General features: G+C 38.9%; 70 protein-coding genes and 2 pseudogenes (1 of these 72 only partly in view). 7 read left to right on the plus strand and 65 right to left on the minus strand.

All coding sequences use genetic code 11. The annotated features are described in order from the left end of the window. Positions 1–300: 300 nt before the first annotated feature. A complete protein-coding gene (locus DIZ30_RS01660; RefSeq protein ID WP_002294304.1) occupies positions 301–708 on the minus strand; it encodes an Lrp/AsnC family transcriptional regulator in 408 nt (135 codons plus the stop codon). Between the two features lie 122 nt (positions 709–830). On the opposite strand from DIZ30_RS01660, the gene DIZ30_RS01665 reads away from it, so the two are divergent. Beyond that, positions 831–1,637 (plus strand): MBL fold metallo-hydrolase, encoded by an 807-nt coding sequence (locus DIZ30_RS01665; RefSeq protein WP_002298562.1) that lies wholly within the window; start codon positions 831–833, stop codon positions 1,635–1,637. A 157-nt stretch (positions 1,638–1,794) separates the two neighbouring features. Here DIZ30_RS01665 and DIZ30_RS01670 read toward each other — a convergent pair. The 38 genes and pseudogenes from DIZ30_RS01670 to rpsL all read right to left on the minus strand — a co-directional run. Beyond that, positions 1,795–1,988 (minus strand): annotated as a pseudogene (locus DIZ30_RS01670) (transposase); the annotation flags it as partial. A gap of 606 nt (positions 1,989–2,594) precedes the next feature. After that, a complete protein-coding gene (gene truA / locus DIZ30_RS01680; RefSeq protein ID WP_002298563.1) occupies positions 2,595–3,341 on the minus strand; it encodes a tRNA pseudouridine(38-40) synthase TruA in 747 nt (248 codons plus the stop codon). Positions 3,342–3,543: 202 nt separating this feature from the next. Next, positions 3,544–4,341 (minus strand): energy-coupling factor transporter transmembrane protein EcfT, encoded by a 798-nt coding sequence (locus DIZ30_RS01685; RefSeq protein WP_002288724.1) that lies wholly within the window; start codon positions 4,339–4,341, stop codon positions 3,544–3,546. Next, a complete protein-coding gene (locus DIZ30_RS01690; protein ID WP_002298564.1) occupies positions 4,331–5,200 on the minus strand; it encodes an energy-coupling factor ABC transporter ATP-binding protein in 870 nt (289 codons plus the stop codon). Before DIZ30_RS01690 ends, DIZ30_RS01685 begins: the two co-directional genes overlap by 11 nt. Next, positions 5,176–6,015 (minus strand): energy-coupling factor ABC transporter ATP-binding protein, encoded by an 840-nt coding sequence (locus tag DIZ30_RS01695; protein ID WP_002317038.1) that lies wholly within the window; start codon positions 6,013–6,015, stop codon positions 5,176–5,178. Before DIZ30_RS01695 ends, DIZ30_RS01690 begins: the two co-directional genes overlap by 25 nt. Before the next feature lie 271 nt (positions 6,016–6,286). Then, on the minus strand, positions 6,287–6,667 hold the full coding sequence (gene rplQ, locus DIZ30_RS01700; protein ID WP_002288716.1) for a 50S ribosomal protein L17: 381 nt from the start codon (positions 6,665–6,667) through the stop codon (positions 6,287–6,289). A gap of 27 nt (positions 6,668–6,694) precedes the next feature. Beyond that, the gene (locus tag DIZ30_RS01705; RefSeq protein ID WP_002288715.1) at positions 6,695–7,633 is read right to left on the minus strand and encodes a DNA-directed RNA polymerase subunit alpha; all 939 of its coding nucleotides are present in this window, start codon (positions 7,631–7,633) and stop codon (positions 6,695–6,697) included. Between the two features lie 79 nt (positions 7,634–7,712). After that, entirely contained in the window at positions 7,713–8,102 is a 390-nt protein-coding gene (gene rpsK / locus DIZ30_RS01710; protein ID WP_002288714.1) for a 30S ribosomal protein S11, read from the minus strand. A gap of 27 nt (positions 8,103–8,129) precedes the next feature. After that, entirely contained in the window at positions 8,130–8,495 is a 366-nt protein-coding gene (gene rpsM / locus DIZ30_RS01715; protein ID WP_002288713.1) for a 30S ribosomal protein S13, read from the minus strand. A gap of 17 nt (positions 8,496–8,512) precedes the next feature. Beyond that, the gene (rpmJ, locus tag DIZ30_RS01720) at positions 8,513–8,629 is read right to left on the minus strand and encodes a 50S ribosomal protein L36 (RefSeq protein ID WP_002288710.1); all 117 of its coding nucleotides are present in this window, start codon (positions 8,627–8,629) and stop codon (positions 8,513–8,515) included. 32 nt (positions 8,630–8,661) lie between these two features. Next, on the minus strand, positions 8,662–8,880 hold the full coding sequence (gene infA, locus DIZ30_RS01725) for a translation initiation factor IF-1 (protein ID WP_002288695.1): 219 nt from the start codon (positions 8,878–8,880) through the stop codon (positions 8,662–8,664). Between the two features lie 190 nt (positions 8,881–9,070). Continuing rightward, a complete protein-coding gene (locus tag DIZ30_RS01730) occupies positions 9,071–9,718 on the minus strand; it encodes an adenylate kinase (protein WP_002288690.1) in 648 nt (215 codons plus the stop codon). 61 nt (positions 9,719–9,779) lie between these two features. Beyond that, positions 9,780–11,075: a preprotein translocase subunit SecY gene (gene secY, locus DIZ30_RS01735; protein ID WP_002288688.1), complete on the minus strand. Its 1,296-nt coding sequence runs from the start codon at positions 11,073–11,075 to the stop codon at positions 9,780–9,782. Beyond that, positions 11,075–11,515, minus strand: a complete 441-nt coding sequence (gene rplO, locus DIZ30_RS01740; protein ID WP_002288687.1) for a 50S ribosomal protein L15 — start codon at positions 11,513–11,515, stop codon at positions 11,075–11,077. Before rplO ends, secY begins: the two co-directional genes overlap by 1 nt. Positions 11,516–11,558: 43 nt before the next feature. Then, positions 11,559–11,738 carry a 50S ribosomal protein L30 gene (gene rpmD, locus DIZ30_RS01745; RefSeq protein WP_002288686.1) on the minus strand — a complete coding sequence of 60 codons (180 nt, stop codon included), beginning with the start codon at positions 11,736–11,738 and terminating at the stop codon, positions 11,559–11,561. Positions 11,739–11,752: 14 nt separating this feature from the next. Continuing rightward, complete coding sequence (rpsE, locus tag DIZ30_RS01750) at positions 11,753–12,253, minus strand: 30S ribosomal protein S5 (RefSeq protein ID WP_002288681.1); 501 nt, start codon at positions 12,251–12,253, stop codon at positions 11,753–11,755. A gap of 20 nt (positions 12,254–12,273) precedes the next feature. After that, complete coding sequence (gene rplR, locus DIZ30_RS01755) at positions 12,274–12,630, minus strand: 50S ribosomal protein L18 (RefSeq protein WP_002288679.1); 357 nt, start codon at positions 12,628–12,630, stop codon at positions 12,274–12,276. Positions 12,631–12,790: 160 nt separating this feature from the next. Further along, positions 12,791–13,327: a 50S ribosomal protein L6 gene (gene rplF / locus DIZ30_RS01760; RefSeq protein ID WP_002288677.1), complete on the minus strand. Its 537-nt coding sequence runs from the start codon at positions 13,325–13,327 to the stop codon at positions 12,791–12,793. Positions 13,328–13,358: 31 nt separating this feature from the next. After that, the gene (gene rpsH / locus DIZ30_RS01765; protein WP_002288675.1) at positions 13,359–13,757 is read right to left on the minus strand and encodes a 30S ribosomal protein S8; all 399 of its coding nucleotides are present in this window, start codon (positions 13,755–13,757) and stop codon (positions 13,359–13,361) included. A 35-nt stretch (positions 13,758–13,792) separates the two neighbouring features. Then, a complete protein-coding gene (locus DIZ30_RS01770; protein WP_002288673.1) occupies positions 13,793–13,978 on the minus strand; it encodes a type Z 30S ribosomal protein S14 in 186 nt (61 codons plus the stop codon). A gap of 18 nt (positions 13,979–13,996) precedes the next feature. Next, positions 13,997–14,536, minus strand: a complete 540-nt coding sequence (gene rplE, locus DIZ30_RS01775) for a 50S ribosomal protein L5 (RefSeq protein ID WP_002288671.1) — start codon at positions 14,534–14,536, stop codon at positions 13,997–13,999. A 27-nt stretch (positions 14,537–14,563) separates the two neighbouring features. Continuing rightward, entirely contained in the window at positions 14,564–14,872 is a 309-nt protein-coding gene (gene rplX, locus DIZ30_RS01780; RefSeq protein ID WP_002288670.1) for a 50S ribosomal protein L24, read from the minus strand. A 36-nt stretch (positions 14,873–14,908) separates the two neighbouring features. Further along, positions 14,909–15,277, minus strand: a complete 369-nt coding sequence (rplN, locus tag DIZ30_RS01785; protein ID WP_002288669.1) for a 50S ribosomal protein L14 — start codon at positions 15,275–15,277, stop codon at positions 14,909–14,911. A 57-nt stretch (positions 15,278–15,334) separates the two neighbouring features. Continuing rightward, a complete protein-coding gene (gene rpsQ / locus DIZ30_RS01790; protein WP_002288668.1) occupies positions 15,335–15,601 on the minus strand; it encodes a 30S ribosomal protein S17 in 267 nt (88 codons plus the stop codon). A 24-nt stretch (positions 15,602–15,625) separates the two neighbouring features. Continuing rightward, positions 15,626–15,814, minus strand: a complete 189-nt coding sequence (gene rpmC / locus DIZ30_RS01795; protein WP_002288664.1) for a 50S ribosomal protein L29 — start codon at positions 15,812–15,814, stop codon at positions 15,626–15,628. After that, entirely contained in the window at positions 15,804–16,238 is a 435-nt protein-coding gene (gene rplP / locus DIZ30_RS01800) for a 50S ribosomal protein L16 (RefSeq protein WP_002288661.1), read from the minus strand. Before rplP ends, rpmC begins: the two co-directional genes overlap by 11 nt. 2 nt (positions 16,239–16,240) lie before the next feature. After that, entirely contained in the window at positions 16,241–16,897 is a 657-nt protein-coding gene (rpsC, locus tag DIZ30_RS01805; protein ID WP_002288659.1) for a 30S ribosomal protein S3, read from the minus strand. 13 nt (positions 16,898–16,910) lie between these two features. After that, positions 16,911–17,258 carry a 50S ribosomal protein L22 gene (rplV, locus tag DIZ30_RS01810; protein ID WP_002288657.1) on the minus strand — a complete coding sequence of 116 codons (348 nt, stop codon included), beginning with the start codon at positions 17,256–17,258 and terminating at the stop codon, positions 16,911–16,913. A 22-nt stretch (positions 17,259–17,280) separates the two neighbouring features. Further along, positions 17,281–17,559 (minus strand): 30S ribosomal protein S19, encoded by a 279-nt coding sequence (gene rpsS, locus DIZ30_RS01815; RefSeq protein WP_002288655.1) that lies wholly within the window; start codon positions 17,557–17,559, stop codon positions 17,281–17,283. Between the two features lie 42 nt (positions 17,560–17,601). Then, positions 17,602–18,435: a 50S ribosomal protein L2 gene (gene rplB, locus DIZ30_RS01820; protein WP_002290451.1), complete on the minus strand. Its 834-nt coding sequence runs from the start codon at positions 18,433–18,435 to the stop codon at positions 17,602–17,604. 38 nt (positions 18,436–18,473) lie between these two features. Then, the gene (gene rplW / locus DIZ30_RS01825; protein ID WP_002290449.1) at positions 18,474–18,764 is read right to left on the minus strand and encodes a 50S ribosomal protein L23; all 291 of its coding nucleotides are present in this window, start codon (positions 18,762–18,764) and stop codon (positions 18,474–18,476) included. Further along, positions 18,764–19,387, minus strand: a complete 624-nt coding sequence (gene rplD / locus DIZ30_RS01830; protein WP_002290446.1) for a 50S ribosomal protein L4 — start codon at positions 19,385–19,387, stop codon at positions 18,764–18,766. The genes rplW and rplD overlap by 1 nt, the downstream gene beginning before the upstream one ends. 27 nt (positions 19,388–19,414) lie before the next feature. Then, positions 19,415–20,044 carry a 50S ribosomal protein L3 gene (gene rplC / locus DIZ30_RS01835; protein ID WP_002290445.1) on the minus strand — a complete coding sequence of 210 codons (630 nt, stop codon included), beginning with the start codon at positions 20,042–20,044 and terminating at the stop codon, positions 19,415–19,417. Positions 20,045–20,074: 30 nt separating this feature from the next. Next, positions 20,075–20,383 carry a 30S ribosomal protein S10 gene (rpsJ, locus tag DIZ30_RS01840; protein WP_002290443.1) on the minus strand — a complete coding sequence of 103 codons (309 nt, stop codon included), beginning with the start codon at positions 20,381–20,383 and terminating at the stop codon, positions 20,075–20,077. 405 nt (positions 20,384–20,788) lie between these two features. Next, the gene (tuf, locus tag DIZ30_RS01845; RefSeq protein ID WP_002290442.1) at positions 20,789–21,976 is read right to left on the minus strand and encodes an elongation factor Tu; all 1,188 of its coding nucleotides are present in this window, start codon (positions 21,974–21,976) and stop codon (positions 20,789–20,791) included. Positions 21,977–22,147: 171 nt separating this feature from the next. Beyond that, positions 22,148–24,235 (minus strand): elongation factor G, encoded by a 2,088-nt coding sequence (gene fusA, locus DIZ30_RS01850; RefSeq protein ID WP_002294317.1) that lies wholly within the window; start codon positions 24,233–24,235, stop codon positions 22,148–22,150. Between the two features lie 93 nt (positions 24,236–24,328). Further along, positions 24,329–24,799: a 30S ribosomal protein S7 gene (gene rpsG / locus DIZ30_RS01855; protein ID WP_002290440.1), complete on the minus strand. Its 471-nt coding sequence runs from the start codon at positions 24,797–24,799 to the stop codon at positions 24,329–24,331. 83 nt (positions 24,800–24,882) lie between these two features. Continuing rightward, positions 24,883–25,296 (minus strand): 30S ribosomal protein S12, encoded by a 414-nt coding sequence (gene rpsL / locus DIZ30_RS01860; protein WP_002294318.1) that lies wholly within the window; start codon positions 25,294–25,296, stop codon positions 24,883–24,885. Positions 25,297–25,614: 318 nt separating this feature from the next. On the opposite strand from rpsL, the gene rpiA reads away from it, so the two are divergent. From rpiA to gpmA, 3 genes are all read left to right on the plus strand, one after another. Next, positions 25,615–26,298: a ribose-5-phosphate isomerase RpiA gene (gene rpiA / locus DIZ30_RS01865; RefSeq protein ID WP_002294319.1), complete on the plus strand. Its 684-nt coding sequence runs from the start codon at positions 25,615–25,617 to the stop codon at positions 26,296–26,298. Positions 26,299–26,430: 132 nt separating this feature from the next. Further along, entirely contained in the window at positions 26,431–27,012 is a 582-nt protein-coding gene (locus DIZ30_RS01870) for a recombinase family protein (RefSeq protein WP_002294320.1), read from the plus strand. Between the two features lie 171 nt (positions 27,013–27,183). After that, on the plus strand, positions 27,184–27,870 hold the full coding sequence (gpmA, locus tag DIZ30_RS01875) for a 2,3-diphosphoglycerate-dependent phosphoglycerate mutase (RefSeq protein WP_002294321.1): 687 nt from the start codon (positions 27,184–27,186) through the stop codon (positions 27,868–27,870). 297 nt (positions 27,871–28,167) lie between these two features. On the opposite strand, the gene deoD is transcribed toward gpmA, so the two are convergent. From deoD to DIZ30_RS01940, 12 genes are all read right to left on the minus strand, one after another. Next, positions 28,168–28,875, minus strand: a complete 708-nt coding sequence (gene deoD / locus DIZ30_RS01885) for a purine-nucleoside phosphorylase (RefSeq protein ID WP_002324276.1) — start codon at positions 28,873–28,875, stop codon at positions 28,168–28,170. Between the two features lie 16 nt (positions 28,876–28,891). Next, complete coding sequence (locus DIZ30_RS01890; protein WP_002289198.1) at positions 28,892–29,710, minus strand: purine-nucleoside phosphorylase; 819 nt, start codon at positions 29,708–29,710, stop codon at positions 28,892–28,894. 23 nt (positions 29,711–29,733) lie between these two features. After that, on the minus strand, positions 29,734–30,900 hold the full coding sequence (deoB, locus tag DIZ30_RS01895) for a phosphopentomutase (RefSeq protein ID WP_002289199.1): 1,167 nt from the start codon (positions 30,898–30,900) through the stop codon (positions 29,734–29,736). Positions 30,901–30,998: 98 nt separating this feature from the next. After that, a complete protein-coding gene (locus DIZ30_RS01900; RefSeq protein ID WP_002289200.1) occupies positions 30,999–31,955 on the minus strand; it encodes an ABC transporter permease in 957 nt (318 codons plus the stop codon). Further along, positions 31,955–33,088, minus strand: coding sequence for an ABC transporter permease (locus tag DIZ30_RS01905; RefSeq protein WP_002289201.1), 1,134 nt, complete (start codon positions 33,086–33,088; stop codon positions 31,955–31,957). The genes DIZ30_RS01900 and DIZ30_RS01905 overlap by 1 nt, the downstream gene beginning before the upstream one ends. Continuing rightward, the gene (locus DIZ30_RS01910; RefSeq protein ID WP_002289202.1) at positions 33,081–34,643 is read right to left on the minus strand and encodes an ABC transporter ATP-binding protein; all 1,563 of its coding nucleotides are present in this window, start codon (positions 34,641–34,643) and stop codon (positions 33,081–33,083) included. The genes DIZ30_RS01905 and DIZ30_RS01910 overlap by 8 nt, the downstream gene beginning before the upstream one ends. A gap of 211 nt (positions 34,644–34,854) precedes the next feature. After that, positions 34,855–35,937 (minus strand): BMP family protein, encoded by a 1,083-nt coding sequence (locus tag DIZ30_RS01915; RefSeq protein WP_002289203.1) that lies wholly within the window; start codon positions 35,935–35,937, stop codon positions 34,855–34,857. A 65-nt stretch (positions 35,938–36,002) separates the two neighbouring features. Further along, positions 36,003–36,401: a cytidine deaminase gene (locus DIZ30_RS01920; protein WP_002298572.1), complete on the minus strand. Its 399-nt coding sequence runs from the start codon at positions 36,399–36,401 to the stop codon at positions 36,003–36,005. Between the two features lie 20 nt (positions 36,402–36,421). Next, entirely contained in the window at positions 36,422–37,084 is a 663-nt protein-coding gene (gene deoC / locus DIZ30_RS01925) for a deoxyribose-phosphate aldolase (RefSeq protein WP_002289206.1), read from the minus strand. A gap of 45 nt (positions 37,085–37,129) precedes the next feature. Next, positions 37,130–38,431 (minus strand): pyrimidine-nucleoside phosphorylase, encoded by a 1,302-nt coding sequence (locus DIZ30_RS01930; RefSeq protein ID WP_002298573.1) that lies wholly within the window; start codon positions 38,429–38,431, stop codon positions 37,130–37,132. Positions 38,432–38,571: 140 nt separating this feature from the next. Next, on the minus strand, positions 38,572–39,588 hold the full coding sequence (locus DIZ30_RS01935) for a LacI family DNA-binding transcriptional regulator (RefSeq protein ID WP_002291103.1): 1,017 nt from the start codon (positions 39,586–39,588) through the stop codon (positions 38,572–38,574). Positions 39,589–39,899: 311 nt separating this feature from the next. Further along, entirely contained in the window at positions 39,900–40,505 is a 606-nt protein-coding gene (locus DIZ30_RS01940) for a class I SAM-dependent methyltransferase (protein WP_002317543.1), read from the minus strand. Positions 40,506–40,700: 195 nt separating this feature from the next. On the opposite strand from DIZ30_RS01940, the gene coaA reads away from it, so the two are divergent. Further along, positions 40,701–41,624: a type I pantothenate kinase gene (coaA, locus tag DIZ30_RS01945; RefSeq protein WP_002298576.1), complete on the plus strand. Its 924-nt coding sequence runs from the start codon at positions 40,701–40,703 to the stop codon at positions 41,622–41,624. 58 nt (positions 41,625–41,682) lie between these two features. Continuing rightward, positions 41,683–43,248 (plus strand): glutamine-hydrolyzing GMP synthase, encoded by a 1,566-nt coding sequence (gene guaA, locus DIZ30_RS01950; RefSeq protein WP_002298578.1) that lies wholly within the window; start codon positions 41,683–41,685, stop codon positions 43,246–43,248. Between the two features lie 67 nt (positions 43,249–43,315). On the opposite strand, the gene DIZ30_RS01955 is transcribed toward guaA, so the two are convergent. From DIZ30_RS01955 to DIZ30_RS01975, 4 genes are all read right to left on the minus strand, one after another. Continuing rightward, the gene (locus DIZ30_RS01955; protein WP_000237797.1) at positions 43,316–44,509 is read right to left on the minus strand and encodes a site-specific integrase; all 1,194 of its coding nucleotides are present in this window, start codon (positions 44,507–44,509) and stop codon (positions 43,316–43,318) included. 26 nt (positions 44,510–44,535) lie between these two features. Continuing rightward, positions 44,536–44,736 carry a DUF3173 family protein gene (locus tag DIZ30_RS01960; RefSeq protein ID WP_000633907.1) on the minus strand — a complete coding sequence of 67 codons (201 nt, stop codon included), beginning with the start codon at positions 44,734–44,736 and terminating at the stop codon, positions 44,536–44,538. A 497-nt stretch (positions 44,737–45,233) separates the two neighbouring features. After that, positions 45,234–45,464 (minus strand): helix-turn-helix domain-containing protein, encoded by a 231-nt coding sequence (locus DIZ30_RS01970; protein WP_000845143.1) that lies wholly within the window; start codon positions 45,462–45,464, stop codon positions 45,234–45,236. After that, the gene (locus DIZ30_RS01975; RefSeq protein WP_000804879.1) at positions 45,461–45,883 is read right to left on the minus strand and encodes an RNA polymerase sigma factor; all 423 of its coding nucleotides are present in this window, start codon (positions 45,881–45,883) and stop codon (positions 45,461–45,463) included. Before DIZ30_RS01975 ends, DIZ30_RS01970 begins: the two co-directional genes overlap by 4 nt. Before the next feature lie 530 nt (positions 45,884–46,413). On the opposite strand from DIZ30_RS01975, the gene DIZ30_RS01985 reads away from it, so the two are divergent. After that, on the plus strand, positions 46,414–46,767 hold the full coding sequence (locus tag DIZ30_RS01985) for a helix-turn-helix domain-containing protein (protein WP_001227350.1): 354 nt from the start codon (positions 46,414–46,416) through the stop codon (positions 46,765–46,767). 57 nt (positions 46,768–46,824) lie between these two features. Here the strand turns inward: DIZ30_RS01985 and DIZ30_RS01990 are convergent, their stop codons facing one another. The 10 genes and pseudogenes from DIZ30_RS01990 to DIZ30_RS02040 form a co-directional block, all read right to left on the minus strand. After that, a complete protein-coding gene (locus tag DIZ30_RS01990; protein ID WP_032506803.1) occupies positions 46,825–47,013 on the minus strand; it encodes a cysteine-rich KTR domain-containing protein in 189 nt (62 codons plus the stop codon). Positions 47,014–47,110: 97 nt separating this feature from the next. Continuing rightward, positions 47,111–49,030: a tetracycline resistance ribosomal protection protein Tet(M) gene (gene tet(M) / locus DIZ30_RS01995; RefSeq protein WP_000691737.1), complete on the minus strand. Its 1,920-nt coding sequence runs from the start codon at positions 49,028–49,030 to the stop codon at positions 47,111–47,113. Between the two features lie 15 nt (positions 49,031–49,045). After that, positions 49,046–49,093, minus strand: a pseudogene (locus tag DIZ30_RS13955) (hypothetical protein); the annotation flags it as partial. Between the two features lie 313 nt (positions 49,094–49,406). Next, positions 49,407–50,336, minus strand: a complete 930-nt coding sequence (locus DIZ30_RS02010; protein ID WP_000584387.1) for a conjugal transfer protein — start codon at positions 50,334–50,336, stop codon at positions 49,407–49,409. Between the two features lie 16 nt (positions 50,337–50,352). After that, entirely contained in the window at positions 50,353–51,375 is a 1,023-nt protein-coding gene (locus DIZ30_RS02015) for a bifunctional lytic transglycosylase/C40 family peptidase (RefSeq protein WP_000768373.1), read from the minus strand. Then, positions 51,372–53,399, minus strand: coding sequence for a CD3337/EF1877 family mobilome membrane protein (locus DIZ30_RS02020; RefSeq protein ID WP_000192393.1), 2,028 nt, complete (start codon positions 53,397–53,399; stop codon positions 51,372–51,374). Before DIZ30_RS02020 ends, DIZ30_RS02015 begins: the two co-directional genes overlap by 4 nt. Then, on the minus strand, positions 53,396–55,849 hold the full coding sequence (locus tag DIZ30_RS02025; RefSeq protein ID WP_000331165.1) for an ATP-binding protein: 2,454 nt from the start codon (positions 55,847–55,849) through the stop codon (positions 53,396–53,398). The genes DIZ30_RS02020 and DIZ30_RS02025 overlap by 4 nt, the downstream gene beginning before the upstream one ends. Further along, entirely contained in the window at positions 55,833–56,228 is a 396-nt protein-coding gene (locus DIZ30_RS02030; RefSeq protein WP_000723887.1) for a conjugal transfer protein, read from the minus strand. Before DIZ30_RS02030 ends, DIZ30_RS02025 begins: the two co-directional genes overlap by 17 nt. Before the next feature lie 71 nt (positions 56,229–56,299). Then, positions 56,300–56,938, minus strand: a complete 639-nt coding sequence (locus DIZ30_RS02035; RefSeq protein ID WP_000248477.1) for a DUF6037 family protein — start codon at positions 56,936–56,938, stop codon at positions 56,300–56,302. Between the two features lie 55 nt (positions 56,939–56,993). Beyond that, positions 56,994–57,117 carry the 3' portion of an antirestriction protein ArdA gene (locus DIZ30_RS02040; RefSeq protein WP_000425404.1) on the minus strand. 377 nt of this gene lie beyond the right edge of the window, so only the last 124 of its 501 coding nucleotides appear in the window; its start codon lies off the right edge, out of view; its stop codon occupies positions 56,994–56,996.

The following is a 57,117-nucleotide window of genomic DNA, read 5'->3' on the forward strand; positions in this document are numbered from 1 at the left end:
CTGTGAATTGGTTGTCGTTAACTTTATTCTACAGAAGGGACTTCCTTTTTTGTATGGATTTTTTCATTTACACAAAATATTTTATACTCTCAAAAAAGTGACAGGATACTCATTTGGCCTTCATAGAATTTTCTAAATATGAATCATCAATGAATTTAATTAAAAAAATAAGTAGGGCAAAATATAAATGTTTTTGCCTTACTTGTTTCCATCAGTTTAGTTTTAAATTGATAAGTTATATAGTTATGGTTGAATGTGTGTCTCGCATATTAGTATTTTTACCATCTGCTAGTTTTATTATTAATCTATAACAATAGATAATTTATAATTCGCATATTCATTAAGCTGTTCCAAAAAGCTGTTCATTGATTTTTTTGAAGTAAATCTACATTCCAAAAGATAACAGCCCCCTCCACTAATCTTATAATTTCTAATCAAGAATTTTTCATGATTTTTAATAAATGATAAATAGGGTTTATGATTTAAATTTTGCGTAATTATAATTAAAAAAGCGTGAATCGAAAACCCTAGCTTTTCCATATTTAATTTTACTGTATAATTTTCAATAACTCCACTTTCCTCTAGTTTTGTCACTCTCGCCGAGACAGCGGGTCCAGTCAAATGTACTTTTTCTCCAAGTTCTTTCATTGTGATTCGACTATTTTTTGATAGTTCCTCAATGATATTTATATCTGTTTGGTCTAACATGGTAAACAACCTTTCATAAATTAAGTAAAAATAGTAAAAGACTTTTTTTGTTCGGTTTATTTATTGTATGGAATTGAATTATACTAAAAATATTTCATATCAACAAAAAGGAGACAACGTTTATGAATATACATCACATTCGTAATGCAACAGCTATCTTAGACTATGGAGGTAAAAAATTTTTAATTGATCCAATGTTAGCGGAAAAAGGAACACTTCCACCATTTATTTCGAAGGGTCCTTTTCCATCACCAAGAAAAGATCAAATGAATCCTCTAGTTGATTTGCCAATGCCAGTCGAAGATATTATCAACGGTATTGATGCTGTTATTGTAACACATTTACATCTAGATCATTGGGACGATATAGCGAAAGAGGTCCTACCTAAAGAAATAAAATTATTTGTGCAAGATGAAAATGATGCGAATGAAATTCGACTATATGGTTTTAAAAATGTGGAGGTACTACGAGAAGACACAGTTTTTGAATCTATACAATTGGTTAAAACAAAAGGCAAACATGGCAGAGGAGAAATCTTGAATTATGTAGGTAATGTTTGCGGTATTGTTTTCAAACATTCGACTGAGAAGACACTATACTTTACAGGAGATACAGTTTGGTATGAAGCTGTTAAACAAACTATTGATCAGTATAAGCCAGAAATCATAGTAGCAAATGCTGGAGATAATCATTTTTTAGTTGGAGAATCTCTTATTATGGGGAAAGACGATTTATATGAATTGCATAAAGCAATACCAGATTCCACAATTATTGCCGTTCATATGGAAGCTGTAAACCATTGGGGACTGTCAAGAGAAGAATTAAAGTCTTTCAATAAAGAAAAAGGAATTTCCGAAAAAGTTTTAGTGCCTGAAGATGGAGACAACATCTTTATTAAAAAAAATAAAAGATTATTAATAAAGGGATAGATGCTACTGTATCAATCCTAAAGAGTAAAATAAAGTACTTAGTTTAAGTACTTTAAGAATGTAGACAAAAGGATCAGTTTCCTCTTTACTAAGAGTGTAGACTGGTGCTTTTGCTATTTTTGTATAATAAAAGATATGAAGACATACGTTCCAACTGCCAAGTGGACAACTTTTTCAGATTCATTGCAGCAAAAACAATCAGCGTATACACCTGATTGTTTTCCAAGTCTCGATACTTGATGTAGCGCATTCCATGCTTTTCCTTTGCGACTGCAAAAACGCGTTCAATCGTTTTCTTTTTTTATATTTTTCGCGGTTGTATGCCGTATGGCGTAAATATTCTGCTTCATCTTAAGTAGTTATCACTTTTTTAGATAAATAGCAAAAATTTTCAGCGCTAAATGACAAATAATTAGAAAAATTTGTGCCATTTAAATATAAAAATGACAAACCTGTTCCGACTGTCCTCATTAAGGGCAATCAAAACAACGTTCCATCGTTTTTTGGTTACAGAAAAAATAGGTAACAAAAAGATGATTCACTTATCAACGCCTCGTCCACAAGTCACGATATTCATCAAAGATGAGAAGCTGTTTTTTGAAATTGTTCCTTGTGACTCAGAGTTAAATGACAGGCTCACGACCTCTTTCTTAAACGGTGTTCAGTCAGCTGACCTTCGGTATTAGCTCAAAACGCTGATTTCACAACCTCTTCCTTAAACGGTGTTCAAAAGCTTGCATCTGCGGCAATAAGCCCAGCCAAACGAAAAATATGAGGAGCTATTTTGGTTTGGCTGGGCTTATTGCTTGATGCAGGGCAGCTTTTTCACAACCTCTGATTCACGGTGTTCCAGAAGTAGCTCCTTCGAAAATAAGCCGAAATTTTGCAAAATTTTGAGAAGTAATTTTCGTAAATTCCTTCTTATTTCTTGAAGCTGACCACTTCTATCATAACCTCTTATTCATATTTCACTTCATACAAATAAAGTCCTTCAGGGTGTGCTGTAGGTCCTGCTGCATTACGATCTTTTTTCGCAATAATATCTGGGATACTATCTTCAGGCAATCGGCCATTGCCAATTTTCAAAAGCGTTCCTACTAAGATCCGTATCATCTTATACAAGAAGCCATTTCCCCTAAATGTAAACAACAATTCGTCTTTTGTTTCATTTACCTCCATCTTAGCCTCGTAGATCGTACGTACTTTATCCTCTATCGAGCTTCCTGATGCACAAAAAGAGGTGAAATCGTGAGTCCCTAATAAATCAGGAAGTGCCCGCTGAATTTTTTCCAAATCAAGAGGGTAAGGAAAATAACTTGCATAATGGCGTCGAAAAGGACTGCGTGGTTTCCCTATATCCACTCGAAATTGATACGTCTTTTCTTTGACCAAATATCTTGCGTGGAAGTCTTCTGAAACAATTTCTACTTGTCTTACAGCAATATCCTCTGGTGACTGGGTATCTAGCGCGAAACGCATTCGTTCTAACGGACGCTCCTCTGGATAATCAAAATGGATTACTTGCCCGATCGCATGTACTCCGGCATCTGTCCTTCCCGAACCAAAGACCGTGATTTCTTTTCCATTTGCCATTTTTTGTAATGTTTTTTCTACTTCTTCTTGAACAGTACGCCCATTTGGCTGTTTTTGGAATCCATTAAAATTTGTTCCGTCGTACGCAATGATTGCTTTGTAACGTACCATGTTTTTCTCTCCTTTGTTCCTAAAAGGTTATCTGGAATAATGATTTTTTTATAAAATTTTTTCGTTCTTTCTTTTCAGATAAAAGAAAGAGGCCTGTGACCTTAGTCTGCCACAGACCCTAATATTTCTTGTCATACACTGCTCGCATCCTTTCTTGCAAACAGATCAGCAAGAAAAGAATAGATAGCGGCCCACTGAACGTTTATCCTCTTAAAAAGATCAGTAGCACAGTTAATAATACAAAAGCAATGATAACCATCGTGTCTCTATTATGCCAATGCAATACACGATATTTCGTTCTTCCTTCCCCACCTTTGTAGCCTCTTGCTTCCATAGCAGTCGCAAGATCTTCCGCACGGTTGAAGCTGCTGACAAATAAAGGAATCAGCAAAGGAATGACTGCTTTCATTTTCTGAACTAGGTTTCCTTCACCAAAATCAACACCGCGAGCGCGCTGAGCGTTCATGATCTTTTCTGTTTCGTCCATCAATGTAGGCACAAAACGAAGAGCAATCGACAGCATCAATGAAATTTCGTGGACTGGGAACCGTACGGCTTTCAATGGACGAAGCAAGTACTCAATCGCATCCGATAATTCCAAAGGCGGTGTAGTAAGCGTGAGTAGAGTCGACATAAAAATGATCAACACGAATCGACAGAAAATAAAGAGGCCGTTCATCACACCAAATTCAGTGATATGGAAAACACCCCAACTCCAATAAGTTTCTCCGCCACTTGTAAACAAGACCTGCAATGCTACAGTGAAGAGGATTAGCCAGATCAATGGGCGAATGCCTCGGATAAAAAATTTCAAATCTACTTTTGACAAGAAGACAGAAAGTAATGTGAAAAATGCCAACAAAAGGTACGTTTCCCAATTATTTGCTAAAAAAATGATTCCGATAAAATAAAAACTGGCTAATAATTTAGCTCGGGGATCCAATCGATGGATCAAGGAATCTCCAGGCATATAACGACCAAATATCAATTTATTCATCATGGGCATTTCCTCCAGCATAATGGACGATAGCGTCTGCTAATTCTTCAGCTGTCAAAGGCAAGGTAGCAAAGTTCATCCCTTTAGCCATTAATTCTTCTGCAAACTCGGTGGCAGTAGGTACGCCTAGTTGTTTTTCTTTTAGCCATTCAATGTTTTGAAAGACCTCTTGTGGCTCCCCGCTATTAACGATTCGTCCCTTTTCCAGCACATAGACATAATCTGCAAAATTGGCTACATCATCCATTAAATGCGTAACTAATACAATAGTGATCTGCTGTTCCTTATGAAGACGCCAAAACATCTCCATCATTTCTTTTCTACCCTGAGGATCAAGTCCTGCCGTTGGTTCATCCAATACAAGTACTTCCGGCCTCATGGCAAGCACACCAGCGATTGCTACTCTACGCATTTGCCCTCCTGAAAGTTCAAATGGCGAACGTTCCAAATAGCTTTCATCCAGCCCAACTTGTTCTAATGTATCTTTTGCTAGGACTAGTGCTTCTTCTTCGCTGACACCAAAGTTTTTAGGACCGAAAGCAATGTCTTTTGCTACCGTTTCTTCGAATAGCTGTGCTTCTGGAAACTGAAAGACGATGCCAACTTTTTTTCGGATGGGCTTTAAATTCTTATTATCCGTATCCGGCTGAATATCTCGTTCTCCAATATGGACTGTACCGCTTGTTGGCTTAACAAGCGCATTCAAATGCTGAAGTAAGGTTGATTTCCCGCTTCCGGTATGCCCTACTAATGCAGTATAACTGTTTTCTTTGATCGTCATATTGATGTCAAATAAGGCTCTTTGTTCAAATGGTGTATTCGGCTGATAAGTGAAGTCTACTTGTTCAAAACGGATGTCCATAACCAATCCACCATCCTTTCTTCTGTCATATATTCACTTGGCACATCAACCTCACGTTCTTTCAGTGCGCTCTTCAGTTTTTCAGGAAATGGTAGATCCAGACCTAAGTCGATCAGTTCAGGACCAGCAGAAAAAATTTCTTTTGGTGTACCTTCGCGGACAAGTTCTCCTTGTCTCATCACTAGTATCCGATTGGCATTAGCTGCTTCATCAATATCATGAGTGATAGATATAACGGTCAATTGACTTTCTTCTTTGATCTTCTTGATCGTAGAGATCACTTCTTCACGACCTTCTGGATCTAGCATACTGGTTGCTTCATCTAAAATAATGATATCAGGTCGTAAGGCAACCACGCCGGCAATGGCAACACGTTGTTTTTGCCCTCCTGATAAACGAGCAGGCTCGCGTGAAGCAAACTCAGCCATTCTAACTTTCTCAAGTGCATCTTTCACACGCACTAGCATTTCTTCTCTGGGAATCCCTTGATTTTCAAGACCAAAAGCAACGTCATCTTCTACTGTCGAACCAACAAACTGATTGTCTGGATTTTGAAAAACCATTCCAACCATCTGTCGGATCGTCCAAATATTTTCTTCATCCAATATTTGATTTCCCACTTTCACGATCCCTGATTCTGGCAGAAGCAATCCATTGATCGTTTTGGCAAGTGTCGATTTTCCTGAACCATTGTGTCCAATAATAGCGATCCACTCACCTTTATCAATTGTAAAGGAGACATCTTTCAATGCGGGGCGAAGATCATCTGGCTGGTATTTATAATTTATCTTTTCTAATTCAATAATTGGCTCCATGATTACTCCTTCTTCATCCTAAAGTTCCTACTAACACTATCAAAAAAAGACAAAATTTTCAATTATTTCTCGCTTAAAATGTTTTTTTATGCCTTCAAACATATCTGTCATGACAGGTAATTGAAGGTATAAAAAAACACTTTATGATGAGTGCTTACTCCCCAAGCGATATTCGCTTGAGGAGCAGCGCTGAGCTAGACTCGGAAAAATATCTTCCAACATCATAACACTCTAAAAGAATCATCTATAAAGTGATGTTATTAGTGTGATTTTAGACAAGTTCTAAGACAACCATTGGTGCACCATCACCGCGTCTTGGTTCTGTCTTCAAAATGCGTGTGTATCCGCCTTGACGTTCTGCGTAACGAGGTGCAATATCGTTGAACAGTTTTTGTAAAGCTGATTCAATGACGATGTCCTCATTTTCTTCACGCACGCTGGCAACTTCATTACGTACGAAAGCCGCAGCTTGACGACGTGCATGCAAATCTCCGCGTTTACCTAAAGTGATCATTTTTTCTGCAGTTGAGCGAACTTCTTTCGCACGAGCTTCAGTAGTCACAATACGTTCGTTGATTAATAAATCAGTTGTTAAATCACGCAACATCGCTTTACGTTGGCTAGATGTGCGTCCTAGTTTACGATAACTCACGTTGGTTTCCCTCCTTCGTAAAAGGTTTTAATCTTCTTTACGTAAACCTAAACCTAAGTCGTGCAATTTTGCTTTAACTTCTTCTAATGATTTACGTCCTAAGTTACGGACTTTGATCATTTCAGGCTCAGATTTATTTGTAAGTTCTTGTACAGTATTGATTCCTGCACGTTTCAAACAATTGTAAGAGCGAACAGACAAGTCTAACTCTTCGATCGTCATTTCCAACATTTTTTCTTTTTGTGTTTCTTCTTTTTCGACCATGATTTCAGCATTTTTTGCTTCATCAGTTAAGTTCACAAAAATATCCAAATGTTCAGTCATGATTTTCGCAGACAAACTCATTGCTTCCAACGGTTCAATTGAACCATCTGTCCAAATCTCCATCGTCAATTTATCAAAATCTTCACGGTGTCCAACACGTGTGTTCTCAACTTGATAGTTCACACGACGAACAGGTGTGTAGATTGAATCGACTGGAAGAACGCCAATTGGCATATCTTCTTTTTTATTTTCATCTGCTTGAACATAACCACGTCCAGGTTTCACTGTTAAGCGAGCATGGAACGTAGCTCCTTCAGAGACACTACAAATGTACATATCTTTGTTAAGAATTTCTACATCACTATCAACGATAATATCGCCAGCAGTTACTGTAGCAGGTCCGGTAATATCGATTTCAAGGGTTTTTTCTTCTTGGCCATACATTTTCAGCGCTAAGCCTTTAATGTTCAAGATGATTTGAGTGACGTCTTCTCTAACACCTTTGATGGTAGAGAATTCATGCAGTACACCATCGATTTGAATATTAGTGATGGCAGCACCTGGCAAAGAAGATAATAAAATACGACGTAGGGAATTCCCTAAAGTAGTCCCATACCCTCTTTCAAGAGGTTCAACGATGAACTTGCCATAATCTTTTTCTTCATCAATTTTTGCGATTCTTGGTTTTTCGAACTCAATCATTCTTATCTTTACCCCTTTCAAAACGAAAAGTGTCTTGTTCAATGACGTTACTGATAAAACTCAAAATGAGCGGCACTCATTAAACACGACGGCGTTTTGGAGGGCGGGCACCATTATGAGGAACTGGAGTCACGTCACGAATTGCAGTCACTTCTAAACCTGTAGCTTGTAATGAACGAATTGCTGCTTCACGTCCAGAACCAGGTCCTTTAACTGTTACTTCAACAGTCTTTAATCCGTGTTCCATTGCTGCTTTTGTAGCAGTTTCTGCTGCCATTTGAGCGGCAAAAGGAGTTGATTTTTTGCTTCCTTTGAAACCTAATGAACCAGCTGATGACCACGCTAATGCATTTCCGTGAGTATCAGTGATCATGATGATAGTGTTATTGAATGTAGAATGGATATGTGCAATACCTGCTTCTATATTCTTCTTCACACGGCGTTTACGATTCACTTTTTTTGCTGCCATGAAGTTTTAACCTCCTTCACTTAAGAATTATTTTTTCTTGCCAGCGATAGCGCGAGCTGGGCCTTTACGAGTACGTGCATTGTTTTTCGTGTTTTGTCCACGAACAGGCAATCCACGGCGATGACGGATTCCACGGTAAGAACCGATTTCCATCAAACGTTTGATGTTCAAGTTCACTTCACGACGAAGATCCCCTTCAACTTTTAATTTATCTACTTCTGCACGGATAGCATCTGTTTGTTCATTCGTTAATTCACGAACGCGAACATCTTCAGATACACCAGCATCAGCTAAGATCTTTTTAGCAGTAGTGTTACCAATACCATAGATATAAGTAAGTGAAACTACTACACGTTTATCACGAGGAATATCTACTCCTGCAATACGAGCCATATTTATAGCACCTCCAATTATCCTTGACGTTGTTTATGTTTTGGATTTGCTGGGCAAATCACCATAACGCGTCCTTTACGACGAATTACTTTACAATGTTCGCACATTGGTTTTACTGATGGTCTTACTTTCATGATAATACCTCCTGTAGTTTTACGGAGTACAATTATTTAAAGCGATAAGTAATACGGCCACGGTTAAGATCGTATGGAGACAATTCAACCGTTACTTTGTCACCAGGTAAGATACGGATGTAATGCATACGAATTTTACCTGAAACAGTAGCAAGAACTTGGTGTCCGTTTTCTAGTTCAACTTTAAACATTGCATTCGGCAAAGTTTCGACGACTGTACCTTCGACTTCAATCATATCTTCTTTTGCCACGCACAGTACCTCCTTGTACTTGTTTCGCATTTTCACACGATAAAATGGCGGAAACTGCAGTTCCCACCTCAAAATTCTCAAAATGGATCATCTAGAGGATTCTCTAGAAGTCGGACTGACATATTCTATCATAATTTATTGAACTTGACAAGAGTAACTGCATAATGCAAGTCGGCTACGGGCAATCGTGCTATTTTTCAATGATTTTTTGTACATCTGCAAATACAGCATCGATTTCACGAGCACCATCAATAGTGTTTAGCAAACCTTGTTCTTTATAATAAGCCAAGATTGGTTCACTATTTTTGATGTTGATAGCCAGACGATTTTTAACCGTCTCAGGTTTATCATCTTCTCTTTGATAGAATTCATGCCCACCGCAACGATCACATGTGTCTTCAACTTTTGTAGGGTTGAAAATTTTATGGTAAGTTGCTCCACAATTGCTGCAGATAAATCGGCCGGCTAGACGTTCGACCAAGATTTCTTCACCAACATGGATATCGATGACAGCATCAATTTTTTTATTCAAATCTTTTAGCATTGCGTCCAGAGCTTTTGCTTGATCTAGCGTACGTGGAAAGCCATCTAATAAGAAGCCTTTCTCTGTATCTGGTTCAGCTAGTCGCTCTTTCACGATTCCATTTGTTACTTCATCAGGAACTAATGCACCTTTATCCATATAAGACTTTGCTTCCAGGCCAAGAGCTGTTTCGTTTTGCATCGCTGCGCGGAACATATCTCCTGTTGAGATGTGCGGAATACCATAAGCATCAATGATTTTTTCAGCTTGTGTTCCTTTACCTGCGCCTGGCAGCCCCATTAAAATGAGGTTCATTGTTTTCCCTCCTAATAAATGTGTGAGAACGTGTGTTGAGGGGAAACCTCAACACGCTTTCTTACTCAATGAATCCAACATATTTACGTTTCAGCATTAAGCCTTCTAACTGTTTCGCAGTTTCTAAAGCTACACCGATAACGATCAGTAAGCTTGTACCGCCTAATCCGATTGATTGTGGAAGATCCCAAACCATTTGAGCAATGATTGGAAGCAATGCCACTAAACCAAGGAAGACTGCACCAACTGTACTTAAACGCATCAGTAATCTTGAGACATACTCTTCAGTCCCCTTACCAGGGCGTACGCTTGGTATATAACTTCCTTGCTTTTGCAAGTTTTCCGCTAATTTCTCAGGGTTTACTTGAACAAAGGCGTAGAAGAAAGTGAAGGCAACGATCAGAATCGTATAAATCGTAGCACCAGGTGCTGTATTATAGTTAAAGATCTCCATCATCACTTTGTACCAGTTTTCAGAACCGAATCTACCGCTCAATGCTTGTAAAACAGCATTTGGCGTAGCAATAAACGAACTAGCAAAGATAACTGGAATAACTCCAGCTGCATTTACTTTCAACGGCAGATAGCTGCTTGTAGGCGCGCCAGCTACGCGTTTCGTATATTGGATTGGGATCTTGCGTTCAGCTTGTTGGAAAAATGTTACGAATGTCACGATCAACAAGACCGCTACTAGTAAAATGGCCACAAAAATAGCAGATTTCCATATGTCTGAAGGATCAATATTTATAAAGTAATCTTCATAAATTTCTCTGATACTTTCAGGCAATCTAGAAATGATACCTGCAAAAATGATCATTGATACGCCATTTCCGATACCTTTTTCTGTGATCTGTTCTCCTAGCCAAGTAACAAACATCGTACCGGCTGTTAGAATCAAACCGATCGTTACGTAAGTTGCTACGTTAGGATTATTCACGAAACCTAATTGAGCGTATTGATTGAATCCAGCAGTGATACCGACAGATTGGATAAATGCCAATACTAATGTCAGATATCGAGTCGCTTGATTCAGTTTTTTACGACCAACTTCCCCTTGTTTCGACCATTCAACAAATCGAGGCACGATGTCCATTTGAAGAAGCTGAATGACGATAGAAGCAGTAATGTATGGTGAAACCCCCATTGAGAAAATGGAAAAGTTTTGCATCGCACTACCACTTACCAAGTTCAACATGTTGAAAAATGGCAAAGAAGAAAGGTTTTGCAATGAAGCAGCATTTACGCCTGGTACAGTAATATGTGCACCTAGGCGAAATACAAACAACACAAATACAGTAAATAGGATTTTCGATCTAATGTCTTTTACTTTAAAAGCATCTTTTAATAGTCTAAACATTAGATCACCTCGATTGATCCACCAGCCGCTTCAATTGCTTCTTGAGCTGCTTTAGAGAATTTTGCTGCTTTCACAGTTAATTTCTTGTTTAGTTCCCCATTAGCTAATACTTTGATTCCAGCTTTTTCGTTTTTCACGATTCCAGCTTCAACTAAAGCAACAGGAGTTACTTCAGCTCCGTCTTCAAAGCGGTTCAATACATCAAGATTAATGACTGCATAGTCTTTACGGTTCACGTTTGTGAATCCTCGTTTTGGTAAACGACGGAACAATGGTGTTTGTCCCCCTTCAAATCCTAAACGCACACCGCCGCCTGAACGAGCTTTTTGTCCTTTTTGTCCGCGTCCGGCAGTTTTTCCGTTACCAGATGAAGTACCACGACCAACACGGTTACGTACTTGGCGTGAACCTTCAGCAGGTTTTAATTCATGAAGTTTCATAGGTTTGGCACCTCCTTAATGTTCTAGTTATGATTTTTCTAAATTAAATTTCTTCAACGTCCACTAGGTGAGAAACAGTATTGATCATGCCTTTAATTGCTTCATTAGAAGGCTTAACCACTGAACTGTTAATCTTTGTAAGACCTAACGCTTTAACTGTATCGCGTTGGTTTTGAGGACGTCCGATAATACTGCGTTTTAAAGTAACTTTTAATTCAGCCATTATTGTTGTCCTCCTTATCCGATTAATTCTTCAACTGATTTGCCGCGAAGTTCTGCAACTTCTTCTGCACGTTTCAATTGTTTCAAACCTTCAACTGTTGCGCGAACAACGTTGATTGGTGTATTTGAGCCTAAAGATTTAGAAGTGATATCTGCTACCCCAGCTAATTCTAATACGGCACGAACTGGTCCACCAGCAGCAACCCCAGAACCTTCTACAGCAGGTTTCATTAGGATTCTACCACCACTAAAAGCACCGATTACTTCGTGTGGGATTGTTGAACCAACCATAGGTACTTCAACTAAGTTTTTCTTCGCATCTTCAATTGCTTTACGGATTGCTTCAGGAACTTCTTGAGCTTTACCTGTACCAAATCCTACGTGTCCGTTTTTGTCACCGACAACAACTAAAGCAGCAAAACGTAGACGACGTCCACCTTTAACAACTTTTGTTACACGGTTAATTGCAACAACGCGGTCTTCTAATTCCAAATGTTTTGGATCGATATAAACCATGAATGGTATTCCTCCTTCTTCTAAAATTCTAGTCCATTTTCGCGAGCAGCTTCAGCTAAAGCTTGCACACGGCCATGGTAAAGGTATCCACCACGGTCAAAGACTACTACTTTAATGCCTTTTTCAGCTGCACGTTCAGCAACTAGTTTACCGACAGCTTGTGCTGCTTCTGTTTTTGTTCCACCTGAAATTTCTTTATCCAAGGTAGAGGCACTTGCTAGCGTTACACCCGCTACGTCATCAATAATTTGAGCGTAGATGTTTTTGTTAGAACGAAAAACGTTCAAGCGTGGGCGCTCAGCAGTACCAGAGATATTGTTACGTACACGACGATGTCTCTTTTGACGTGTTTTGTTCTTATCTGGTTTTGTAATCACAATTGTCACCTCTTTATTTTTATTGTACTACTATTTCAAGCAGTAAATACGTTTCGAAAAATAGAAGCTGCGGCACAAGTAAAAATGTATTTTTTTGAAGGTAAACTTCAGCCAAATGCCTTTTTCCTGCTGCTGGCTTCTATGCAATTTTTCTAAACGATTATTTACCAGTTTTACCTTCTTTACGGCGTACATATTCGCCAACATAACGAATACCTTTACCTTTATAAGGTTCTGGAGGACGAGTTCCACGAATGTTTGCAGCTAATTCGCCAACTTCTTCTTTGTTCGCACCTTTAACAATTACTTGTGTGTTAGCTGGTACTTCAACAGTTACTCCAGCTGGTGGTGTGATTTCTACTGGATGTGAGTAACCAACGTTCAATACAAGTTTTGATCCTTGTAATTGTGCACGGTACCCAACCCCGATTAGTTCTAACGCTTTTTGGAAACCTTCGCTGACACCTACAACCATGTTGTTGAAGTTCGCACGAGTTGTTCCATGAATTGTTTTCATTTCTTTACTGTCGTTTGGACGAGTGAAAGTTACTTCGTTTCCTTCGATATTCATTTTGATATCTGCTGAAAAAGTACGAGTCAATTCACCTTTTGGTCCTTTAACTGTAACGTTGTTTCCGTCTTGAGTAACTGTTACTCCTTCAGGGATAACAACGACTTTATTTCCGATACGGCTCACTTAAAGACACCTCCTTGTAGATTCTACTTGATTACCATACGTAAGCGATAACTTCGCCGCCGATATTTTTTTCACGAGCTTCTTTATCAGTGACAACACCTTCAGAAGTCGAAATGATTGCGATACCTAAACCGTTCAATACTTTTGGTACTTCGTCAGCTTTGACATAAGCACGCAAACCTGGTTTAGAGATACGTTTTAAGTTTGTGATAACACGTTCGCCGTTTTTACCAAATTTTAGGAAAACACGGATCACGCCTTGTTTGTCATCTTCGATGTATTCAACATCACGAACGAAACCTTCACGTTTCAAGATTTCAGCGATGTCACGTTTAATTTTTGATGCAGGTACTTCTAAAGACTCATGTTTAACCATGTTTGCGTTACGGATACGAGTTAGAAAATCTGCAATTGGATCTGTCATGACCATTGATCTTTTACCTCCTTCTTATGCGAATTTACTTTTTACCAGCTAGCTTTCTTCACGCCGGGAATTTGACCTTTATAGGCAAGTTCGCGGAAGCAAATACGGCAAAGATGGAACTTACGATAAACTGAATGTGGACGTCCGCAACGTTCGCAACGAGTATAAGCTTGTGTTGAAAATTTTGCAGGACGTTTGTTTTTAGCAATCATTGATTTTTTAGCCACGTAGTTCGCCTCCTTTAATTATTTTTGGAATGGCATGCCTAATTGTGTCAACAACTCACGAGATTCTTCATCAGAGTTTGCTGTTGTTACAATAACGATGTCCATACCACGTACTTTATCTACTAAATCATAATCTACTTCTGGGAAGATCAATTGTTCTTTAATACCTAAAGTATAGTTTCCACGACCGTCAAAGGCTTTTTTACTTACACCATGGAAGTCACGTACACGTGGTAGTGAAACAGAAACCAATTTGTCTAAGAATTCGTACATTCTTTCTCCGCGCAATGTAACTTTTGCACCAATTGGCATTCCTTCACGTAAACGGAATCCAGCGATTGATTTTTTAGCTTTTGTAATCATTGGTTTTTGACCAGTGATCAAAGTTAATTCTTCAACTGCTTTATCTAAGTTTTTAGCGTTTGATACCGCATCACCAACACCCATGTTGATGACGATTTTTTCAACTTTAGGTGTTTGCATAACAGAGCTATAGTTAAATTTTTCCATCAATGATGGAGTTACTTCTTTAAGATATTTTTCTTTTAGGCGGTTCATTCAGTAAGACCCTCCTTCCTTAAACTTTTATTTATCTAAAACTTCACCGGTTTTTTTAGAAACACGGACTTTTTTGCCGTCTACTTCTTTGTAGCCAACTCGGCCAGCTACACCAGTAGAGTCAACCACCATCACGTTAGAAACATGAATTGGCGCTTCCATCTCAACAATTCCACCTTGAGGAGCAGCTTGAGAAGGTTTTTGGTGTTTTTTAACGACATTTACACCTTCGACAATAACTTTATCTTTTTTCGGGAACGCTGCTAGTACAACGCCTTCTTTGTTTTTGTCTTTTCCAGTGATAACTTTAACTTTATCGCCTTTTTTAACAAACATAACTGTTTCGCACCTCCTTTGATAAGTGTCTCAAGATTATAAAACTTCTGGTGCTAGTGAAACGATCTTCATGAAGTTGTTTTCACGTAGTTCACGTGCAACTGGCCCAAAGATACGTGTTCCACGAGGGCTTTTATCATCACGAATAATCACTGCAGCATTTTCATCAAATTTAATATATGAACCGTCTGTACGACGAGCTCCTGATTTTGTTCGAACGATAACGGCTTTAACGACGTCACCTTTTTTGACAACCCCACCTGGCGTTGCTTGTTTAACCGTAGCAACGATCACATCACCGATGTTAGCAGTTTTACGACCAGATCCACCAAGGACTTTGATCGTCAAAATTTCACGTGCGCCTGAGTTATCAGCGACTTTTAAACGACTTTCTGCTTGGATCACGTTGTGTATCCTCCTTTCAGATTTTGCATTCAATCTATATAGGAAAATCTCGTGTTATTAGATAATAACTGCTTCTTCGACTACTTCCAACAAACGGAAACGTTTTGTAGCTGATAATGGACGAGTTTCCATAATTCTCACGATGTCGCCAACTTTTGCTGTGTTGTTTTCATCATGCACTTTGTATTTCTTAGAATAGTTCATGCGTTTGCCATAGATAGGGTGGTTTTTCTTTGTTTCGACAGCAACGGTAATTGTTTTATCCATTTTGTCTGAAACCACGCGACCTTGATAAACTTTGCGTTGATTTCTTCCTTCAGTCATACGCTTAATGGCCTCCTTCCATAATTACTTAGCTTGTTCACGCAACACAGTTTTGATGCGTGCAATCGATTTACGTACTTCTTTAATACGTGCAGTGTTTTCTAATTGACCTGTTGCTAATTGGAATCTAAGATTAAACAATTCTTCTTTTAATTGTTTTTCTTGATCAAGCATTTCGGCAGTGGTTAATTCTCTGATTTCTTTAACCTTCATTCGATTCACCACCCATTTCCTCACGTTTTACGATCTTAGTTTTCATTGGTAATTTGTGAGAAGCTAGACGTAACGCTTCACGAGCTACTTCTTCAGGAACGCCTGCGATTTCAAACATGATTTTACCACGTTTTACTGGTGCAACCCATCCTTCAGGTGCCCCTTTACCAGAACCCATACGTACCCCAATTGCTTTGGCAGTATAAGATTTGTGAGGGAAAATTTTAATCCATACTTTCCCACCACGTTTCATGTAACGAGTCATTGCGATACGAGCAGCTTCGATTTGGCGGTTTGTGATCCAATGTGAATCAACAGCTTGCAAACCGTATTCACCGAATGCTACTTCTTTTCCGCCTTTAGCTTCCCCGCGCATTTTTCCGCGGAATTCACGACGGTGTTTTACACGTTTAGGTACTAACATGATTATTTCCCTCCTTTCTCAGTGTTTTTTTTAGTTGGAAGAATTTCTCCACGATAGATCCACACTTTAACTCCTAGTTTTCCGTATGTTGTATCTGCTTCTTCCCATGCGTAATCAATGTCCGCACGTAAAGTATGAAGAGGAACAGTTCCTTCTGAGTATCCTTCTGAACGAGCGATATCTGCTCCGTTTAGACGACCAGATACTTGAGTTTTGATCCCTTGAGCGCCAGCACGCATTGAGCGTTGGATGGCTTGTTTTTGAGCGCGACGGAAAGCAACACGGTTTTCTAATTGACGTGCGATTCCTTCACCTACTAATTTTGCATCTAGATCTGGTTTTTTGATTTCCACGATATTGATATGGATTCTTTTACCAGTTAATTTGTTTAATTCTTTTCTTAGGCTTTCGACTTCAGAACCGCCTTTACCAATAACCATACCTGGTTTAGCTGTGTGAATTGAAATGTTTACGCGACCTGTTGCGCGTTCGATTTCAACTGTTGATACAGCAGCATCAGCAAGTTTAGTTGAAATAAATTTACGGATTCTTAAATCTTCGTGTAAGAACTCAGCATACTCTTTTTCAGCATACCATTTAGCATCCCAGTCGCGGATGATGCCTACACGCATTCCAATTGGATGTACTTTTTGACCCACTGATTATCCCTCCTTATTTTTCTGATACGACTACCGTGATATGACTTGTACGTTTGTTGATTGGAGAAGCTGATCCTTTTGCACGAGGACGGAAACGTTTCATTGTAGGTCCTTCGTTAACAAAAGCTTCGCTTACTACCAAGTTTTCAACATCTAAGTCAAAGTTATTTTCTGCATTCGCAACTGCTGACATCAATACTTTTTCAATGATTCCAGCAGATTTGTTTGGTGTGAATTTCAAGATTGAAATTGCATCTGCGACACTTTTACCTCTGATAAGGTCAATTACTAAACGGGCTTTTCGAGGTGAAGTGCGAACTGTTTTTGCAGTTGCTTTAGCTGATGTGATTTGTTCTGCCATTTGGATTTATCCTCCCCTCAAATTAGCGTTTCGTTTTCTTATCGTCAGCAGCATGTCCACGATAAGTTCTTGTAGGTGCAAATTCACCTAATTTGTGTCCTACCATGTCTTCTTGGATGTAAACTGGTACATGTTTACGTCCATCATAAACTGCGATGGTATATCCAACAAAACTTGGGAAAACTGTTGAACGGCGTGACCAAGTTTTGATAACTTTTTTCTTTTCAACCCCTGCTTGAGCTTCAACTTTTTTCATTAAATGCTCATCGACAAAAGGTCCTTTCTTTAAACTACGACCCATGGTGAACCTCCTCTCAAAATGTGCGACACATGGTCAAAGTAATTATTTATTTTTGCGACGACGAACAATAAGTTTGTCTGATTTAGCTTTTTTGTTACGAGTTTTGTAACCAAGAGCTGGTTGACCCCAAGGAGAAACTGGTGCTTTACGTCCGATAGGAGCTTTACCTTCACCACCACCGTGTGGGTGATCATTAGGGTTCATTACGCTACCACGTACAGTTGGGCGTTTACGCATCCAACGAGAGCGTCCAGCTTTACCGATGTTGATTAATTCGTGTTGTTCGTTACCTACAGAACCGATTGTAGCACGGCATGCAGCTAAGATCATACGAACTTCACCAGAGTTCAAGCGGATCAATACGTATTTGCCTTCTTTACCAAGTACTTGAGCACTTGTACCAGCAGAACGGATCAATTGTCCACCTTTACCAGGTTTCATTTCAATGTTGTGGATAACAGTACCAACTGGAATGTTTTCTAATGGAAGAGCATTTCCGACTTTGATATCTGCTTCTGGACCTGAAACAAGTTTCATACCCACTTCTAGTCCTTTAGGTGCTAAGATGTAAGCTTTCACTCCATCTTCATAGTGTACTAACGCGATGTTAGCTGAACGGTTTGGATCATATTCGATCGTTTGAACAGTTGCAACAACGTTATCTTTGTTACGTTTGAAGTCGATCACGCGATATTGGCGTTTGTGTCCGCCACCTTGATGACGTACAGTGATGCGGCCGTTGTTGTTACGTCCAGCATGGTTTTTCAATGGTTGTAACAATGATTTTTCAGGTGTTGATGTTGTGATTTCAGCAAAATCAGAACCTGTCATGTTACGACGACCATTTGAGGTAGGTTTGTACTTTTTAATCGCCACGTTTTTCCCTCCTAATTTAATGAGTTATCTATTAGTGCTTATTCAGCAGCTTCGAATAATTGGATTTCTTTTGAATCTTCAGTCAATGTAACGATCGCTTTGCGACGTTTTTTTGTATATCCTGCATATTTGCCCATACGTTTGAATTTCGCACGTACGTTCACGATGTTAACGTTTTTGACTTTAACGTCAAAAGCAGCTTCTACCGCTTGTTTTACTAAAGTTTTGTTTGCGCGAGTGTCCACTTCAAAAGTGTATTTCTTGTCATCCATGGCAAGCATTGATTTTTCAGTGATCACTGGGCGTTTGATTACGTCTAGTAAGTTCATTATGCAAGCACCTCCTCAATTTGAGTAAGAGCAGTTTGTGTTGCTAACACTTTTGTATTTGATACAACGTCTAGCACACTCACATTATCAGAAGTTACTACAGAAACGTTTGGTAAGTTACGTGCTGATAAAGCAGCAAAGTCGTTACCTTTTTCTAGAACAACCAATACTTTAGAGTCGATAGATAAGTTAGCAAGAACTTGTTTGAATTCTTTTGTTTTTGGTGCGTCGAAGTTCAAGCCTTCGATTGCTACCAAGTTGTTTTCAGCAACTTTTTCTGACAATACAGATTTCATTGCTAAACGACGAACTTTTTTAGGAAGTTTGTAGCTGTAAGAACGTGGTGTTGGTCCAAAGACTACGCCACCTCCACGCCATTGTGGTGAGCGGATAGATCCTTGACGTGCACGACCTGTTCCTTTTTGACGCCATGGTTTACGTCCGCCGCCGCGAACAGCGCTACGGTTTTTAACCGCGTGTGTTCCTTGTCTTAATGACGCACGTTGCATTACGATTGCATCGTAAACAACACTTTCATTAGGTTCAATTCCGAAGATTTCTTCGTTAAGTGTGATTTCACCGTTTTGGCTTCCATCTTGTTTGAATAATGCTACATTCGGCATTCCTTAGTTCCTCCTTTCTTCCTACAATTATTTAGCTTTCACAGCTGATTTGATAGTGATTAAAGATTTTTTAGCTCCAGGAACATTACCTTTGATCAAGATAACATTTCTTTCTGCATCGACACGTACAACTTCCAAGTTTTGGATAGTTACGCGGTTGCCACCCATACGGCCAGCAAGACGTTTGTTTTTAAATACACGGTTAGGTGCAACTGGACCCATTGACCCAGGACGACGATGGTAACGAGAACCGTGAGCCATTGGTCCGCGGCTTTGTCCGTGGCGTTTGATAACCCCTTGGAATCCTTTACCTTTCGTAGTACCTGTTACATCAATAATGTCTCCTGCTTGGAAAACATCTACTGTAATTTCTTTTCCTACTTCATATTCTCCTAGCTCAACATTTTTGAATTCACGAATGAAGCGCTTAGGAGCCGTGTTTGCTTTTGCAACATGACCTTTCGCAGGTTTGTTTGATAAAACTTCACGCATATCTTGGTAACCAACTTGAATAGCTTCGTAGCCATCCGTTTCCATTGTTTTCACTTGTAGTACTACGTTTGGAGTAGCTTCTACAACAGTTACTGGAATTAATTCACCAGATTCAGTGAAGATTTGTGTCATTCCCACTTTTTTCCCTAAGATTCCTTTGGTCATGAGTACACCTCCATTATTTTTGTTTTAGTTTTATAATTTGATTTCGATGTTTACACCAGATGGTAAGTCTAGCTTCATCAAAGCATCAACAGTTTTTGGTGTTGGGTTCACAATGTCGATAAGGCGTTTGTGTGTACGCATTTCGAATTGTTCGCGTGAATCTTTGTATTTATGAGTCGCACGGATGATTGTGTAAAGACTGCGTTCAGTTGGTAATGGAATTGGACCAGACACGCTAGCTCCAGTTCTTTTTGCAGTTTCCACGATTTTATCCGCTGATTGATCTAAAATACGGTGTTCATACGCTTTTAAACGGATACGAATTTTTTGTTTTGCCATCTTGTTCCCTCCTTCGCCTATTTTGAAAAGTAGACATAGCTCCACGAAAATTTCCGTCACGCTCGTTCGTGGCAAAGCGTCCGGGCGTGTCGCAACCTCTCGTTTCTTAGCCGACGAAATCATTCTGATTACGTCTGTGCAATTCACTAAAGTAAACGCACCTTTGTCATTATAATATATATAAACTCACAAAGCAAGGCTTTTTCTTGTAAAAAACATTTTGTTTTCATAAAGTTTCATTTAGAAAATACTGACTCTTTTATTTCGTGTTTCTTCTATTATAATGCTCCTGTCTTTTTCCCTGATCCTGCAATAAATAAAAAAGCTCGGAACAAAGATCCTGAGACCTTCGTTCCGAGCGATTACGTCCGAATAAATGTTGCTTTACTTTAAAACTTAAGTGAATTAAGCTTTGATTTCTGTAACGACACCGGCACCAACTGTACGTCCGCCTTCACGGATTGAGAATTTAGTACCGTTTTCGATAGCGATTGGGTGGATTAATTCAACTTCCATTGTTACGTTGTCGCCAGGCATAACCATTTCAGTTCCTTCTGGTAATTCAACAACACCTGTTACGTCAGTTGTACGGAAGTAGAATTGTGGACGGTAGTTAGTGAAGAATGGAGTATGACGTCCACCTTCTTCTTTTGTCAACACGTATACTTCTGCAGAGAATTTTGTATGAGGTGTGATTGTACCTGGTTTAGCTAAAACTTGTCCACGTTGGATGTCTTCACGTGCAACACCACGTAGTAAAGCACCAATGTTGTCTCCAGCTTCAGCGTAGTCTAACAATTTACGGAACATTTCAACACCAGTAACTGTTGTTTTTGAAGTTTCTTCAGCAATACCAACAACTTCAACTTCGTCACCAACGCGAACTTGTCCACGTTCAACACGACCTGTAGCAACAGTACCACGTCCAGTAATTGAGAACACGTCTTCAACTGGCATCATGAATGGTTTGTCGTTGTCACGTTCTGGAGTTGGGATGTATTCGTCAACTGCAGCCATTAATTCAAGAATTTTTTCTTCGTATGAAGCGTCGCCTTCTAGAGCTTTCAAAGCTGATCCAGCAACTACAGGAACATCGTCACCAGGGAATTCGTATTCTGTTAATAGGTCACGAACTTCCATTTCAACTAATTCTAGTAATTCTTCGTCATCAACCATGTCTACTTTGTTCAAGAATACAACGATGTAAGGAACACCAACTTGACGAGACAATAGGATGTGTTCACGAGTTTGAGGCATTGGGCCGTCAGCAGCAGAAACTACCAAGATAGCTCCGTCCATTTGAGCAGCACCAGTGATCATGTTTTTAACGTAGTCCGCGTGTCCTGGGCAGTCAACGTGAGCGTAGTGGCGTGTATCTGTTTCATACTCAACGTGAGCTGTTGAGATTGTGATTCCGCGTTCGCGTTCTTCTGGAGCACCATCGATTTGATCGTAAGCCATAGCTTGGCCGCCGTTTTTCTTAGATAGTACAGTTGTGATTGCAGCTGTTAATGTAGTTTTACCATGGTCAACGTGTCCGATAGTACCAATGTTAACGTGTGGTTTAGAACGGTCAAATTTTTCTTTTGCCATTTTAAAATGTCCTCCTAAAAATACAATATATTTTTTATTTGTCTGATAGGTATATGATGTACACAAGGTACACCACATGCCCATATCATCGATAATTATTTTACACGAAACTATATTAAAAATATAGTCTCTTTGGATAATCTCTTTGCAAGACTATCCGGTTTTAAGAAATTATTCAGCTTTTCCGCCGTTTTTCTTAATGATTTCTTCTTGTACTGATTTTGGTACATCTTCGTAGTGGTCAAATGTCATTGTAAATGTACCACGACCTTGAGTAGCAGAACGAAGAGTTGTAGCATAACCAAACATTTCAGCAAGTGGAACCATCGCACGAACAACTTGTTGGCCGCCAGCGCGAGCTTCCATACCTTCAACACGTCCACGACGAGCAGTTACGTGACCCATAACATCACCTAAGTAATCTTCAGGGATAACAACTTCTACAGCCATGATTGGTTCAAGGATTACTGGATTAGCTTTCTTAGCTGCTGCACGTAATGCCATAGAAGCAGCAACACGGAAGGCAGTTTCATTTGAATCGACATCATGGTATGAACCATCGTAAAGTTTAGCTTTGATATCTACTAATGGATAGCCAGCTAAGACACCATTTTCCATAGCATCTTTCAAACCAGTTTCAACAGCTGGAATGTATTCACGAGGAACAACCCCACCGACGATCGCATTTTCAAATTCGAAACCAGCACCTTCTTCATTTGGTGTAAATTCAATCCATACGTGACCGTATTGACCTTTACCACCAGACTGACGTACAAACTTACCTTCGGCTTGAGTGCCAGCACGGAAAGTTTCACGGTAAGATACTTGAGGCGCACCTACGTTAGCTTCAACTTTGAATTCACGACGCATACGGTCAACGATGATATCTAAGTGAAGTTCACCCATACCAGCGATGATTGTTTCGCCTGTTTCCACGTTTGTTTCAGCACGGAAAGTAGGATCTTCTTCAGATAGTTTTTGTAAAGCCACACCCATTTTATCTTGGTCAGCTTTTGATTTAGGTTCAATAGCGACTTGGATAACTGGTTCTGGGAATTCCATGGATTCAAGAATAACTAGACTCTTTTCATCACATAGTGTGTCCCCAGTAGTTGTGTCTTTCAAACCAACAGCAGCAGCGATATCTCCAGCGTAAACTTCAGAGATTTCTGAACGAGAGTTGGCATGCATCTGTAGGATACGACCAACACGTTCACGTTTGCCTTTTGTTGCGTTTTGTACGTATGAACCTGATTGTAAAACACCAGAGTACACACGGAAGAAAGTTAAACGACCTACGAATGGGTCAGTCATAACTTTAAATGCTAAAGCTGAGAAAGGAGCGCTGTCGTCTGCAGGACGTTCTACTTCTTCATCAGTTTTAGGGTCAATCCCTTTGATAGCTGGGATATCTAACGGTGATGGCAAGTAATCAAGAACAGCGTCCAATAGTAATTGAACCCCTTTGTTCTTAAATGCTGAACCACATAGTACTGGGTAGAATTCTACGTTAACTGTTGCGCGGCGGATACCTTCTTTTAACTCAGCTTCAGTGATTTCTTCACCTTCTAAGTATTTCAAAGTAAGTTCTTCATCAGTTTCAGCTACAGCTTCAACCAATTTTTCGCGCCATTCTTCAGCTAATTCGCGGTATTCTTCAGGAATTTCTGTTTCTTCGATCTCTGTTCCAAGATCGTTTGTATACATTTCAGCCTTCATTGTTACAAGGTCGATAATTCCTGTGAAGTCGTCTTCCGCACCAATTGGTAATTGGATTGGGTGAGCGTTTGCTTGCAAACGGTCATGTAAAGTTGATACTGAATATAAGAAGTCAGCACCGATCTTGTCCATTTTGTTTGCAAATACGATACGAGGTACACCATAAGTTGTTGCTTGACGCCAAACTGTTTCAGTTTGAGGTTCAACACCTGATTGTGCATCAAGAACAGTTACAGCACCATCAAGTACACGCAATGAACGTTCAACTTCAACTGTGAAGTCTACGTGTCCTGGTGTGTCGATGATGTTGATTCGGTGACCCTTCCATTGTGCTGTAGTAGCAGCAGAAGTGATCGTAATACCACGTTCTTGTTCTTGTTCCATCCAGTCCATTTGTGAAGCTCCTTCATGAGTTTCACCAATTTTATGGATTTTACCAGTATAGTACAAGATACGTTCAGTAGCAGTCGTTTTACCAGCATCGATGTGGGCCATGATACCGATATTACGAGTATTTTGTAAAGAAAATTCTCTGGTCATTCTCCTTGTTTCTCCTCTCTTTACTATCTAGTTGCTAAAAATAAGGACACTATCTGAGGTCGACTTATAAAAGCCGACCAAACAGAGAGAATCTTACCAGCGATAGTGAGCAAACGCACGGTTGGCATCAGCCATTTTATGAGTGTCTTCACGTTTTTTAACAGAAGCACCTGTGTTGTTTGCAGCATCCATGATTTCTTTTGCTAAGCGTTCTTCCATTGTGTGTTCACCGCGCAAGCGAGCGTAGTTTACTACCCAACGAAGACCTAGAGTAACGCGTCGTTCAGGGCGAACTTCAACTGGTACTTGGTAGTTTGAACCCCCAACACGACGTGCTTTAACTTCAAGAACAGGTTGAACGTTTTTCATTGCTTGTTCAAACACTTCTAATGGATCGTTACCTGTAGATTCTTTGATCAAGTCAAAGGCATTATAGATAATGTTAGCTGCAATCCCGCGTTTTCCGTCAACCATTACACGGTTGATCAAGCGAGTTACTAATTTTGAGTTATAAATAGGATCTGGTAAAACATCACGTTTTGCAACAGGACCTTTACGTGGCATCCGTAACTCCTCCTTCCGAAATATTGTTCATAGTAATTACTTCTATATAGTAGAAGCAAGTTTCATTTGTTTAATAATTAAAATTAAGCTTTAGGTTTTTTAGTTCCGTATTTAGAACGGCTTTGTTTACGGTCGTTAACACCAGCAGTATCTAAAGCACCGCGAACGATATGGTAACGTACCCCTGGTAAGTCTTTTACACGACCACCGCGTAATAATACAACACTGTGTTCTTGTAAGTTATGACCAATCCCTGGGATATAAGCAGTAACTTCAATTAAGTTTGACAAACGAACACGTGCATATTTACGTAAAGCTGAGTTCGGTTTTTTAGGTGTCATTGTACCCACACGAGTTGCTACCCCACGTTTTTGAGGTGAGTTTACGTTAGTTTGAGTTTTCTTAAAGCTGTTATATCCTTTGTTCAAAGCAGGTGAATTAGATTTTTCCACCTTTGATTTACGAGGTTTACGTACTAATTGGTTAATTGTAGGCATTCCTTGTTTCCTCCTTCCCACGATTTGCGTCTAGTTCCACACATCCAGGTGGTTCTTTTTTTGTGATAAAAAATAAATGCAATGTCTGCATCCTTATCAAATATGCTTTGATAAACAGTCAGCACGTTTCTTCACAGAAACCTGTAGATAAAGCACCTTTGTTAGAATATCACGAATGAAAAAACATGTCAACAAGAGATGCAATTTTTTTTGAAAAAGCTTTATTGGAATAAAAAAGAATGGTATCTTTTTACCGTAAATCACGCTAAAATAGTGAGGAAAGCACGATGCTCAAACTAAAAAAAGGTGGACGCAAAGATGAATTTAAAACAATTAGCTGGCATTGAAGCCGCGAAATTCGTAAAGGACGGGATGATCGTAGGTCTCGGGACCGGTTCAACCGCCTATTATATGGTAGAAGAGATTGGTCGCCGTATGCGTGAAGAAGGTTTACGTATCACAGGAGTTACTACTTCAAATGCGACAAAAGAACAAGCGGAAAAATTAGGAATACCGTTAAAGAGTATTGATGAAGTCCCCGTAGTCGATTTGACAATAGACGGTGCTGATGAAATCAGTGCTGATTTTCAAGGGATCAAAGGCGGCGGCGCTGCTTTGCTTTTCGAGAAAATAGTCGCTACGTACTCAAAAGAAACGATTTGGATCGTTGATTCTTCTAAATTAGTCGATAAACTTGGGAAGTTCCCACTCCCAGTTGAAGTGATCCCTTATGGCTCCCAACAGCTACTTCATATTTTTGAAGAAAAAGGATTCCAACCTGTCTTGCGTACAGACGAAAACGGAGAAGTCCTAACCACAGATGGTGGTCATTACATCATTGATCTGCATCTAGAAGTCATCGAACAGCCAGAAAGCTTAGCTACCTATTTAGATGAACTTGTTGGGGTAGTAGAACATGGGCTTTTCCTAAACATGGTTTCTAAAGTAGTTGTCGGCTCAGAAAAAGGCGTTGAGATTCTTGACGCAATCCGTCGTAAATAAAGAAAAACTGCTTGATCATCCAATAAAAAAAGACAGCGGAAAATTTGCGAAAAAACTATCTTTTTGACGTACTTTATGCTACATTTTTACTATTATATCCAGTTAGAAAATCACTGCTAGAAAGGAATCACCATGAAAATTATTGGTTATGCACGCACAACCATAAATGACGTTGATTTAACAACTCAGGTTGATCAATTATCTGACTTTGGTTGTCAAGAAATTTTCCATGAGACATATGAAGTGGAACAAAATGATTCTACTGCTGTTCATTTGGAGTCAGTGATCGCTGACATGCAACAAGGCGATGCACTAGTCATTTGCCAACTTCATCGATTAGGCAAATCTACGCGGCAATTAACAGAACTCACGCAATTATTCAAAGATCGCGGGCTGCACTTGATTAGTCTTGATGAAGGAATCGATACGCGCGAAATGGGAAAAATCTATTTCCAATTAATGGAAAACCTAGCAAACATGGAGTGCGCATTGATCAAAGAACGTACATTAGTTGGATTAGATGAAGCTCGTAAAAAAGGAAAAATCGGCGGAAGACCAAAAATCGATGCAAAAACGATCAAAAAAATCCGACGTCTCTATTATGAAAAAAAAGAAACGATCCAATTTATTTCTTCAAAATGCGGTGTTTCAGTTGGAACATGTTATAAATATATCAATTTACCTGAAAAAGAAATCGAGCAATTATGCATCTAATACCTAAAAACGAACAGTTGCGTGGGCACTGTTCGTTTTTTTATATTCTCTACTTGTTTTCTCATAGAATCTTATCTAATTTTTCGATGGAAATCTCTTCCAAAAAATTGTACAATAAAACAGAACTGAAAATTTCAGAAATATAAACCTATCTTAAAAGGAGAGCTAAACATGCCAAAATTAGTTTTTTCTCGTCACGGTCTTAGTGAATGGAATGCATTGAACCAATTTACTGGTTGGGCTGATGTAAATCTAGCACCAGAAGGAATCGAAGAAGCAAAAGAAGGCGGACGCAAAATCAAAGAAGCTGGAATCGAATTTGATGTTGCTTACACTTCTGTTTTAACTCGTGCAATCAAAACATGTAACTTGATCTTAGAATATTCAGATCAACTTTGGGTACCACAAATCAAATCATGGCGCTTAAACGAACGTCACTATGGTAAATTACAAGGTTTGAACAAAAAAGAAACAGCTGAAAAATACGGCGACGAACAAGTACACATCTGGCGTCGTTCTTACGATACTCTTCCTCCATTAATGGAAGAAACTGACGAAGGTTCTGCAGCAAATGACCGTCGTTACGCAATGTTAGACAAACGCGATATTCCTGGTGGAGAAAACTTGAAAGTGACATTAGAACGCGCTTTACCATTCTGGCAAGATGAAATTGCTCCAGCATTACTAGACAACAAAACTGTTTTAGTAGCTGCACATGGTAACTCATTACGCGCCCTAGCTAAACATATCGAAGGTATCTCTGACGAAGACATCATGGATCTTGAAATTCCAACAGGTCAACCACTTGTTTATGAATTAAATGATGACTTAACAGTTGCTAAAAAATACTACCTATAAAAAACACTATAAAAAAGGGACTGTGACACGATTTGTCACAGTCCCTTTTTTCGTATAAACGGTGTTCTCCTGCCAACTTCTCGGTCACAAGTAACAATATTCATCAAACATGAAAAGCTGTTTTTTGAAATTGTTCCTTGTGACTCAGAGTTAAACGGCAGATTCACAACCTCTTGGTAAACGGTGTTCAAAAGCTTACATTTGCAATAATAAGTCCAGCCAAGTCAAAAACATGAGGAGCTATTTTTGCTTGGATGTTCTTATTACTTAATGCAGGGCAGCTTTTTCATTTCCTTCTTATTCTGCTATCGCTGTTTCCAATCCTACTTCGATCATTTCATTGAACGTAGATTGACGTTCTGCAGCTGTTGTTTCTTCACCGGTGATCAAATGGTCGCTAACGGTCATCAAACTTAATGTCTGCACATGGTATTTCGCGCCTAAGTAATAAAGAGCCGCTGCTTCCATCTCCACTCCTAAAACGCCAAGTTCAGCTAATTGGAATGTCTCTGTCAAATCATCTTTGTAGAAAGAATCTTCCGAAAGAACATTTCCTACATGAACCGTATAGCCCTTTTCTTTAGCTATCTCATATGCTTTCAGTAATAGATTGAAATCACTGATTGGAGGAAAATGAAAGGCTTGGAAATTTTTTTCGATCATCGAAGAACTGGTCGCTGCACCTTGTGCTAGTACTAAATCACGAACATGGACGTCTTTTGACAATGCACCGCATGTACCTACTCGAATCAATTTCTTTACACCATACGACTGGACCAATTCATGGGCATAGATGGTGGCTGATGGCATTCCCATTCCTGTTCCTTGAACAGAAATACGTTCTCCTTTATATTTGCCGGTAAAGCCTAACATACCGCGTACCTGATTGTAACAAACTGGATCTTCCAAAAAAGTCTCCGCAATATATTTAGCTCGCAAAGGATCTCCCGGAAGTAAAATCTTATCGGCGATCTCGCCTTCTTTCGCTTCAATATGCACACTCATTTTATTGTTCCTCCTATTACAATAATGTCAATGTTTCTTTAACCAATGCTTTAAAAGATTGTTTGACTCTCTGAGTTGTTTCTACAACTTCTTCATGGCTCAGATTCGCTTGCATACCTGCTGCTAAGTTGGTAATACAAGAGATTCCTAACACTTTTAATCCGCTGTGAGCTGCTACGATGACTTCTGGAACAGTCGACATCCCTACTGCATCGGCTCCTATTGTCCGAGACATTCGGATCTCCGCAGGCGTTTCATAAGTTGGTCCAGAATAGCCCATATATACGCCTTCTTTAAGATCCAAACCTAGTTTTTCTGCTGCTGCTTTTGCTGTTGCTTGATAGTCAGGCGTATAAGCTTGACTCATATCTGGAAATCTAGGGCCCATTGCATCTTCATTCGGACCGATCAAAGGATTTTCACCAGTAAAATTGATATGATCGGTAATCAGCATCAAATCTCCTGGTACAAATGATTCGTTGACACCACCACATGCATTAGTCACAATGACTGAATGGGCCCCTAGTCCGGCCATCACACGTACTGGATAGGTCACTGTTTGCATGGAATGACCTTCATAGTAGTGGAATCTCCCTTGCATGGCTAACACTTTCTTGCCTGCCAGAGACCCATAAACTAGCTTTCCTGCATGCCCAACTACTGTCGAAACAGGAAAGAACGGGATCTCATCATAAGAAATCATTACAGCATCTTCGATTTCATCTGCTAATTCACCTAATCCTGAACCTAGAATCAAACCAAAATCAATTTCTTTTACTCCTTTATCAAGGATAAACTGGGTCGTTTCTTGTAACATCTCGCTTAACTTGGTCATTTGCTTTCTCCTATTTAAAAAGATTATTTTAATAATTTCAAGAAGCTTTCGCCATTTTCAGTCGAAGAAACACTAAAGTTCTCAGCAATCGTTGCTGAAATATCTGAATAATATCCTTGAGGCAATGCCCCTTGTTCTTTCATTTTTTTACTGTAAACCAATAACGGTACATATTCTCGCGTATGATCGGTACCAGTAAACGTCGGATCGTTTCCGTGATCGGCTGTAATCATTAGCAAGTCGTCTTCTTCCATCGCTTCAAGCAATTCTGGAATTCGTAAGTCAAATTCTTCAATCGCATGCGCATAGCCGACTACATCCCGACGATGACCGTATAATGCATCAAAATCTACTAAATTGGTAAAGCTGATTCCTGAAAAATCGTTTTTCATAACTTTCAGCAGCTGGTCAACGCCATCCATATTGCTTTTCGTGCGGACAGATTCAGTGATTCCTTGTCCGTTGAAAATATCGTTGATCTTTCCAACAGCAATCACGTCCTTTCCTGCTTCTTTCAAAGAATCAAGGACTGTGTGTCCGAATGGATTCAACGCATAATCATGGCGATTGCTTGTTCGTGTGAAGTCTCCTGGTTCACCCACGTACGGACGTGCAATGATTCGGCCAATCATATACGGATCATCTTTTGTTATATCACGAACGAATTGGCAAATCCGATATAATTCTTCTAAAGGAATGATTTCTTCATGTGCCGCGATCTGAAGGACAGGATCGGCAGAAGTATATACAATTAAATCGCCTGTTTTCATTTGGTGTTCACCGTAATCGTCAATAACAGCTGTTCCGCTATAAGGTTTGTTACATACGACTTTACGGCCAGAAAATTCTTCGATTTGTTTGATCAGATCGTCAGGGAATCCGTTCGGAAACACACGAAATGGAGTTTTGATATTCAATCCCATGATTTCCCAGTGGCCTGTCATCGTATCTTTCCCTACAGAAACTTCTTCTAATTTCGTCGCATAGCCTTGATGATCTTTCACTGATTCCACACCTTCAAGAGGACGGATCGTTCCTAAACCAAGCTGCTCTAAATGTGGAACGTTCAATCCTGCTTCTTTCGCAATGTGTCCTAATGTATCAGAACCAACATCACCGAACTTATCGGCATCTGGTGCTTCTCCAATTCCTACTGAATCCATGACGATCAGATGTACGCGTTTAAACATGATTATTCCTTCTTTCTTTTTATTTTTATTGCCTTTAAAACAAAAAGGGCGAGACGAAAAACACTTCCCGTAACCCACCCTTTTTATTCGCTAAAAGATTATTTTGATTTGATATAGTTCTTCCCGTTTGCTTTTGGACCAGAAGCTTTCCCTAAGAAAACAACCAGCACAATGATTGTCAGCAAATATGGAGCAATTTGCAGCAATACTGGCGGAATCGAAGAAATAACTGGTAATTGTGCGCCAATGATACTCAAGCTTTGAGCAAAACCAAAGAACAATGAGGCACCCATTGCCCCTAAAGGATTCCACTTACCAAAGATCATAGCAGCCATGGAGATGAACCCTTGTCCAACGATCGTACCAGCTGAAAAGTTACCGGAAATCGACTGAGCAAAAACAGCACCGCCCATACCGCCTAACAAGCCAGAAATCAGTACGCCTGAATAACGCATAGCATATACATTGATACCTAATGTGTCGGCAGCTTGAGGATTTTCACCAACTGAACGGAGGCGCAAGCCGAATTTCGTCTTGAAGATGATCACCCAAGCTAGGACAGCAATCAAAATAGCACAATAAGCAGGTAAGAATGTATTTTTAAAGAAAATTGGTCCAATGACCGGAATATCTGCTAATCCTGGGAAAGAAAAATACCCCAGATTCTGCGTGATGTTATCAGTTTGACCTTTACCATACCATGCTTTGATCAAGAAAACACCTAAAGCAGGTGCCATCAGATTAATTACTGTCCCGCTGATAATATGGTCAGCACGCAAACTGACTGTTGCTACTGCGTGAATCAGAGAAAATAGGATACCTACGACGCCACCCACTAAAATAGCGATCCATGGTGTCATAGAACCAAGTGATGGACTCATCGTCAAGTTGAAAACGATGGAACTAAAAGCACCCATGACCATGATTCCCTCTAGCCCTACGTTTACGATCCCGCTTCGTTCAGAAAAAGTTCCGCCTAATGATGTTAAGATCAACGGTGTTGAATAAACCAGTGTAGAAGTAAGGATCAAAGCAATTAATTCGATAGTCGACATTATAGTTCGCCCCCTTCATGGTTTTGATTCGTTGGTTTCGATTCGATTGTCGCAACGATCTCTTCTTGTTTTTTCCCTTGGAAGACTTTAGCCATGACGAAACGAATCAGGAAGTTGATCCCGACAAAGAAGATAATCAAAGCAATCGATACATTGACGATCTCAAACGGAACACCTGCTCCTGTCTGCATGCCAAGTCCACCGATCTTCAAAATACTGAACAAGATCGCTGATAAAAGAATACCGATTGCTGATCCAGAACCAAGCAAGGAGACAGCCATTCCGTCAAATCCAATAGATAGCGAAGTCGTTTGAACAAAGAAGTTTTGATACGTTCCTAATCCTTCAACCACACCGCCAAGCCCTGCCAAAGCGCCAGAAATGACCATCGACAAAACGATCGTACGTTTACTACTCATTCCTGCATACTCAGAAGCAAAAGGATTCAATCCAACAGAACGGATTTCAAATCCTAAAGTCGTTTTCTTCATCAGCAGCCAAACGAAAATAAGCGCGATGATTGCTAAAAATAATCCTGAGTTTACGCGAGAGCCGCCAAAAGCTTGTGTTAACCATGGTAACCGCAGTGAGGCATTTTGACTGATCATATTGGAAGAGTCCAAACTTGAGCGATAGCTTTCAGGCATCACTTCATGTAAAGCAAATGTGCTTACGTATAATAAGATATAGTTCATCATGATTGTTACGATCACTTCACTTGTTCCAAAAAATGCTCGAAGTAAACCTGGAACAGCCGCTGCCATCGCACCAGCTAAGGCACCTAAGATCACGCATAACGGAAGCAAAACAACTTTTGGCAGATCTGGAAACGCAAGTGCCACCCAGACACTGACGATCCACCCGCAAAGTGCTTGTCCAGAAAGCCCAATATTGAAAAACCCTGCTGAGTTAGCTACAGAAAAACCTAATGCTGTAAAAATCAACGGCGTTGCTTGCCTTAACGTTTCACCTATCCCTCTTTGCGAACCAAGGGCTGCATCTAGCATAGAAGAATAACCTTGGATGGGCTGAAAACCAAAAGCAGCCATCAATATCGCGCCTAAGATCAATCCTAAAACAACTGAAAGTACAGGCACTAATAAATTACGGAATTTTTCGCTGCGATCATTCATGTGCGCCAGCCCCCTTTTCTAACTCTTTTCGTGCTTCTTCTAAGGTATAGCCCGCCATCAATAGACCTAATTCATTTTCAGATGTTTCTTTCGGATCAACGATACCGACAATTTCTCCTTCATGGATAACAGCAATACGATCCGAAACATTTAAAATTTCTTCTAATTCGAAACTGATCAGTAACACTGCTTTGTATTTGTCCCTTTGTTCGATCAGACGTTTATGAATAAATTCGATCGCACCTACATCCAGTCCACGAGTTGGATTTGCAACAATCAACAGATCAGGATCTCGGTCGACTTCACGAGCGATAATTGCTTTTTGCTGATTTCCGCCTGATAAAGCTTTTGCGGGAACAAGTTCATTCGTTGTTCGAACATCATATTCTTCGATCAATTCTCTGGCATGTTCATTCATCACTGAATAATTCAGCATGCCGTTTTTACTGTAAGGTTTTTGATGATAAGTTTGTAGTGCGATATTTTCAGATAATGTCATATCTAGGACTAACCCGTATTTATGACGGTCTTCTGGCACGTGTCCTACACCATGTTCAGTGATTTTTCGGGGTTTTTTATTAGTGATGTCTTCCCCTTTTAGCTTGATATGTCCGCTTTCTGCCTTTCGCAAACCAGTCAAAGCTTGGATCAACTCCGACTGCCCGTTTCCATCGATTCCAGCGATACCAAGTACTTCGCCAGCACGAACCTCTAAGTTCAAGTTTTTCACGGCTTCTAATCCACGATTTTCTTTCACCACTAGATTTTCAATAGACAAAACGACTTCTTGAGGCTTCGCTTCTTTTTTCATCGTTTTGAATGAAACCGTTCTTCCAACCATCATATCGGCTAATTGTTGTGAGGTTACGTCTTTAACGTTGACTGTACCGATTCCTTTTCCACGGCGGATAACTGTACAGCGGTCAGCTACTGCTTTGATTTCATCTAACTTATGCGTAATCAAAATGATCGACTTGCCTTCTTTGACTAATTCCTTCATGATCACGATTAATTCATCAATTTCTTGAGGGGTCAATACAGCTGTCGGCTCATCAAAAATCAGTACATCTGCTCCTCGGTAAAGTGTTTTTAAAATTTCTACCCGTTGTTCCATCCCAACTGAAATATCACGAACGTAAGCATCTGGGTTGACTGACAATCCATACTGTTCAGAAACTTTTTGGATCTCTTTTCGTGCTTTTTTATGGTCAAGCATCCCTGCACGACTAGGCTCGCTTCCCAACACGATGTTTTCTGTTACAGTAAAGGCATCAACAAGCATAAAGTGCTGATGGACCATCCCAATCCCTAATTGGTTGGCTTTGGTCGGACTTGTGATCTTTACTTCTTTCCCACGCATCAAAATTTTCCCTGATGTCGGCTCTAATAATCCGGAAAGCACGTTCATCAATGTAGATTTGCCAGCACCGTTTTCTCCAAGCAACGCATGAATTTCTCCTGCCTTTACTTGTAAATTGATGTTGTCATTTGCCTTGAATGTTCCAAATTCTTTGGTAATATTCTGCATTTCTATGACAATATTTTCTTGAACCACCTTTTTTTCACATCCTAACGATTTCTATCTAGGGCAACGATTGACTAAGATTCACGCTTAGTGAGCGTTCTTCTTTTGAAACAAACATTACTTCAGGGAGTTGTTCCCTTATCCAAACTGTCACAAGGCAGCTTGGATAAATGAACAATTCTTGTTCTAATCAAACCATAGCCTTGTCAAACATGTGTCTAACAAGGCTATAGAAATGGTTTTAGTTTTCTTCAGGAGTTTCTGGAACTTTTACGTCACCTGAAATGATTTTTTCTTTTGCTTCATCAACTGCTTTTTTCGCTTCGTCAGAAAGTTGTCCTTCTGTTAGACCAACACCGTCTTCTTTCAATCCATAAACAGTGTGTTCGCCGCCAGGGAATTTACCGTCCGCTGATTTTTGTGCCAAATCTTCTACTACTGTTCCAACTGCTTTCAGTGTAGATGTCAATGTGAAGTTTTTCTTTTCGCCGTTTAATGTGTATTCGCCTTCGTCTGATTGGTCGCGGTCAACACCGATAACCCAAACTTTTTTGTCGCCTGATTCGTTCAATGATTTTGCTTCTTGGAATACACCGTTACCTGTACCGCCTGAAGCATGGAAGATGATATCTGCGTTTTGTGCATACATACCTTGAGCAATTGAACGTCCTTTATCTGGAGCAGAGAAGTCACCAGCATATTGATTCAATACTTTGATTTCTTTTCCTAATTCTTTCGCACCTGCATCAACACCGGCTTTGAATCCAGCATCAAAACGATCGATTACTTCACCTTTTACACCGCCGATAAAGCCGACTACGTTTGTTTCAGTCGTATAAGCTGCTGCAACACCTGCAAGATAAGAAGCTTCGTTGTCTTTGAAAGTTGCAGATACAACGTTATCTAATCCATCGATGACATCATCGATAATAACAAAGTTCGTACCTGTATTGTTTGTTGCTTGTTCTTGGATCGCTGGTTTTAGTTTATAACCAATACCAAAAATCGTTTTGAATCCAGCATTCAATGCTTGGTCAATATTTGGGATGTAATCTGATTCATTTGAAGATTGGAAATATTGGAAGCCATCATTTCCTCGTGAAAGTCCTTGATCTTTCCCCCATTTTTCTAGTCCTTCCCAAGCTGACTGGTTAAATGAACGGTCGTCTACACCACCTGTGTCTGTGATCAATGCTGCAGTTGTTGTGTCTGATGAGCTTTTGCCACCGGATGAATCAGTAGAGCCGTTGTTGCCGCATGCACCTAAAAATAACCCTGCTGCTAGTGCGACAGCACCTAAACCAAATAATTTTGCTTTTTTCATTTCTGTAAAGCCTCCTAAAATAATTGTTTTATTTTTCAACAGTCAGCTGACTGAATGAACATGAGTTATAGATCTTTTTCAGTAAATGCATAAGGCAGCAGTTCACGAACGGTCGTTGCCTTCGTCACACCATTGTCTCCTACTAGCGTAACCGGCATATCAGGGGAACAGAATTCTGCCATTACTTGTCGACATGCACCACAAGGAGAGATAGGATCGGGGGTGTGCCCCGCTACGACTAGATGCGTAAATGTTTTTTCTCCTTCAGATACTGCTTTGAAAAAAGCTGTGCGCTCGGCACAATTCGTTAATCCAAATGATGCATTCTCAATGTTGATGCCTTGATAAATCTTGCCTGATTCCGTTACGAGACAAGCGCCTACCGGAAAATGGGAATAAGGAACATAGGCTTTATCTAACGCTTCAATAGCTGTGTTGATCCATTCTTGTTTGAGTTCTGCCATGAGCTTCTCCTTTGAAAAAATTAATAGCCTTCACCAGTTGAACCAGATACGATTGCTACTCCTGCGCTTGTTCCGATTCTTGTAGCACCAGCTTCGATCATTGCCATTGCTTCTTCTTCGTTATGGATACCGCCGGAAGCTTTGACACCCATTTCTGGTCCTACAGTTTCACGCATCAAACGGACATCCTCTACCTTTGCTCCGCCTGTTGAGAAACCAGTTGATGTTTTGACAAAATCAGCGCCTGCAGCTTTTGCTATTTCGCAAGCTCGGATGATTTCTTCTCTATCTAATAACGATGTTTCAATAATAACTTTGACAAGCGCACGATCTTTTGCTGCTTCAACAACTGCTTCGATATCTTTTTGGACTTGTTGATCATCCTTTGATTTCAAAGCACCGATATTGATGACCATATCGACTTCATCTGCACCGTTATTGATGGCATCTGTTGTTTCAAATGCTTTTGTCTCGGGTGTGTTTGCTCCTAGAGGAAACCCGATTACTGTACATACGGCTACTGGCTCACCTTGTAATTGTTCTTTCGCTAGCGCAACCCATGCTGGATTGATGCAGACAGAATAAAAATGGTATTTTTTTGCTTCTTCGATAATTTGCATCACAGCTTCTTTAGATGCGTCTGCTTTCAAAATAGTATGGTCGATCATTCGGTTTAGTTCCATTTCTTTTCCCCTTTTCTTTAAAACGGTAAAGTCCGCTTTTTTCCTTTATTCTGTGATGATGTCATGAATCAACGTTGGCTTCATTGCCGATTCACCAATTTCAATATTTTTATATAATAATTCAATGACAGAAGTGATTTCTTCGTCGTTACTATAGATCGTCAATAGTGACTCACCTTTTGTCACAGTGTCACCAATTTTTTTATGCAGTTTCAATCCAACAGCGTGATCAATATCTTCTTCTTTGGTTTTACGCCCAGCACCTAGCATCATTGCAGCAATTCCTAATTCATTTGCCACGATTTTTGACACAACTCCGCTTTGTTTAGCAGGAAGCTCCATTGTGTAGCGTGCAGTCAAAATTCGTTCTGGATGTTCCACGATCGCTGGGTCTCCCCCTTGATTTTGGATCATTTCTTTGAATTTTGCTAACGCTTTACCAGATTCCAGAGCTTCTTGAAGCAACATTCTTGCTTCATCGGTTGTCTTAGCTTTGCCAGCAAGAACAACCATTTGGCTTCCTAAGGCGTAGCACATTTCTACTAGATCTTCTGGACCATTTCCTTGTAATGTTTCGATTGCCTCGACAACTTCTAGACTATTTCCGATGGCTTCGCCAAGAGGTTCTGACATATCTGAGATAACCGCCACTGTTTCTCGGTTAGCCAGTTTCCCAATGCTCGTCATGGTCTTTGCCAGACGTCTTGCATCTTCGATGTTCTTCATGAAAGCACCGTCTCCAGTGGTCACATCCAAAACGATTGCATCTGCTCCTGCCGCGATTTTTTTACTCATAATTGAACTGGCAATCAGCGGAAGAGAATCAACGGTCGCTGTGACGTCACGCAAGGCATACAATTTTTTGTCCGCCGGTGCCAAGTTTCCTGATTGACCAATTACCGCTACTTTACTTTCATTAACAATGCGTACAAATTCTTCATCCGAAAGCTCGATCTGAAATCCGGGAATTGCTTCTAGCTTGTCTAGTGTACCACCTGTGTAACCTAGACCGCGTCCAGACATTTTAGCCACTGTCACTCCGACACTAGCTACTAGGGGGGCTAAAATCAATGTGGTCGTGTCACCAACGCCACCTGTCGAATGCTTATCTACCTTTATTCCTTCAAGAGAACTCAAATCGATGACATCACCAGAATTAGCAATCGCCAATGTTAAGTTCGTGATTTCTTCATTTGTCATGTCTTGATAAAAAATTGCCATCAATAAGGCACTGACTTGATAATCTGGAATCTTTCCATTCGTATAGTTCGTGACGATGTACTCGATTTCCTCTTTCGACAGCTCGTTTCCATCCCTCTTTTTTTCAATCAGATCCACCATTCGCATTGCCTGATCCTCCTTGTCTTCATTCGGTATTATACATTATTTTTAGGAAAGGTAAACCACTTTAGTAAACTGGTTTACTAAAAATAAAAAAAGCACTAACTCGCCTTTGTAAATGCTTACATAAGCAATATACCGCCGAGTTAGCCCTTTGTCAATACTTTTACGCTCTCACGAATAATTAATTTTGTTTCGAACACTTTGTTCGGAACTTTTCTTTGAGGAAATTCGATCGTATCGATCAGGAAACGTGCAGCATAAAATCCAATATCAAAACTTGGCTGCTGCACTGTCGTCAATTGCGGAATCATGTATTCTGACAGCTTTAATCCATCAAATCCTATGACTGAGATATCTTCTGGGATTTTTTTGCCCAATTCATCGATCGCCTGATAGCATCCGATCGCCATGGCATCATTCCCGCAAAAAATAGCCGTGATATCTTTATGTTTGAGTAATTTTTTTGATGCAGTATATCCACCTTGAACAGTCAACTCTCCATGTTCAACAAATTTCCCATTAAAAGGCAGGCCATGATCTTTCAGCGCATGACGATATCCGTTGAAACGTTCTTCTAATTGATAGTATCCAGTGGTTTCCTTCAGCATGCCGATCTTCGTATGGCCACTTTCAATAAACAGCGAAACAGCTTGATAGGCGCCCTCATATTCCTTTACGATAAGCCGTCCGTTATCCCGACGATTCAATCCGCGATCGATTAAAATGATTGGCATTTTTTGATAAAATCCGCTGTCTAATGCGTATTTCTCAGGTAAAATATTTGGTGTGGCCAGCAAGATTCCGTCCACTGAGCGGTGGGAAAGCTCTTGTAAATACTTGATCTCATTTTCTTGGCTATGACGAGAATTGCATAACATGATCACATAGCCCAAAGGATTCAAATAGCTCTCTACACCTTCGATCAGTTTGGAGAAGAAGAAATCAGTGACATCAGGGACGATCATTCCGATGGTCTTTGAATGTCGATTGATCACATTTGAAGCGAAATAATCGGGCTTATAATGATGTTCATTCACGATCGACAACACTTTTTTCCTTGTCTTATCACTAAATCTGCTTCCTTTGTTATTCAAAATCTGTGAGACAGTTGTTACTGATACGCCTGCCATTTCTGCGATATCTCTGATGGTCAGCTTCATCCTATTGGCTCCCTTCTATCTAAATTCCCTATCAGTGTACCAAAACCCCCAAGAAAAGAATAGAGAAAAAAGGAAAGTATGTTTTTTGATAAAAATCTCCTTTATCTACCGACTTGGCAGCCTTCTATACAAGTTCTGTATCTTATTTATTTTATCGTAAAAAAACATGATTCTGATTCTGCTACTTCTTTTTTAAGAAAAGATAGTTCCTTGATTAAAAAAGTCATCAATAAAAAAGAACTGATGCGTACCATATATGTAATATGTACGCCCAGTTCCGCTCTTTCGTCGCTCCACTATTTTTCAGCTAGTTATTCTTTCACACTTTTGATGATATAATATCCTTTATCTTTTGTGACGATTTCTGCATTGCCAAATGTTTCTTCCATTTTCTTTTGCGCACTCGGCGCTCCTTGTTTCTTCTGGATCACAATTGTCAGTGTACCGCCCTTCTTCAACCGATGATATGCGCCTGTCAAAATTTTATGTACAACTTTTTTTCCAGCACGGATCGGCGGATTGCTTACGATAGCTGCATAGGTTTCTTCATGAACTGCTTCATAGATATTCGATTGATGGATATCAACATGTTCGATTTGGTTACGCTTTGCGTTTCCTTGCGCTAGACTTACCGCTCGTTCATTAATGTCGACCATTTCAACAAACCGCTGTGTCGCAAATGCCAAAGCTAACCCAATCGGTCCATACCCGCATCCCACATCTAAGATCTTTCCTTCATCAGGTAACTCTTCCCAATCGAAAGCATCAATCAGGACACGTGAACCATAATCCACTGTTTCACGTGAAAATACACCAGAATCTGTTACAAATTGAAAGGTTTTGCCTTTTAACTCAAAAGCCCATTGTTCAAAATCGTGCGCCGTATCTGGGCGTTCAGAATAGTAATGATTTGTCATGTCTTCCATCCTTCTCATTTCTTTCATGACAACAGTCTATCCTTTTATGTATCCGTGCGCAAGTCAAGAATAAGACTCCGTTTCTTTCTATTATAAAGATTATACAAAAAGATCGGCAATCTCTCTTAAGTGGTGGGGTTTGCGTTTATTTTGTGTTAAAATAGTTCCATTGATGGGAGAACGCAGGAGGCTAATATGAATGATCCAATGAACTACTACCGTGTGGCAAGAGAAGAATGGCGAGAATTTTATCGTAATGGGCAAGCACCTTTGACACAAGATGAACTAGATAATATCAAAAGTTTGAATGACCGCATTTCCATGCAGGATGTTCGAGATATCTATGTACCTCTTGCTCATCTGATTTATCTTTATATGAAAGAATTTGAATCTTTGTTCTTGAGTAAAGGTTTATTTCTTCATAAATACGTAGAAGTACCGCCTTTTATTATCGGGATCGCCGGAAGTGTAGCCGTTGGAAAAAGTACAACAGCCAGACTGCTGCAGACGATTTTGTCTCGTACCTTCAAACGAAGAAACGTTCAGCTGATCACGACTGACGGATTTCTTTATCCAAATCGTATATTAAAAGAGCGTGGAATCATGGACCGTAAAGGATTTCCTGAAAGTTATGATATGGAGATGCTGATCGATTTCTTGAACCGTGTAAAATCTGGTCAGGAAGAGATAAAAGTACCTGTTTACTCACATGATGTGTATGATATCATTCCAGACAAGTACGAATTGATCCAGCAACCTGATATCTTGATCGTTGAGGGGATCAATACGCTTCAATTACCTGCGAATCAGCAAATCTACGTCAGCGACTTTTTTGATTTTTCTGTCTATGTCGATGCTGATCCCTTGCTGATCGAAAAATGGTATTTGGATCGTTTTGGTGCGTTACTGGATACAGCTTTCCAAAATCCAGAGAATTATTATTATCGTTTTGCTATCGGAGATCGTGAAGAAGCCTTTAAAATGGCAAAAGATGTATGGAAAAATGTGAATTTGAAAAATTTACAGGAATATATCTTGCCTACACGAGGAAGAGCCGATATAATTCTCCATAAAACTGAAAATCATATCATCGATTCGATTTTCATGCGAAAATATTAGCATTTTAAAATAGTTTGACTATTTTGAGATAAAATTTAAAGGGATAGGGGTAATAAATTTGACAAACGTTGCCGATATGACGAACGTTGAAAAGATTATCGTATTAGACTACGGTAGTCAGTATAACCAATTGATCACAAGACGTATTCGTGATCTTGGAGTCTTTTCCGAATTATTGAGCCACCGCATTACTGCAGAAGAAGTAAAAGCGATGAATCCAAAGGGAATCATTCTTTCTGGCGGACCAAACAGTGTATATGATGAGAATGCATTTGGGATCGATCCTGAGATCTTCAATTTAGGTATTCCTGTATTAGGGATTTGCTATGGTATGCAATTGATCACGTACAAACTTGGCGGTTCCGTAGAGCCTGCTAAAAACCGCGAATATGGGAAAGCCTTGTTAGAAGTAACAAGCGATCAAGCTGTCTTGTTTAAAGAAACACCAAAACAACAAACAGTATGGATGAGCCATGGTGACTTGGTAACTAAAGTTCCTGAAGGCTTTGAAACAGTCGGAACAAGCAAAGATTGTCCGATTGCTTCTATCCAAGACACAACACGTAATTTTTATGGTATCCAATTCCATGCAGAAGTACGTCATTCCGAATACGGAATCGAATTGCTGCGCCACTTTGCCTTTGATGTTTGTCACTGTGAAGGTAACTGGACAATGGATAACTTTATCGATATGCAAGTAGAAAAAATCCGTGAACAAGTTGGTGACAAAAAAGTCTTGCTTGGTCTTTCAGGCGGCGTTGATTCTAGTGTCGTTGGGGTTCTTTTACAAAAAGCAATTGGTGACCAATTGACATCTATCTTCGTTGACCATGGTCTGCTACGCAAAGGCGAAGCGGAACAAGTAATGGAAAGTCTAGGCGGAAAATTCGGCTTGAACATCATCAAAGTCGATGCAAGAGATCGCTTCTTAGACAAGTTGAAAGGTGTATCTGACCCAGAACAAAAACGTAAAATCATTGGGAATGAATTCGTATATGTTTTTGATGATGAAGCAACAAAACTTGCTGGTGAAGAAGGCGTCTCTTTCTTAGCACAAGGAACGTTGTATACTGACGTTATCGAATCTGGTACAGAAACAGCACAGACGATCAAATCTCACCATAATGTAGGCGGACTGCCAGAAGATATGCAATTTGAATTGATCGAACCATTAAACACATTATTCAAAGACGAAGTCCGTGAATTAGGGACTCAGTTAGGCATGCCTGATTCAATCGTTTGGCGTCAGCCATTCCCTGGTCCTGGTCTTGGTATTCGTGTTCTTGGCGAAATCACTGAAGACAAGCTAGAAATCGTACGCGAATCTGATGCTATCTTGCGTGAAGAAATCGCAGCTGCTGGACTTGACCGTGATATCTGGCAATATTTCACTGTTCTTCCAGGGATCCGCTCTGTCGGTGTTATGGGTGACGGACGTACTTACGACTACACAGTCGGTATCCGTGCTGTAACTTCAATCGACGGAATGACCGCTGACTTTGCCCGTATCCCATGGGAAGTCTTGCAAAAAATCTCTGTACGTATCGTAAACGAAGTAGCCCACGTCAACCGTATCGTGTATGACATCACTTCTAAACCACCAGCAACAGTGGAGTGGGAATAGTTGTAGGAGAGCTAGAAACCCTCTTATACCAAGGGTTTCTGGCTCTTCTTATCTTTTTACTGCACTTTTATTGCACTTTTTTCATTTCTTTGTTTCGCAAGTAGTCTACAGTAAATTGATTCTTTGGTGAAGTATCATAATTTTGTTTTGCTTCTTTAAAGGAAATGGCTCCATTTAATTTGTTAGCTACCTCGAAATTACTGTTAGGATAAAGATGTCCATACGTTCCTAAAGTCGTCTCAATATCTTCGTGTCCTAGACGATCTTTAATGATAAGTGGATTTTCTCCCATACTGATTAACAAGGAAGCATGAGAATGCCGTAACCCATGGATTCTGATTCGATGGATACCAGCCAGCTTAGCATAGCGTTCAATAGCATATGATAGTGTATGTTTTTGGGTAGGAATACCGTTATAGCTCATTACAAAGTCTGTCTGAATTAGATTTTGTTGTACTTCCTTCCATTCGGATAAATAAGTTAATGTGCATTTATCTAATACAATATGACGAACGCTCGCCTTTGTTTTTGGTTCAACAAATCTATAATTCGATTGATTCTTGTAATAGAGTGTTTTGTTGATGGTTAGTACTCCTGAGTCAAAATCAATATCTTCCCATTGAATGGCAGTAGCTTCACCAATTCGCATTCCAGTCATAAATAAAAACCACAGAGAGATAAATAAAAAGTGTTGATAGTAATCTTCTTTGTAAATTAGAGAGATTACTTTTTCAAATTCTTCTTTTGTCCAAAATTCAATTTTAGACTTTTGCTTTTTCACATTGCCAATAATCTTAGATGGATTTGTGGTGGTTATCCCAAGGACAATTGCTCGATCCATAGCAACTGAAAATAGTCCTTGAACAGCTCTTACATAAGAAGACTTACACTTCTTTGATAATTTTAGTTGCCAATTTTGCACATCAATAGGCTCAATATCGGAAACAGCCATTTTATCAAAATAAGAGAAATGCTTCTTAATAGTTGGTAAGCGATTTTCATATGTTCTGAGCTTTACCTGTGTCTTATACCATGGAAGGAAAATTTCAAAGATATAATGTTTAAACGTCATTTTATCCTTATTCTCACTTAATTCTTCTGGTTTCATCAATAGCAGTTTCGAATATTCTTCTCTTGCTTCTTTTTTAGTAGTGAATCCACTACGATATTTTTGAATTTTTTTCCCTTTAGAATCATAACCTAGATTTGCACGAAAATAATAGGTTCCATTCTTTGCTTTTTTTATTGGGTCTTTAACCATAGTTTTTACTCCTTACTGTGCAAAAACTACTCAGACCTGTTTTCATTTGAAAACCGAATTCCTAGAATTTCTTCAACAGCTTCACGAGGGACTCTATCTAGCTTTCGAGATTGATAGTAGATATGCCCTTTTGTAATCATCAATTCTTTTGCTTTTTTTATGATGTCTGCTGAAAAAGAAGTTCCATATCCTAGCTCAACTAAATCCTTTTTTGTGACCGTTATCATTATTACTCCTTTCCCAATTATAGGCTAGGAAAACTCCAATATTCACCTATAATTATATCAAATAGTTTTATAATAATACACTGACAAGAGAAGAATATCTTAGCAATCGAACAGCTCTAGCAAAGCTCACAGGAATTTCACTTCTGCATGGTTCTCATGTAGCCGTACCCATTGCCTGTGACGCTTCTAACGCTCGGACTATGGCTATACGGGAGTATCATTATCACGATAAGAAAGTCATGGCAGCAATCCTGCTAAAGATTACTTTCGAATTACTAACATGAATCGCTCACTAATTTTGTAGGTCATGGCGTGTTAGTTCATCAGCTCTTTTCTTACCGAAACGTATTCGATTGCCTTTATTTGGTTGTCAAAGAACGTTTGGCTTGTTAGCCTATCAAAACCTACTGAACACACAATATGCTTTGATGGAATAACAAACCTCCCAAATCGGGAAGCGTGGATACGATTCGACACGCTTCCACGAAAAAATGGGACTATTTAATTTCGAACGATAAAATCTTAGAGATGAGTTTCGTTTCCATTCTGCCACGTAGGGTTTCATCAATAACCATATGAGAATTTCCATATTCGTCTGTCATGCGACGTAATGAACGTTTTGAGGTATACCCTCGATAATGTTTAACAATCTGATTAATTGCTTCCACGTCGCCATCTGTCGCCTTTACAATGAGGGGGAAGGGAACCCTTGGATAAGCTGTTTTCATTCTTTACACTCCTTCATGAATTCTTTAATCATGGCTAGTCCACTTATTCGATGACGATAAACAGTCGAACGATTCAAATTTAGTAACTCCGCAATCTCCACATCACTCATATCCATAAAGTAATGAAGTAAAATAATGTTCCGTTTTTTCTCTGAAAGATGACGCAGGGCTTCACTTAATAAATCACTTTCAACATTGATTCTTAATCCAAATAATTTAAATAGTTGGAAATCAGTGACGTACGTATCAACAGTAGAAAAAGAGTTGACAAGGTAGTTATCTATATCAGAAAACGAGACTTCTTTTGCTGATAGTCTGTCTAGATGTTTGAAGTAATCTTTTCGTTCATCTTCAATAACTTGTTTGCAGATATAGTCAAACTGATTTTCTATGGTTTCTTGAAAAGAAGATGGTTTCATGCTTTTCACCCCCTTTCTGTCGTGAAAGGGAGTGGCATGTGCTTCTTTATCTCCCTTCATACTAAGCCCCGACACGAAAGGGGGATTTGTTGCATAAATGAAGAGAAATCCTAAAAGATATTTATTAAGTGACCAAAAAAGCACATAAACAGATTGTTTTCTCTGTTCATATGCTTTGATTTTTCTATCTATGTAATCTGCAAAACCACATTGATGGTCATATCTATCCAGTACAGGTGGATAAGTTTTTTTGATAAGAACTTAATTAAGAGAACTAGATGACAGATTATCTTTCTCATGGCGACTTTTCCCTCCATTAAGTCGCCAATTTTATCTACTTTCTAGGAGTATGACTAAATTTTATAAAGTTGTATAGGTAAATAAAATCAGCGACCTTTCTATTTGAAATTGGATTCATCGCATTAATAAATTCCACAGTGTTCTATAGGAACTCATAAACTATATAACATGTTTTTCTATACCTGTTTATGGTTATATAGGAACAGTAAAATGTATAGAGGTGATTTAGTATGCGTAAAAAAGAAGATAAATACGATTTTAGAGCCGTTGGTTTAGCGATTAAAGAGGCTCGAATGAAACGGGGTCTCACTCGTGAACAAGTGGGAACAATGATTGAAATTGACCCACGTTATTTAACAAATATAGAAAACAAAGGACAACACCCAAGTACACAAGTGCTGTATGATCTTGTATCATTACTCCATGTATCTATTGATGAATTTTTCTTACCTACAGATAATTTGATTAAAAGCACTCGAAGGTTACAGGTAGAAAAATACATGGATAGCTTTACAGACAAAGAACTATCCTTAATGGAAGCACTAGCAAAAGGTATCAATGAAGCAAGAAATATTGAAGGCTAGTCAGTAAAATTCAGATAAACAAAAAGAGCCGATAAGATGAGAGTTTCATTTCTCAAATTATCGGCTCTGCGTCTTGGCGTCTGGCTCTTTGATTGTTATTATATTCATTTTTTGAACATTAATTAAAGTTTCGTTCTTACATTTGGGGCAGTATAAAGGGAAATTTTTAAGTATAGTATCCACTCGTATTCGTAGTCTTGTTTTATTTCCACAAATAGGACACAATATCCACTTGTAGTTTATAATAACAATCTCCTCCTTTCCACTTTAATTCAAATCTATATTAAAGAATATTTCATCTTATTTAATAAGAAACCATATTTATATAACAACATAAAACGCACTAAGTTATTTTATTGAACATATATCTTACTTTATCTATCCGACTATTTAGACGACGGGTCTGGCAAACAGGTTCGCCAGTGGTAACCTGATATCCTTTTAGCTCTGCTAAACAAACACTAAGCCCATTTGTAAAAAAAGTTAAATCATTGCGATAATCTTGAATACATCGAGCAGGAATTTCTCCAATAATAATGACCTCATTATTTTTCAGTTGAGTATTTACGATATTTGCACAATATTTGGGAGCATCGTTATATGCCCGTGAAAGATATTCCTGTGGTGCATAAACTTTAAAACTAAGATATGGCTCTAACAATTCTGTTCCAGCTTTTCTAAAGGCTTGCTCCAGTACAATAGGAGTAAGCATCCGAAAATCTGCTGGAGTACTAACAGGGCTATAGTATAAACCGTACTTAAAACAGATTTTACAATCCGTCACATTCCAACCATATAATCCTTGTTCGCAACCATAGCGTATCCCTTCCATAACTGCATTTTGAAATGATTGATTTAAGTATCCAAGAGAAACCGAGCTCTCATACTGCATTCCACTTCCCAACGGAAGCGGTGATACAGATAAACCAATGGAAGCCCAGAAAGGATTTGGCGGCACTTCGATGTGAATGGTATATTCTGCATTTTTTAACGGTCTCTCCATATAAATGACTGTAGGCTCTTTTAGTTCTATCTCCACATGATACTTTTCTTGCAACAGTGCACTAATCACTTCCATTTGTACTTTCCCTAAGAAAGAAAGTATAATTTCATGTGTCGTAGAATCCACGTAATATCGTAGAAGCGGATCACTATCTGAGATTTCCAAAAGGGCATCAAGCAACATTTCTCTCTGTTCAGGTTTACTCGGTTCAACAGTTGTTTGTAGTAGAGGGTGCGGATTTTCAATCTTTTTTCTCTGTGGCAATAGTTTTGTATCTCCAAGAACACTATTTAACTTCAAAAACTCATTTTGCAAAATAACAATTTCTCCAGAATAAGCTCTATCAATCTTACATAATTCACCATTTATTGAAGTATACATTTCTGTAACTTTTATTTTTTCTTTTTCTGATACTCTAACCGAATCTCGTAAATGTAGTACTCCACTATAAAGGCGTATATATGCAAGACGTTGTCTTTTTTTTGTATATTCAATTTTGAAAACATTTCCGCAAAGTTCAGACGGACCTCGATGTGTTGATGAATAAAATTTATTAGTAATAACTTCTATAAGGTTATCAATCCCTATATTACTTTTTGCACTTCCATGATAAAGAGGGAACAGAGAACAATTCTGAAATCTTATGCTTTCCTCTTGTTCGAGTTCCAATGCTTCTAATGATTTACCGGACATATATTTCTCTAAAAGGTCATCGTTTCCCTCTATTACCGTATCCCATTGTTCAGATTCGGTAAAGTTCGTCACACACATATTAGGATACAGTTCTACCTTCTGTTTGATTACAATTTCGGCAGAAAGTTTCTCTTTAATATCCTGATAAACCGTTGATAAATCAATTCCATTTTGGTCAATCTTATTGATAAAAAAGATTGTGGGAATCCCCATTTTCCTAAGTGCATGAAATAATATACGAGTTTGTGCTTGTACGCCATCTTTTGCAGAAATCAGTAGAATTGCCCCATCTAAAACTGATAATGAACGATATACTTCTGCTAAGAAATCCATATGTCCTGGCGTGTCTATGATGTTCACCTTCGTATTTTCCCACTGAAAAGAGGTTATTCCTGTCTGAATTGTAATTCCTCTCTGACGTTCTAAAAGCGTATTATCCGTCCTCGTTGTACCTTTGTCCACGCTTCCTAATTCTGTAATCGCTCCACTGTTATATAATAAGCTTTCTGTTAAGGTAGTTTTTCCTGCATCAACATGAGCTAAAACTCCAATATTAATAATTTTCATGTGATTTTCCTCCATTCAAAAACCCAAAAGGGCATAAAAATCCCAGTGATAAATACTTTTATCACTGGGATTTTTATGCATAACCATAGGTATACAAAGCATACAGATATTCTCTGGATACTTTAGAATCACATGATAAAGGTATTCTTAAACTGGGTACAAAAAACTAAGCCCTCCTAAAAAAGGACATCTAATTATTTGTTCCCGCTATCAAATTGACAGTTTATTTAAGAATACCTTGCCGCATATTTATTAACTCCTTTTAAATAGTCACTTAAATAATAGCACGTAAGAGCATATTTGTAAAGGAATCTCCAATTTTTTATCAAAAAGAGTACATGATTACAAAGTATCTGTAATCATGTACCAATATTTGTTATTTTACAATCTTCCAATTATCTTGTTTTTCTAATATCAACTCAAATTGCGAGATTTGGGTTGCCTTTGTTTCTTGATCTAAATATTTCACAGCGACATTCACGATTACTTGGTTATCTTTTCTGGTAAAGATAGGATTCACCAATTCCTCGAAAACATATTCCTTGTTAATCATAGGTAACACATGATTACTTACATAGTAAGTCAATTCTTTTTCTGTGGCGGTAGGATAGAGCTGGAAGAACGTTTCTAAAAAGCTAGTGATTTCGTCCATCGTTTCTGTATCTACTGTATGGTCACTTTCTAGCTGTTTGGGTTGGTAGTCCGATTTTTGAGGTTTCTTACTCATTGTCGGATTTTTGATAATAACCATATTATCTGATTCATCTATATGGACAACCACATGAAAGCTAGACGATATAGTTTCCTTGTCTTTGTCTTCGGTAATAACTTGTTCAACAGAAAACAGTACCTCAAAGGTGTTCTCATTCACTTGAGAAACCTGCCACACCTGTATATCGTTCACACTAGAACTAGTAGGAATATCCTTACGAATCATTTCTTCATTTAATACCTGCAATTCTTCCGTCAAATAATGGGTCAATTTTTCATTTCGTTTATCAATGGCTTCTTGGGATTGTTGCCACGAAAAGTAGTCTTTCGCAAAGGATTTCACAAAACTTTCTACTTGGTTGGTATCGACAATCTGCTGTTTAATGATTTCTGTTTCACGGACAGTATGAGTGTCAATGGCAGTAAAATTTTTATAGATTCCAAATCCGACACTACCAATCAATAAAACCCATAAAACAAAGGTTAATTTCTTATGCGTGCCAACTTTAATCATCGGAACTTTTCTTTGCTTGCTCGGTTTTTTAGATTTCTTTGGTTTCTCCTTCTTTTCTTTTCGCTCGATTTTTATAATCATTTGATTCATTCCTTTCTTAGTTATGAATAACACGTCTAGCCCCAATCAGATGGTCTTGCCAATAACGACTGCTTAAGTCGCCATAACCGATTGGGTCGCCTGCATGATAAAAGCGATTTCCCTCTAAATATATCGCCACATGAGTCACATATGTGCCTGCATTATAGGTTGAATGAAAGAAGATAAGGTCGCCTGCTTGGGCTTCTTCCATAGAGATTTCTTGCGTAGCGTCATACTGATCTTGGGCGACACGAGGGAGAGAAATGCCAGCTTTGTCATACACCCATTGTATTAAGCCACTACAATCAAAAGAGGTGGTAGGCGACGCCCCTCCAAAGACATAGGGAAACCCTTCGTATTTCAAGGCTTCGTCCATAATGACTTGCACGGTTTCATCATCAAATTCTGTTGGGGAAGTGTCGGTTAGGTATTGTGAAACCAACTGAACATAAAACTGATTTCCATAGTTATATCGCCAACCACCATTCACAGGTATGGCTATAGGATTGGGATAGTCTGCTTTTTGACCACCCGACTTCTCTTTAGAAAACTGTTCGGCTAATTCATAGGTATATTTTTTCCCATGACTCCTCACATAATTTAAAAAGCCACCGCCATAATTATAAGATTGGATAACAGAATCTATATCCACTCCTTGTTGTTCTGCACTGGTTAATAATTCACTGAAATATTTAACCCCTTGTTTGATGGACTCTTCGGTACTCAAACTGTTGGGCGGTAAACCCAAAGATTCGGAACTTTGCATAACATCTTCTGCTGTACCGCCCGATTCCACTTGCATAATGGCTAAGATATAAGAAACATAGTCTTCAATCCCATATTCCTTACCATATTTTTCAATCAACGGACGGTGTGCCAACACTTCTGGTGAAACGGTCACACCGCCTTGTGGAATAGAAGAATCCTTGTTGTTTTCGCCACTGTCCGTATCATCTGCAAAGAAAATGACTAGGAATAATAAGAGAAAAAAGAAGAGAGAGAAGACCACACTACAAATCACTGTTATTTTTAGCTTCATGTTTGTTGTCCTCGCTTATCCGTTCTTTTATTTAGCTTCCTCTGATTGAATTGCTTCGGTGGTGTCTTTTGTTTTTGCTCTTTTTTCAATGGTCGCTGATGATTTTCACGTTTAGTGTTTTGTGACAAAACAGGCGTGACGGTTTGCTGACGCTTGCGAACATGCTGCTGGTTATTCTGAACAGGAGATGATGGGTTTTCTTTTCGTCTTTTTTCTTTTGCTTTATCCAGCTCCAAACGCTTTTGAGCAATGTTCTTTCGTTTTTGCTCCTGCTGGTTCATACGCTGTTGTTTGCGTTGAGCTTTGGTATCTGCCATAGATTGTTTAAAGTCTGTTACATTATGAGTGACATTCTCTTTTCCTTGATGAAGGGCATATTTGACATGGGTTGGTGTCGCCTGTATCTGTTGTTTTGCCTGCTTTCTTTTATTGACTAGACGATTTTTCGTGTCCAATACATGGGCTGTCTTTTCACCTAATCGTTGCCCGATACCGCCTTGTTGCTTTTTCACATTGGAAAGTGCTGTTTCTTTCTTTGGTGTAGTCCGTTCATTTTGACGAGTATGGTTAGCTTTATTGGTTTGATTCTGCTTTGTTGTCATTGTCTTTTGCTTCGTTGACCCTGCTTTTCCACGAAAAATCTTACTCATACTGCGTTGAAATCTTCTGGTTTGTCGATTCATCATTTGACGAGGTCTGCGAAACACTTGTCTGCCCATGTTTTGAGAGTCGTTGCTTTGTAAAGTGAATAGGCTCATTAAATCGCCCAGTTTAAAATAAATCCCTGCAAAGGTCACAATTTGTAAAAACATAATCATGAAAAAGGGAGAACTTGCTGACAGCGAATAAAGCATAGTGGAAATACTAAAGGCAACGGTAATAATCAAGGTAATACCAGCCCTTGTCATAATCACATTAAATAACTTGGTAATGGCATGCCTGCCCATGCCATCAAAACTCGGCAACATACTTAATAGGAAACTGATTGGCAAAAACATAGCGAAAATAATAAATAGCACTTGCGAAAAAATCATGATTCCTGTTAGAAGGAAAACAAAAATCGAGATACCAATATTGAATACAAACAAAAAGAAGACTGTTCCTAATCTGGAAATCGTCTTCGGTAGGGTTAAATAGGTATTGTCATGATCTTCAATTTCTTCAATCACTACATTTTCTCTATCTTCACCATTGTTTGTATCTGGACTGGTAGACAATAAACTTTCCACACGTTCTTCCCCTAACGCTTCTACATCAGTGGAGCCATATTGAAGCAATAGCCATGGTTGCTTTACTTGAACAGAGAATAAGCTGTCACGTATCATGTCCACACTGTCTTTCCCTTGACTATCCGTGTTAGGAAGAACAATTTTTGTCCCAATATTCAGACTGGCGGTACTGACATCTTTGGAAAAATCATTGATTTTCGCAATATAATCGGGTGCATACGCAATAAAGGAAGCCGATAGAATAAACACCACGACAAAGTTTAAAACAGCTCGTATCACTTTCGTCGTTTCTCGCTTAACCAATCCTGTATAGGCAACATAGATTCCAACAATGAGAATAAAAAGAAGGAGGAAACCGACATAAAACCCTGAACTGGAAAAGCCATTCGGTGTAATGCCTGCAATCGTCTGCATGTTTTCGCCAATTGCTTGGGATGTTTGACTAATGAAATCTAAGGCATAGGCTTCTTTCACCAAATAACCTGTGGCGTTCGATAGATAAAGAGAAATTGTCCAAATAAAATTAGTAATGGCATACAATCCATACATCACCGATTGTCCTATGCCATCACTCCAATTCCATGGAAGCCAGCCCCAGCTATTGTCCACATAATAATCAAGCTGATATTGATTCAAACCATACTTGGAGTATTCATTGCTTGTATCAATGGTTTCATCAACTAAGCCTGTCGCTTGTACTGCATTGCCCAGCGTGCCTAATAAAAGTAAAATAACGCCCACACAAAGGAGCGTTATCCAACTATAGTGAAGAAATTTCTTTTGTTTTTGTGTCATTCTTCCACCTCATTTCGCACAGGCGGTCTGGTATCAAAGGCATGAAGCAACTCTTCAAAAATCGGGTGAAACTGCATAACCCCTACACGACCATAGATGTCTGAAACTAAACATTGTCCATTTTCTAATTCACGTAAGCGTTTCTGATTGTTTTCATCTTCCTTGTCCACACCAAAAAATTCTAAGGTCTTTTTGATTTCCACTAGGTCAGTGGAACGAAAGGCAAATTTCAAGCCAATATTATTCTTCATCTTTTCATCTAGTAAATCGTCCGCGTTTTGAGTAACGAAATAGACCCCTGCATTCATGGCACGTCCTGCTCGAACCAATCGCATAGATAGAGCTTTTCCTTGTGCCACTTGTAAAAAACTCCAAGCCTCATCAAGGTCAACAATTTTAAAAATGGAACGGTCAGAGTGGATAAAGTCTAAAGCAAAGGTACTAATGACAATCAGCATTGCCACACTTAATAATTCCATGGTAGTGTATTCTTCAAAAGAGCTATTGGAATCGGGTAAGACCAAATCTGCCACTTGAATAATATTGAGTTGTTTTTCCAAGCTAATGGATTGGGTGACACTGCCATCACTGAATAACAGATGGGCAAAATCATAATCGACAAAGCTTTCGATATGGTCAGCAATACTATTGCTGATGGGCGTATCTTCTTTTCGCAATTCATCAATCACCAATAACAACCCTCGTTGTTTGCTTTGAGTTACACTCCGAATAGCTTTACGCAGGACAGGAAACTTCTCGCTATCTCGGCTGGAAATACCTGTTAAGAACGTGAGAATATCAATGGCAAGGCTTTCTGAATCTTTCGGGAGTTTTAAAATCACATAAGGGTCAAGTAACCCTTTATTGTCGTTCTCACTCGTGAGATTAACAATATTGATTTCATGGGCAATATCAGGTAAGGTTTCTTTCCATTCACCACGTTCAGCTTTTGGGTCAACAATGGTTGCCTGTCCGCCAAAGAGTACTGAATAATAGACCAGCATATTGTTAGAGAATGATTTTCCGCCACCTAATGAACCAATAAAAGCGGACGCTAATGCATTTGTTACAGAGCCTTTAATTCCTTGACTTGCAAGGCTAGGTTGGAGATAAATATTTCTGCCTGTATCGAGATTGTAACCGACGTAAATACCAGAATTTTCACCAATCATTTGTGTAGCACCGAAACCAAGACCAGCCAAAAAATCCGACGTGACATATTGAATATAGTCATTGATATATCGCTTGCTTGAGGGAATAAATTCATTATGCAAGCCTAGCATATCGCCAAAAGGTCGTACTAATTTGATAGACAGATCATCATAAAAATCTTTTACTTCATCACAACGTTGTTTCAGCTCGTCCAAATTCTTTGCTGATACCCGTACCACATAGCTTAGTTTGTACATAGATTCTTTGGTTTGGTCTAAATTACTTTCTAATTCATCGACAGATTCTAAAGCGTCCACCACATTAGTACTGGTTTCGTTGTCGCTTTCCCATGCGTGGCTATCTAAATCTTTCAGTTCTTTCTTTTTATTGCGAACGGTAGATAAGGCTTTTTTATTGGCGACAATTTCAACATTCATACTGGTATCAACGGGGAAAGTAAACTGCTGTTGCTGGTAATAAAAAATTTCACTATTAGGGAAATCCAATTCACCAACAATACTATTAATTGTAAAATACGCCACATAAGTAGTGGTATCTTCCTGTTCAATCCGTAAATAGCGTTGATTTTCTTCGATTAAACAGCGAGTGGGTTTGAGAATATCGTATTTCTTTACCAACACTTTTTTATCTTCGTATCGTTTCGGTAAATGGTAGTCGTAGTCATCAAAAGGGACACCTGTTTGCCCGTAAAGATGTTCAATAATATAACCAAAATCATCTTTCTCCAATTTACGAATCTGAAAGCGTCTGGATAATTTACTTTCTAACAACTGTTCCATCTTAGAAAAGCGTTCGATTTCCGCCATAGGCATAGAAACAAAATCGCCCATTAATTTGTGATTCACACCATGAAAGAATTCCGCAAATGCTTTTTGAATTTCTTTCCCAACATTTTTTACGGATACTTCCTGTTCATTGAGGTAGAGTTTAAAACCAATAAAAAAGCGATAGTCTACTTGATTGTCACCAATCATAGAAATTAACGCTTCGGTCTGTTCATCTATTTTTTCGTAAGCTATCTCTTTTAATCGTCCAGTGATTTCTTTTTTCGATTGTTCCTGTGTGGCTCGAATACTTGATTCGGTTGCTAGTTGCAGAGCATGAATCTTGCCATCACGATTTTGGGCAATCAATTGACAGAAATTATCATGAACTTGAATTTTTTCATCGGAACTTAAAAAACTGTAATTATAGGGAATTAATTCATAATAAGCGAATACTTCGCCATCATGATTAAATACGAGATTATCTTCCATATATTTAATCGGATATGCCATCTAGTTGTTCACTCCTTACAATCGTAATCGATTCATTCATTGTTTCTTTTTTTAATCGTATTTGTTTGCCAGCGTAGGTTACTTTAGGGCGTAGAGCATAGGTAATGATAGACTTTAGAAATCCATAGGGTTTCTTTCCGTCAAAGGTCTTTTGGCACATGAACCCAGTGAGAACAATGGGAATCCCTAAGTATTTGAGTAGTGCTCCGTCAATCAGAGAAAGTGGTGGTAAACTGCCAAAGAGTATGACGACAAACAAAGAAACGATAAACCATGTCATTTGCGTAAAGGTAATTGGGAAAGGGAGTTGTAAATCATTAATCGCATAAATCACTTTTTCTACTGACCAAATACTGGTGTAACTTCTTATTTTTTTCATGTCTTCACGTCCTTTCCGTAAAGATAGAAAAAGAACAATCAAAATAGGTGATTGCTCTTTCAATGCTTTAACTATTCAATTTTATTTTTTGTCCATTTTGCAATAATACCTTCATCAGTTTCTTCATCATCTGGATTCATTGAATATCTGAAACTTAAATTGGTATCTGACCCTAATCGTTCATATAAGCTGGGTCTATACAATCTCGTTTTATTGTCATTAAAAGGACTTCGTTTTCCCAGCTCACCATTTCCCTTTAAAGGATTTCTTCTAACTGAAAAACAATATTTTTTTCTGGGATCTTCTGAATCACTTTGACTTAATGAGAAACACATGGCTTCTTTTTGGTCTTCATTTTTCTTCTCACTAACTTCTGTCGGAATAAATCGAGCAAGAGTTTGGCTAAATTGAAATAAAACATCTCCCAAGTTACTACTGTATTCGATACCAAAATATTCTCTTATTGTTTTCGTGTCTGTATATAATTTTACCGAATTAGCATAGACAGCTAGCATATCTGAAAAATCGTTTTCCTTTAAAAATTCTAGTTTTAACAGAGCATATTCTGGAACTTTTTCCTCTTTTTCAAATAGCTTAACAAGTACAATATAATTTTGCTGTTTGTAACGAAAGTAAAAGGAATCTATCACCCAGCCTTTATCTTTCATGTCTAGTTTTAATAGTTTAAGATTTTCAAATACATTTACCATAATTTATACCTCTCCGTGCTATTTATTAATTTAATTATAACACGGATTGTTAAACTTACTGACAATATTCAAATACCCCATGAGAGGTAACTAGGTAATTACCCTCTATTTCCATATCACGTCCCAAAGATTGGTAGTCAATATAATTTTGTAAATTGGAAGGGACTTCACCAAGCTGT

Origin of the sequence: Enterococcus sp. H57, from assembly GCF_003112495.1 — a bacterium.
Classification (GTDB): domain Bacteria; phylum Bacillota; class Bacilli; order Lactobacillales; family Enterococcaceae; genus Enterococcus_B; species Enterococcus_B faecium.

Coding starts and splice junctions, on each gene's coding strand:
- DIZ30_RS01695 (WP_002317038.1), bottom strand. CDS start 6,015: ATGGAGCCAATTATTGAATTAGAAAAGATAAATTATAAATACCAGCCA.
- deoD (WP_002324276.1), bottom strand. CDS start 28,875: ATGAGTGTGCATATTGAAGCGAAAGAAGGCGAGATCGCCGATAAGATT.
- rplC (WP_002290445.1), bottom strand. CDS start 20,044: ATGACCAAAGGAATCTTAGGGAAAAAAGTGGGAATGACACAAATCTTC.
- DIZ30_RS01905 (WP_002289201.1), bottom strand. CDS start 33,088: ATGAATGATCGCAGCGAAAAATTCCGTAATTTATTAGTGCCTGTACTT.
- rplW (WP_002290449.1), bottom strand. CDS start 18,764: ATGAACTTACTAGACGTAATCAAACGCCCAGTGATCACTGAAAAATCA.
- rpiA (WP_002294319.1), top strand. CDS start 25,615: ATGAATTTAAAACAATTAGCTGGCATTGAAGCCGCGAAATTCGTAAAG.
- rpsK (WP_002288714.1), bottom strand. CDS start 8,102: ATGGCAGCAAAAAAAGTGAATCGTAAACGCCGTGTGAAGAAGAATATA.
- rpsJ (WP_002290443.1), bottom strand. CDS start 20,383: ATGGCAAAACAAAAAATTCGTATCCGTTTAAAAGCGTATGAACACCGT.
- rplO (WP_002288687.1), bottom strand. CDS start 11,515: ATGAAACTTCATGAATTAAAACCTGCTGAAGGTTCACGCCAAGTACGT.
- DIZ30_RS01890 (WP_002289198.1), bottom strand. CDS start 29,710: ATGACCAAGTTAAGCGAGATGTTACAAGAAACGACCCAGTTTATCCTT.
- rplP (WP_002288661.1), bottom strand. CDS start 16,238: ATGTTAGTACCTAAACGTGTAAAACACCGTCGTGAATTCCGCGGAAAA.
- rpsE (WP_002288681.1), bottom strand. CDS start 12,253: ATGGTTTATATCGATCCAAAACATTTGGAATTAGAAGACCGCGTTGTT.
- DIZ30_RS01960 (WP_000633907.1), bottom strand. CDS start 44,736: ATGATAACGGTCACAAAAAAGGATTTAGTTGAGCTAGGATATGGAACT.
- DIZ30_RS01690 (WP_002298564.1), bottom strand. CDS start 5,200: ATGGACATCCGTTTTGAACAAGTAGACTTCACTTATCAGCCGAATACA.
- DIZ30_RS02020 (WP_000192393.1), bottom strand. CDS start 53,399: ATGACACAAAAACAAAAGAAATTTCTTCACTATAGTTGGATAACGCTC.
- rpsG (WP_002290440.1), bottom strand. CDS start 24,799: ATGCCACGTAAAGGTCCTGTTGCAAAACGTGATGTTTTACCAGATCCT.
- gpmA (WP_002294321.1), top strand. CDS start 27,184: ATGCCAAAATTAGTTTTTTCTCGTCACGGTCTTAGTGAATGGAATGCA.
- DIZ30_RS01930 (WP_002298573.1), bottom strand. CDS start 38,431: ATGCGAATGGTGGATCTGATTGAAAAAAAGAGGGATGGAAACGAGCTG.
- DIZ30_RS02035 (WP_000248477.1), bottom strand. CDS start 56,938: ATGGTAAATGTATTTGAAAATCTTAAACTATTAAAACTAGACATGAAA.
- rpmC (WP_002288664.1), bottom strand. CDS start 15,814: ATGAAGGTTAAAGAAATCAGAGAATTAACCACTGCCGAAATGCTTGAT.
- truA (WP_002298563.1), bottom strand. CDS start 3,341: ATGGTACGTTACAAAGCAATCATTGCGTACGACGGAACAAATTTTAAT.
- DIZ30_RS01975 (WP_000804879.1), bottom strand. CDS start 45,883: ATGAAACCATCTTCTTTTCAAGAAACCATAGAAAATCAGTTTGACTAT.
- DIZ30_RS01970 (WP_000845143.1), bottom strand. CDS start 45,464: ATGAAAACAGCTTATCCAAGGGTTCCCTTCCCCCTCATTGTAAAGGCG.
- fusA (WP_002294317.1), bottom strand. CDS start 24,235: ATGACCAGAGAATTTTCTTTACAAAATACTCGTAATATCGGTATCATG.
- DIZ30_RS02010 (WP_000584387.1), bottom strand. CDS start 50,336: ATGATTATAAAAATCGAGCGAAAAGAAAAGAAGGAGAAACCAAAGAAA.
- rpsH (WP_002288675.1), bottom strand. CDS start 13,757: ATGGTCATGACAGATCCAATTGCAGATTTTCTAACTCGTATCCGTAAC.
- DIZ30_RS01705 (WP_002288715.1), bottom strand. CDS start 7,633: ATGATTGAGTTCGAAAAACCAAGAATCGCAAAAATTGATGAAGAAAAA.
- rplX (WP_002288670.1), bottom strand. CDS start 14,872: ATGTTTGTTAAAAAAGGCGATAAAGTTAAAGTTATCACTGGAAAAGAC.
- DIZ30_RS01955 (WP_000237797.1), bottom strand. CDS start 44,509: ATGGTTAAAGACCCAATAAAAAAAGCAAAGAATGGAACCTATTATTTT.
- DIZ30_RS01935 (WP_002291103.1), bottom strand. CDS start 39,588: ATGAAGCTGACCATCAGAGATATCGCAGAAATGGCAGGCGTATCAGTA.
- rplE (WP_002288671.1), bottom strand. CDS start 14,536: ATGAACCGCCTAAAAGAAAAATATCTTAAAGAAGTAACTCCATCATTG.
- secY (WP_002288688.1), bottom strand. CDS start 11,075: ATGTTTAGACTATTAAAAGATGCTTTTAAAGTAAAAGACATTAGATCG.
- deoB (WP_002289199.1), bottom strand. CDS start 30,900: ATGTTTAAACGCGTACATCTGATCGTCATGGATTCAGTAGGAATTGGA.
- DIZ30_RS01900 (WP_002289200.1), bottom strand. CDS start 31,955: ATGTCGACTATCGAATTAATTGCTTTGATCCTTACTTCTACACTGGTT.
- coaA (WP_002298576.1), top strand. CDS start 40,701: ATGAATGATCCAATGAACTACTACCGTGTGGCAAGAGAAGAATGGCGA.
- DIZ30_RS01985 (WP_001227350.1), top strand. CDS start 46,414: ATGCGTAAAAAAGAAGATAAATACGATTTTAGAGCCGTTGGTTTAGCG.
- DIZ30_RS01940 (WP_002317543.1), bottom strand. CDS start 40,505: ATGACAAATCATTACTATTCTGAACGCCCAGATACGGCGCACGATTTT.
- rpsQ (WP_002288668.1), bottom strand. CDS start 15,601: ATGACTGAAGGAAGAAATCAACGCAAAGTTTATCAAGGTCGCGTGGTT.
- DIZ30_RS01870 (WP_002294320.1), top strand. CDS start 26,431: ATGAAAATTATTGGTTATGCACGCACAACCATAAATGACGTTGATTTA.
- rpsM (WP_002288713.1), bottom strand. CDS start 8,495: ATGGCTCGTATTGCAGGAGTAGATATTCCTCGTGATAAACGTGTAGTA.
- DIZ30_RS02030 (WP_000723887.1), bottom strand. CDS start 56,228: ATGAAAAAAATAAGAAGTTACACCAGTATTTGGTCAGTAGAAAAAGTG.
- DIZ30_RS01915 (WP_002289203.1), bottom strand. CDS start 35,937: ATGAAAAAAGCAAAATTATTTGGTTTAGGTGCTGTCGCACTAGCAGCA.
- rpmJ (WP_002288710.1), bottom strand. CDS start 8,629: ATGAAAGTAAGACCATCAGTAAAACCAATGTGCGAACATTGTAAAGTA.
- tuf (WP_002290442.1), bottom strand. CDS start 21,976: ATGGCAAAAGAAAAATTTGACCGTTCTAAACCACACGTTAACATTGGT.
- rpsL (WP_002294318.1), bottom strand. CDS start 25,296: ATGCCTACAATTAACCAATTAGTACGTAAACCTCGTAAATCAAAGGTG.
- rplV (WP_002288657.1), bottom strand. CDS start 17,258: ATGGCAGAACAAATCACATCAGCTAAAGCAACTGCAAAAACAGTTCGC.
- rpmD (WP_002288686.1), bottom strand. CDS start 11,738: ATGGCTGAATTAAAAGTTACTTTAAAACGCAGTATTATCGGACGTCCT.
- DIZ30_RS01730 (WP_002288690.1), bottom strand. CDS start 9,718: ATGAACCTCATTTTAATGGGGCTGCCAGGCGCAGGTAAAGGAACACAA.
- DIZ30_RS02025 (WP_000331165.1), bottom strand. CDS start 55,849: ATGGCATATCCGATTAAATATATGGAAGATAATCTCGTATTTAATCAT.
- DIZ30_RS02015 (WP_000768373.1), bottom strand. CDS start 51,375: ATGAAGCTAAAAATAACAGTGATTTGTAGTGTGGTCTTCTCTCTCTTC.
- rplD (WP_002290446.1), bottom strand. CDS start 19,387: ATGCCGAATGTAGCATTATTCAAACAAGATGGAAGCCAAAACGGTGAA.
- DIZ30_RS01665 (WP_002298562.1), top strand. CDS start 831: ATGAATATACATCACATTCGTAATGCAACAGCTATCTTAGACTATGGA.
- DIZ30_RS01685 (WP_002288724.1), bottom strand. CDS start 4,341: ATGATGAATAAATTGATATTTGGTCGTTATATGCCTGGAGATTCCTTG.
- DIZ30_RS01660 (WP_002294304.1), bottom strand. CDS start 708: ATGTTAGACCAAACAGATATAAATATCATTGAGGAACTATCAAAAAAT.
- deoC (WP_002289206.1), bottom strand. CDS start 37,084: ATGGAACTAAACCGAATGATCGACCATACTATTTTGAAAGCAGACGCA.
- rpsS (WP_002288655.1), bottom strand. CDS start 17,559: ATGGGTCGTAGTTTAAAGAAAGGACCTTTTGTCGATGAGCATTTAATG.
- DIZ30_RS01920 (WP_002298572.1), bottom strand. CDS start 36,401: ATGGCAGAACTCAAACAAGAATGGATCAACACAGCTATTGAAGCGTTA.